Source organism: Sphingomonas populi, assembly GCF_004208535.1.
Lineage (GTDB): Bacteria > Pseudomonadota > Alphaproteobacteria > Sphingomonadales > Sphingomonadaceae > Sphingomonas > Sphingomonas populi.
Genome location: NZ_SGIS01000019.1, coordinates 1 through 56564, shown reverse-complemented (window position 1 = coordinate 56564; position 56564 = coordinate 1). Strand labels below are relative to the sequence as shown.

The following is a 56564-nucleotide window of genomic DNA, read 5'->3' as shown; positions in this document are numbered from 1 at the left end:
GCTCGGCATCGAGGAGGGCACGCCGCTCCCGCGCACGATCATCGAATATTATTACAAGGACGATGCGCTCGGCGATCCGATGATCACCGACGAGCATATCTCGGCGTTCGGCTGGGCCAGCCAGGAGGAGATGCACGACATCGCCGACCTCGCGATCCGCGTGAACGATTTCCTGAGCGGGCTGTTCGCCGGCATCGGCATCCGTCTGGTCGACTTCAAGCTCGAATTCGGTCGGATCTGGGACAATGATTTCGGCCGGATCATCCTCGCCGACGAGATCAGCCCCGATGGCTGTCGGCTGTGGGACATCGCAACCAACGAGAAGCTCGACAAGGATCGTTTCCGCCGCGATCTCGGTGGCGAGGTCGAGGCTTATCAGGAGGTCGCGCGCCGGCTCGGCCTGCTCCCCGAGGGCGCTGAGAACGCCGTGCTCGATCTCGAACAGCACCGGCTGAACCGCGGCAAATAAACACGGAGGCGGCGTGATTCGCCGCCTCGCGACCGCCACGCCGTTCGCGGCGCTGGCGCTCGGCTGGGCGGTCGCGCTGTTCCGACAAGACTTGCGGCGCGCGCCCGCCATCGCCATAGCGCGCGCAACCTTTTCAAGCAGGACATTGCTCATGAAGCTCCGCATCTTCGTCACGCTGAAACCGGGCGTGCTCGATCCGCAGGGCAAGGCGATCCACAAGGCGCTCGACGGCCTCGGCTTCGCCGGCGTCAACGATGTCCGTCAGGGCAAGCTGATCGAACTCGACGTCACCGACGATACCGACGACGCCAGCATCGACGATATGTGCCGCAAGCTGCTCGCCAACACGGTCATCGAAAACTACCGGGTGGAACGCGTATGAAGACCGCCGTCATCGTCTTCCCGGGATCGAACTGCGACCGCGACATCGCCGTCGCGCTCGAATCGGTGACGGGTCGCAAGCCCGAGATGGTCTGGCACGGCGACAGCGCGCTTCCTGACGGCGTCGGCCTCGTCGCGCTGCCCGGCGGCTTCTCCTATGGCGATTACCTGCGCTCCGGCGCGATCGGCGCACGCTCGCCGATCATGCGCGCGGTGGTCGAGGCGGCCGACAAGGGCCTGCCGGTGCTCGGCATCTGCAACGGCTTCCAGGTGCTGACCGAAGCCGGGCTGCTGCCCGGCGCGCTGATGCGCAACGAGGGCCTCAACTTCGTCTGCCGCGACGTCGCGCTGACCGTCGAAAACGCGCAGACCGCCTTCACCAGCCGCTATGCGCAAGGCGAGACGATCACCATTCCGGTCGCGCACCACGACGGCAACTACTTCTCTGACGCCGAGACGCTCGACCGGCTCGAAGGCGAAGGCCGCGTCGCGTTCCGATATGCCGGTGCCGTCAACGGCTCGGCGCGCGGCATCGCCGGCGTGCTCAATGCCGGCGGCAACGTGCTCGGCATGATGCCGCATCCCGAACGCCGTATCGAGGCGGCGCACGGCGGCGACGATGGCCGCCGGCTGTTCGAAGGGCTGTTGGAGACGGTCGGGGCGTAACGCCTATTTGTCGTCCTGAAAGCTCAGCGAGTAGGAATAGGATTTCAGCTCGACGTCTTTCGCTCGCCGCGCCGCCGCTCGTATGCGATCGGTGAACGAACCGGCCACCAACATCGCGCGCGCAGGCTTACCGCTCTCCTGCTCGATATCGTACGCATAGGCGAGAAGTTGCTCCAATGCTCCTGGAGGACATTTGCCGGCTTTCAATTCGATGACGACCGTCCGACCTTTCGCATCGCGCGCGAGGATATCGATCCTGCCAGTCGCGACCGTGATTTCCGCGCCGTCGTCGATCGCTTCGAGGCCGGGTTCGAGGTTCGTCAGTTGCCGCCGAACCTGAATCTGCATCTCTCGTTCGCGGATGAAATTGGCATCCGACTCGATCAACGATCCGAGTTCGTCACCGGACGCAGGCGGTTCCTCGACACTGGCGTCCTCATCGCCCGCTGCTTTCTCAAGCTTGTATAGGGCATAGCGCTTCAACACCGATTTGGCGTGTGACCGATACGTCCCGAACGGCTCCACCTCCGTCGTTCGTGCCCATTCCATGACCGCTTCCAGACCGCGCGAGGAGAGCGCTTCATCCAGCCCGCCGAGGGCGTCGTCGATCCGGTTCAGAAAGGAACGATACGTCGCGCACGTGTTCGCGGACGCTTTCACCGTGTTGGCGAAATAGTCGAGAAAGCCGATCTTGTCGTACATGCTGTTCAAACCCCAGCGTGAAACGGCGAGAAATCCGTCCCGCGATCGTACACGTCGATGCCTTCCCGGCGCTTGAGGAAGCCGACCACCGCGTAAGTGACGGGGGTCAGCACCACTTCCCAGCCCACCTTGAGCACGAACTGGCTGAGCATTACCATCAGCATCGCCTGCACCGGCCAGTCGGGCAGCCCGTAGAAGGCAAGCGGATAGAAGACGAGGCTGTCCGCCCCCTCCCCGACGATCGTCGAGCCGATCGTGCGCGTCCACAGCCATTTGCCCTCGGTCAGGATCTTCATCCGCGCGAGCACATAGGAGTTGAGCAGGTCGCCGATCCAGAAGGCGCACAGCGACGCGAACGCGATCCGCCCGCCGATACCGACATCGACATAGGGGAAGACCGAAACCAAATGCGGCGGCGCGCCGAACACATATTCGTAATGCGCCTGCCCGCCCCAATCGGCGGCGGGCGGGAGCGCCACCGTTGTCCACTCCATCGCGACCAGAAAGGCGAGCGCGACGAACCCGACCCACACCACGCGCCGCGCACGGGCATAGCCATACACTTCGGTCAGCACGTCATCGAGAATGTAGGAGATCGGGAAGAACAAGATGCCCGCGCCGAACGGCCACAGCCCGATCCACGGCAGATCGATCACCGCGCGCTTGCCCGCACCGACCACGTTCGACAGCACGAGGATCACCACGAAGGCGACCATCACGAAATCATAATAGCGGAACTGCCGCCCCCGCAGATCGGTTGCCACCACCTTGTCGAGCATGATCGCGCCCCCTTCGCGCACCATTCGTAATATCGCCGTTTCGCGATCGCGCAAATCCCGCTAACCGGGGCATAGCGCGCGCCCGTAGCTCAGTTGGATAGAGCAAGGAGCTTCTACCTCCTCGGTCGGGGGTTCGAATCCCTCCGGGCGCGCCAATCGCCCGACGGGTTGTTGAAGGATCGGCGTGTGTCCCCTGCCCCTATCGCGCCAGATGCTCGCGCCCAGGCTCGGCTGGTGCTTCGGCAATGGCTCGCCTCGGACGATAGCGCGATACTGTCCGGCATCGATTCGCTCGGGCGGAACGCGATCGCCACCGCCGCCGAAGCGAGCGGAAGGCTTGAACGCGGCGTGGTGGCGACCGCCTCGGCCGAGCAGGGCCTCCAGACGTTGCAGACACTCGCGCTGAGCGTCGCCGAACCCGCGCCGAAACCAGCCTGGTCGCTGTTCCCGACCCGCGCCGCGCCCGAAACGTCCCCCGCCGTCCGCATCGAGGCGCTGGTCGAGTCGCTGGCGCGCGAACGCGATTCGGTCGCCCGCGCGCAGATCATGATCGACACCGACCGCACCAAGCTGCGCGCTGCGGCGGCGGCGCTCGACGACGCGCTCGATCTGATCCGCGCCTGTGCCAAGGCGGTCGAATCGGCAGCGCGAGAAATCGCCGCCGACCGGCCCGAGCGCGCCCAATTCCTGCGCGGCCCCGCCACCGAGCGGTTGCTGGCGCGCGAGCAGGACATGCTCACCCAGATCGCGGTCACGCATCAGGGCATCCTCACGCTCGATCTCGTCGCGAACAGCCAGGACGCGCTCGCGCAGGCGCTCGACCGCGCGCGCGAGACCAGCGTCGCCGCGCTGCGCACCGCGCTCGCCGCACGCCGCGCCGTCACCGGCAGCCAGGCGCTCACCCAGCAGGCGGCGGCGCTGGAACGCACCGCCGATGCCGCGCGCGACATGCCCACAACCGGCAACGCACTGCAACGCGCGCTCGACGACGCTATCACGCAGGCCCGCCGCGCGATCGACGCCGCCGAAGCATCGCGCGGCACCCTCTAGCGCGGCATCGGGTCGATGCTCTACCGTGGGGCCGGCGGCGCAGGCGTGAGTAGGATGAGTTGACAGGATTTCTCGACAGATTGGCGGGGTGGCTGAGCGGGCCGATCGAACCGCTGCCGACGGCGCCGGCGGGCACGCCCACCGCGCCGAGCATACCCGCGATCTCCGCCGACGATCCGCGCCTGCCAGAAACCTCGCGTCCGCTCGTCGCGCGCCTGCTCGCGCTGATCGCGGAGATCGAGGCGCGCACCCACGAGGACACGCTGATGATCTCGGCAGCGACCGAAGTCCGCCAGATGCGCGACGATCACTTGCCGCGGCTGGTCGAAAGCTATGCCGAGATCCCGCCGAGCCACCGCGCCGAAATCTTCCGCCAGACCGGCCGCTCGGCGAGCTACAATCTTAATCAGGGCTTCGAACGCATGATCGCCCGGCTAGAGGCGCTGTCGCGCTCGCTCGCGCAGGAGGATCTCGACAGCTTCGCCGACAACCTCCGCTTCATCGAGAACCGCTACGGCAAGGGCGACGATCCGCTGCGGTAGTGCGCTATCTCAACCGTTCGTGTCGAGCGAAGTCGAGACACCTGCGCTCGGGACGAACGGATGCAAGGATCACCCCAACCGCATCGTCGGCGTAAGCCATACCGTCCCGTGCCCACGGAACACATACACCAGCCCCTCGCCGCTGCGCCACGCGTTGCGCAAGCCCCGGACCAGCGGGCGAAGCTCGACCTGCAAGCCAGCCGAATACATCAGCATCAGATCGCCATCGACGATCAGTTCCTTCTGCCCGTCGAGTTCCACGACCTCGACCTCATCCGCCGGCACCGGCGATTCGACGACGAACGCGCCCGCGCCGGTCAACTTGGGCTGCATCAGCCCATTGCCCGACAGAATGCCTTGCACCGAGCGGTGGATATGGGTCGACAGCGCGACATTGGCGTCGCAGGCGTAGAACGCGCCATCGTCGAGGATCAGCGAATCCTGCGGGCCGTCCATCGCGGCGAGGATGAAGTGTTTGGTCGTTACCTCGGTCCACACCTCGCCATAGCCGGCGTAGCGAGTCGCGAACGCGCTCTCGCCCGATCCTGCCGAAGTGATCGCGCGCGAGAAGAAGCCGCCCGCTCCGGCGTTCTTCTGCATCTCGACCTGCAACTTGCCGTGGGCATATTGCAGCGCGCCCGGTTCCAGCAGCGCAGCACCGCCTTCCAGCACGATGCGGACCTGCCGCGCCGTCGCGGCGTGCGGCGGATGGAGGTGGATCACCGGTGCGCTGCCATCGGAGGAGGCGGTGGACGGCATCGGCATCGTCAGCACATGGCTCTTGCGCTCGAACTGATACACCTCGAAGCGCACGCCGGCACTGGCCTGCTCGTCGATGCGGGTACGAAAATCGCTCATTGGTCGGCTCCTGTGATAAGGCGCAGCCCAGGCTGCGGGTCCGCGATTCCATAGAAAGCGGCACGTTCCAGCAGCCGCTCCGCCCAGGCGCGATGCGTCGCCGGCTCGCACATCGCGCCGTCATGCGCGAACACGGCCGGCGCATCGTCGGCGAGCATCAGCCGCGCTTCCTCGACCTGCGCGGCCGGCACCGCGAGCGCGGCGTGGATCACCGCGATCTGGTCAGGGTGGATCGCGGTCTTGCCCTGCAAGCCATGTTCGATGTCGCGCGCGACCTCCTCGCGCAGCAGCGAAATGTCGGCGAACCGCTCGAACACGGGCGCGCTGAGCGCGAAGCCCCACGGCGCAAAATTCGCGACGAGGCTGGCAATGATCCCGCCGAGCGGCCCGTCATACGCGGTGCGCCCGGCCGGGCGGCGCAGGCCCATCGCGCGCAGCAGATCGTTGCCGCCGATCCTGAGCGCGAGGATACGGTCCTGCACCACCAGCAACTGGTCGCGCAGCCGCCGCATTTCATACGTATCGCACGCCTCGCGCGTCTCCAGCGTCGGCATCAGCCGGTGGCGGTCGTGGAACGGCAGCGCGAGATAGGCCGGCATGCTGTCGGCATGCGCCTTCGGGATGACGAAGCCGGTCAGCCGCTCCACCCCCGGCATGCACAGCACATGCTCGAGCATCGCCGCGTCGCGCGGGCGCACGAACAGCAATGGCTCGGCCGGCCCCGGCGCGCGCATCGACAGCGTGCGCAGGAAGGCGGCGAGATGCGTCAGCGCCAATGGCAGGTCGCGATCGAGCACCGCATCCTCAAGGCACAGCACGGCGGATCGCAGCCCCGGAATGCGACGCGCACCGAGCAGCGCTTCGGCGAGATCGTCGCGCGTACACGGCATGTAGAGCGTCGCGCCGAGCGCCAGCGCCGGAATCGGATCGAGGGTCATGCGTCGTGTCCCAGAGTACGGATGATCGCCACCGCCCGGTAGCGAGACTGTTCGCCGAGCGGCTCGACCGGAATGTCATGTTCGGCGGCGAGATGGAGGAGATGCGCGACATCGGCGTCGCCGGGATCGCGCACCAGCAGCCGCTCGGGCATCCGCCGCAGCAGCGCGCGCGTCGCCTCGGCGATACCGGGCTTGATCCGGTTGCGGTCCTGCGTGCCGGCATGCGCCAGTAACGCCGCCATCATCGCCTCGCACCCCTCGCGCAGCGCCGGGCGGCGCTCCGCATGGCCGGCGATCGAAAGCGGAGTCGCGACGGCGGCGAGCGGCGCGATGCCATCGACGAACGCACGCGACAGATCGGCTGCGGCGAATTGCGGATAGGTGACGCAGGCGTGGAAATCCCCCGGCCCGACCACATCGGCGTTGAGGATCGACCGGCTCAGCAACCCCGAGACGATGCCGTTGAGCAACCCCGACGCGATCAGATAATCGTCGTCGGTCGCGGCAAGATCGGCCTGCCCCGCCGGATCGGCGATCACTGCCAGTTCCGGCGCGAACCCGAACGGACGCTCGGCAAGCGTCGCGCGCAACTCGCCCGCGATGGCGCCTTTGCCGGTCCAGCCATCGACGAATACCGCGTCGCGCGCATCATGGCGCTCCGCGATATAGCCGAGCGCGTTCAGGTCGATACCACGATCGCGAATAATGCTGATCGAATAATGGCTGGCAGGGTGCCCCCACGCGCGCAACGTCCGCGCGAGCAACACCCCGATCGGCGTACCCGCCCGCGCCAGCGACACGATTACGACCTCGCGCCCCGGCCGACGTTCGGCGAGATGCGCGGCAAGGCTCGCGACATCCTGCGCCAGCCGCGCGCCATTACGCGCCAGCGCGGCGTGGTAGAGCGCGAGATAGTCCGCCCCCGGCACGCTCTCCGGTGCGATCATCTCCGAATAATGCCGCCGGCCCGACTGGATCGCGGCCTCCTTGTCGGCAACCCCGGTCGCTTCCATCGTCACCGGCTTGAGCAGGAAGGTCACGTCGGCGGGATCGTAGCTCCCTGAAAACGGCGCGTCAGCGCGCAGGCGTGCTTCAACCGGCATCGAACAGCCCCCCGGCGAGTTGCGAGCGCGGCGGCATCATCGCGAAGTCGCACAGCGCCATGAACGGCGCGTCGGTGTAACTGTCGCCGACGCCGATCACCGGCGCATCGGGGAAGCGCGCGCGCAGCGCCGGCAGGATGTGCGCGACCGCATGGCGCTTGCCGAGATACGGCGGCATCAGCGCGACATTGTTGCCGTTGCGATGGTCGGTCCAGCCCTCCGGCAAATCCGGCACGGCGGCATCGACCACCGCGAACAGCGCCTCGGCATCCGCATCGGCATGTTTGGCGAGCGTGTAGAGCGGCAGAGCACCCTCGCTCAGCACCCGCGCGTTGATCGCCACGCCGCGCGCGGTCGCCTCGGCGGCAATCGCCTCGGCGAACCCCGCCAACGTTCCTGCATGGGGCGCGGCGCGCGCGGCGATCGTCTCCGCCCAGACGGCATCGACCTCGCCGGCCTCGTCGAGCACCACCCCACCATGCGCGCACACCGCCGCGCGGAACGGGATGTGCGCCCGCCGCAGCGCATCAAGGCTGCGCGCGGTGACGGGCACGAGATGCGTCGTCTCCGCGAGCCATTCGAGGAATTTCATCTGGCGCGGCGTCGCATAGCTCAACGGCGATCCGTCTTTCGCGAACCCAAGCGGAGTCAGCCGCTCGACCGGCACATCCTCCGGGCATTTGCGCAGCGTCTGGAACAAGGTGTCGTCGAGATCGACGAGCGCGATCGCGCGGATCATGCCGACCAGCCGATCGGCGTCGCGTCCAGAGCGGCAATCAGCGCCGGATCGATCGTACCCGCCCCCGTCTCGTGCGCGATCAGGGTCATGCGGCCGTCCGACGGATCGGCATTGTAGAGATAATTGGGCACACCGGTTCCATAATTGTCGGAGAAGCAGAGCTTGCTGGTCATCGCCGCACCGATCCGCGCCGGGCTGCGGCTGGTCGCCTGAACGACCACGTCATGCCCTTCGCCCGCAAGGCGCTCGGCGAGACGGAACGGCAGATAGGTGAACTCGCCGGTGCCAAGCACACGCACCGGCCCGGTGATATCCGGCAGCGCCGTATCCGGCGGCGGCGCGACCGGCGCGGCGATGCCGAGCCGACCGAAATTGCGATGTGACGCCATCCGCCCGAGCGACGCCGCCGCCTGGTCGAACCCCGCATCCGCCACCGTTACCGCGCCCTGAGTCCACTCCAGCCGCCCGCCGAGCAACGACGCCACCTGCGTCGGGCGCGGCATCCGCGCCTGCCAGCCGCGCCCGCGCGACCAGTCGGTCAGCGTCGCCACCACGATCGCCTCGACGCCCGGCCACGCCGCCACCAAAGCCTCGGCGAGGTTGCACAAGGTCGTGCCGGTCGAAATCTCGTCATCGACGATCACCAAGCTACGCGGCTCGGGCAGATTGGGGCGGTAGATCAGATGCGCCGAGGCATGGCTGTGCGGTTCCTCGAACCGGCACAGCAAGGGATGGTCGAGCTGCTGGCGAGTCGAGTGCAGGAAATACACGTCGTCGCGCGCGCTCGCCGCGCGAAGTTCCTCATGCACCGTTTGGCCGAGGCACACCGCGGTTTCCGCAAGGCCGATCACCATCACCGGCCCCGGCAGCCCGGCGGGGATGCGCGCCGCCAGATCGCGCGCGCTGGCGCGGATCACCTGCGGCGGGGTCGGCAAATGCCGCCCGAGCACGCGCGACACGACCAGAAAGCCACGCCTCGGGTTCTCGCGCGCGGCGAACGCACACAGCCGGTCGAGCGGCCACACCGCCTCCTCGATCGCGATGTCGAGCCGCCCGGTCGGCAGGTCGATGACGCGCGTGTCTTCGGCCACGCTCAGCATTCGCACGTCACCCGTGCGATCGTGTCGCGTGCCTGCCGCACGACGGCGGCGCGGCCGATCACGGCGTTGCCGTGCGCCATCTGTGGTTCGATACCGAACGAATCGAGGAAACTGAGGATCATCGCACCCTTGATGCCGAAATTGATGTTCTCCGCGCTCGCGCCGGACTGGCGGATGCGGTCGAGGTTGAGGGAGGAACACACCAGCCCGATCAGATGCCCGGCCATGTCGAGGATCGGGCCGCCACTGTTGCCGCTGGCGATCGGTGCGGTGAACTGGAAGAGACTGCTGTCATTGCCGATTCCGCACAAAGCCGCAATGTTGCCCGCGCTCGCCTGCGGCCCGGTGCCGAGCAGCCCCTGCAACGGAAACCCCAACGCGACGACATCCTCGCCGAGATGCAGCCCCACTTCCGATCGGAACTGCGCGACTCCCTCCATCGGCGTCTCGACCCGCAGCAGCGCGAGATCGTTGCGGCGATCGGCGAACACCGTGTCGGCTGCAAGCGGCCGTCCGCCCGCCTGCACCATCACCGTCCTCGCGTCTTCGACGACATGCGCGTTGGTGAGGATGTGGTGCCGCTCGATCGCGACGCCGCTGCCGCTCGATGCGCCGGTTCGTGGCGCGCGCTCGTCGGCCTCGGGCGGTTGCAACCGGGGGATCAGCCGCATCACCCAGCTATGATCGATCCCATAAGCCGCCGCGATCGCGCTAAGCCCCATCGCGAAGCCTTGCCCGTTTGCGGCGATCCGCCAGCCGCCCTGGTGCCGGTAGCATTCGATCAGGATCACCGCCGCGTCGGGCCGCTCGCGGAGATCGACCGCGAAGCGCAACGCCTCGGTTCCCACGGTGACGATCCGCCTGATCGGCTGGTTGCCGCGATCGAACGCGATCAACAGCAGCCGCTCGACCGCGCCCGGCATGTCGTCGAGGGCAATACGCAGCCGCGCGCCATCCTCGAACTGCGCCGCCGGGCGCATTTCGCGGGTGAGCGCATCGATCGGCGGGAAGGCCGGCGACACCCGCCGGTCCGCCCCCAGCGCGATCAGCGCCAGCGTCGGCTGGTCGCCACCATCGCCAGCGAGCGCGAAGACGCCCACGCCAGCGATGGCGGCCCGTTCGCCCGCAACCAGATCACGCATCGGCGGGCGATGTCCTGGATGTCAGACGTTGACGCCGAACGACTGCGCGAGCGGCCCCAGGCCACCGGCGAAGCCCTGCCCGATCGCCTTGAACTTCCACTCGCCGTTGTTGCGGTAGAGGTCGCCGAAGATCATCGCGGTCTCGGTCGATGCGTCTTCGGACAGGTCGTAGCGCGCGATCTCGGTGCCGCCGTCGCCGTTGACGACGCGGATATACGCGTTCGAGACCATGCCGAAATTCTGCTTGCGCGCATCGGCATCGTGGATCGTCACTGCGAAGCTCAGCTTCTCGATCTCGGCGGGAACCTGATCGAGCGTCACCACCACGACTTCGTCGTCGCCGCTGCCCTCGCCGGTCTGGTTGTCACCCTGGTGGACGACCGAGCCGTCGGCGCCGTTCTTGTTGTTGTAGAACACGAAATCGGCGTCCGAACGGACCTTGCCGGCTGAGGTGAGCAGGAAAACGCTCGCGTCGAGATCGAAGGCGCTGCCGTCGGTCACGCGCGTATCCCAGCCGAGGCCGACCCGGACGACCTTGAGGCCGGGGGCTTCCTTGCTGAGGCTGACGTTACCGCCCTTGGAAAGTGAAACTGCCATGTCGAACTCCTGTGTGGTCGAAAAAATCAGCCGATGTTGACGCCGTAATTGCGCGCCAGCGGGGCAAGCCCACCCTTGAAGCCCTGCCCAACGGCGCGGAACTTCCACTCGCCGTTGTTGCGATAGACTTCACCGAAGATCATCGCCGTCTCGGTCGATGCATCCTCGGCAAGGTCATAACGCGAGATCTCGCGTCCGGTCGCATCGTTGACGATGCGGATGAACGCGTTCGAGACCATGCCGAAGCTCTGGCGGCGCGCCTCGGCCTCGTGGATCGTCACGGTGATCGCGATCTTCTGCACTTCGGCGGGCACGCGGGTCAGTTCGACCTTGAGCGCCTCGTCGTCGCCGTCGCCCTCGCCGGTGCGGTTGTCGCCGGTATGCTCGACCGATCCGTCGCTCGAGCGGAGGTTGTTGTAGAAGATGAAGTCCCCGTCACTGCGCACCTTGTCGCCCGCCGTGAGCAGGAACGCGCTCGCGTCGAGATCGAAATCCGCGCCGTCGGAGGTGCGGGTATCCCAGCCGAGCCCGATCAGTATCTTGCTGAGATCGGGCTCCTCCTTCGACAGACTGACATTGCCGCCTTTGGTAAGGCTAACCGACATGATGGTCTCTCCTGCTTACGAGATGTTGAGGCGTTCGCCGGTCGGCGCGACCGCGTCGTTGTCATCGTCGTCGCCCTTGGCGCGGAGCGAGGCGACGAAGGCGAGGCCGATGAGGCCCGCGCCGATCAGCCCGGTCACCGTCTCCGGGATTTCGAAGCGCACCGAAAGCAGCATGATCGTGGCCAGCGCGATGATCGCGTAGAACGCACCATGCTCCAGATAGCGATATTCGGAGAGCGTGCCGCGATCGACCAGCATCACCGTCATCGAGCGCACGAACATCGCACCGATGCCGAGGCCGAGCGCGATGATGAACAGGTTGTTCGACAAAGCGAACGCCCCGATCACCCCGTCGAACGAGAAGGACGCATCGAGCACTTCAAGGTACAGGAACGCCGCCAACCCCGATTTCGCCGCCGCGACCGCGACGTTCTGCCCGCCGGCATGGCTTGCGTCCTCATCGCCGTCACCCTGTTCGAGCAACGCGCCAATCGCCTGCACCGCGATATAGGCGACCAGCCCGAAGATGCCGGCGGTGATGAACGTCATCGCCTCCTCCGGCGCGATCATCCGCGAGATGCCGTAGAGCGCGAGCAGCACGATGCCGATCGCCAGCCCCGAAATCCGCGACAGCCCCGAGAACGGCCGCTCGATCACGCCGATCCAGTGCAGATCCTTCTCTTCGTCGAGGAAGAACGTCAGCCCGACCATCGCGAGGAACGCGCCGCCAAAGCCGGAGATGCCGACATGCGCGCCGGTGATGATCCGCTCATAGGTGACCGGGTCGGTCGCGGCGAGCTTGAGCGCCTCGATCGGCCCGACCTGCGCGGCGATCGCGACGATCACCAGCGGGAACAGGATACGCATCCCGAACACCGCGATGATGATGCCCCATGACAGGAAGCGCCGCCGCCAGACCGGGTCCATGTCACGCAGCACGGTCGCGTTGACGACAGCATTGTCGAACGACAGCGACACTTCGAGCACGCCGAGCACGAGCACGATCCACAGCACGCCGAGCGTCCCCGCGACATCATGCGTGATCGTCCAGCCCAGCACCGCGCCGATGACGAGGCACAGCGCGGTGAAGAGCAACGATCCCCTGAAATATTTGAACACTCTCATCCCCCGGTTTGCCGCGTGCGGCCTCAATCCTTGCGCCCGGAGACCCAGCGCAGGCCCCAGCCGAGCGATTCGTCCAGCACGCGCGTATCATGATGATATTCCACGATCCGCGTAACCTTGATTGCGCCGGCATCATTTTCGATCAAGACGATTCCGCACAACCGGCGGTCATCGCGGCCCTCGGTCAGCCGCACTTCGATCGGCGGCTGGTCGGGCATGGTGACGAGCACGACGCCATCGGTCTGCTGCCAGTTGGGCACGCCCGAATAGATGTTGGCGAACACCGCAATGCGCTTGATCTGCTGCCAGAACGCGCCGTTGATCCGCAACGTCTCACCCGCCGACACGTCGCCGGTGCGGTCATCGCCCGACAGCATGACATACGGCGCCTGATCGAACGCTCCGAACGCGTTGCCGAGCGCCTGCACGCCGCCCTTGCGACCATCGGCAAGCTCGAACAGGCAGCCGATATCGAGATCGATCGCGCTGCCGCCGCCGAACAGGCCCTTGCGCCCGCGCGACCAGTTGAGGTTGATCGTGATCTCGCCGAAGCTGTTGCCACGCTTGGCGAGGCTGACGGTTTGCCCGCGCTTCTCCAGCGTCACCTTGCTGAGACTGACCGGCGGCGCGGCTGGCGGAGGGGGTGGAGGCGGAGGGGGCGGTGGCGGAGCAGGCGGTGTCGCGGCGGCGGGCGCCTCGTCGGCGACATCGATTCCGAACGAGCGCGCGAGTGGCGCAAGCCCGCCGTTGAACCCCTGCCCGACCGCGCGGAACTTCCACTGTCCGTTCCGGAGATAGAGTTCGCCGAAGATCATCGCCGCCTCGCTCGCGCTGGCGAGTTGCGGGCGGAAGCGCAACGCCTCCCCGCCACCACGCGGCGCGACGGTGATCTCTGCGCCGTCGAGCCGAGCCAGCGTCTGCCCGCGCGTCTGCGCATCGTGGATCGTCACGCAAAACACGATCCGCTCGATCTCGGCCGGCAACCGCGCGAGATCGACCTCGAACGCACCCTGCCCGCCCGATGCCGCAAAACGGATGCCGCCGTCGCCGCCCTCGGGCTGGTTGTAGAACACCATGTCGGTGTCGCCACGCACCTTGCCAGCGCCGGTCAGCAGATAGGCGGACGCATCGGCATCAATCCCGCCCGCAGCCGTCCAGGCGAACGTGACGGCCAGCGTATCGCCCGGTACGGGCGCATTGCCGCCTTGTTGCAGATCGGTCATGCGATCTCCTGTTCGTGTCGGCAAATAGAGGTGTCAGCAGCGTCAGAGCACGCCGCGGATCACCCCCATCATATCGTGGAAGGTCCGTCCGGTGGTGCGCTCGCCCAGCGCCTTCATCTCCCAGCCATCGCCCGATCGGACCAGTTTCGCCATCACCTGACCCGTGTGCGGACCCGATCCGGTCAGGTCATAGCGCGCCATTTCCTTGCCATTGCTCAAATCGATAACGCGGCAATACGCGTTTTCGATCCGGTCGAAACTTTCGCCGGTGAAGCTGTTGACGGTGAACACCAGCGATTGCACCGTGGCGGGCACCCGCGTCAGATCGACGTTGATCGTTTCGTCGTCACCGTCGCCGGCGCCGGTGCGATTATCACCGCTATGGACGATGCTGCCGTCGCTGCTGGCAAGCTGCCGGAACCACACCTGATCGAGCAGAGTGCCGCCCGCATCGAACAGCAGGCACGACGCATCGAGATCGATATCGCCACCACCGCCGCCGAACAGGCCGAACACGCCCTTGGACTTGCGCACGTCCCAGCCCACGCCCATCGCCACCCGCGTCAGCGTGCCGCCACCCGACTTCTCCAGCCTTACGGACTGACCTTTTTGCAGACTGACCAAGCGGGCTTCTCCATGAACTCATTATTATAACGCGCTGTATGCCAAGTGATTATGACATTTGACCTACAAACCACAAGGGCGGTGGGTCGTCCTCGTCCCGGCGCAGCTTCCGTTCATCGCCGCTGCTCGGCGCGAACCACGGCGACGATCTCGGCATCCACGTCCGCGTCGAAGCGCCGGGCGGTGCCGGTCACCACGTCGATCCAGGTGGTGCTGAACGGTATGCCGACCGCATCGCAATAGGACGCGCCACCGGCGGCGCGCGTGTTGATCTCGAGGATTCGCCACGCCCCGCCGCGATCCTGCCGATACTGGACGTTGACCGCACCGTGCAGCGCATAGCGTCCAACCAGACCGGCCGCATGCGCGATCAGCGGATGCCGCGTCTCGATACGCTGGCGGTTCGCGTCGAGCTTGGTCCGTACCGCCGCGACCAGAACGTCACCACGATCCGCCACCACGTCGACCGATGCCTCCAGCCCCGGCAGATGCTCCATGACGAGCAGCGAGAAGCTCTCGCCCCGCGCCTCGCCCTCGCGCAGCGCGGCGGCGTAGACCTCGGGCGTGATCCGCCGCGCATCCGGGTCAGCGAGATGCTGGAGCGCGCCGATCGCATCGAGCGTCCAATATCCCGCGCCATAAATGCCGGTCGATGGCTTGACGCAGGCGACCGCGCCATTCCGCGCAAGCGTATCCACCGCCGCCTCGAATGCCACCGCCGTCGTGACCGGGATCGTCGGGCACAGCGTCGCATCATCCCGCAGCGCCACCGAAAACGCCGCCTTGTCGTCGAGCAGCCGCAGCGTCACCGCATCGGCGGCGACATGCAGCGCGATTCCCGCCGCCGAGAAGCGATCGGCCATCGCGGCGACATCCATCCGCCCGCGTTGCGCGACCAGCGCGTCGACACGCCGCTCGATCGCGGTCGCCAGCAGCCATTCCGGGTAATCGACCGTCCCCCGCGCCGGCTCCTGCCAGAATTCGGGCGCGACATCGCACACCGGCGAATCCGGGTCGATCGCGCTGACCGCGAGCTGGACGTCGGGCCGCTCCGACACGATCCTTGCGACGATGTTGCGAAGCGAAAACGATTGATTGAACCACACCTTCATAGCTTGCCGATATCGCCCCCCGCCGGCGCGTCAACCGAAGCGCGTGATTGCATCGCCGCCCCGCTTGCGCTAAGCGCGCGCCCTTCCAGAGCGACAGCAATGGGATTCGTGCGGGAGGGTGCCGTCAAACGCGCCCGTTACCAACCGCTAGACTTGATCGGGGCACGCCACCGTGCGCGCCCGACCGAAAGAGAGTGACATGGCAAAGAAGATTACCGGATACATCAAGCTGCAGGTTCCTGCAGGCAAGGCGAACCCTTCGCCGCCGATCGGCCCTGCGCTGGGTCAGCGCGGCGTGAACATCATGGAGTTCTGCAAGCAGTTCAACGCCTCGACGGGCGATCAGGAAGTCGGCACCCCGCTGCCGACCGTCATCACCGTCTATGCCGACCGCAGCTTCTCGTTCGAGACGAAGACGCCGCCGGCAACCTACCTCATCAAGAAGGCCGCCGGCCTCAAGTCGGGCTCGAAGGAGCCGGGCAAGACCAGCGCGGGCAAGATCGCCCGTTCGAAGCTCGCCGAAGTCGCGCAGGCCAAGATGAAGGATCTGAACGCGAACGACATCGAAGCGGCAACGCGCATCATCGAGGGCTCGGCCCGCGCGATGGGCCTCGAAGTGGTGGAGGGCTGATATCATGGCAAAGCTGACCAAGAAGGCGAAGACCCTCGCCACCGCGATCGACCGCGACAAGCTGTACGGCATCAACGAGGCGATCGCGCTGGCCCGCGCCAACGCAACCTCGAAGTTCGACGAGACGATCGAAGTCGCGCTGAACCTCGGCGTCGATCCGCGCCACGCCGACCAGATGGTCCGTGGCGTCGTCACGCTGCCCAAGGGCACCGGCAAGACGGTGCGCGTTGGCGTGTTCGCCAAGGGTGCGAAGGCTGAAGAGGCTCTCGCCGCTGGCGCAGACGTCGTCGGTGCAGAAGACCTGATGGAAATCGTCCAGGGCGGCAAGATCGACTTCGATCGCTGCATCGCGACCCCGGACATGATGGGCGTCGTCGGCCGGCTCGGCAAGATCCTCGGTCCGAAGGGCCTGATGCCGAACCCCAAGCTCGGCACCGTCACGATGAACGTCGCTCAGGCGGTCAAGGACGCCAAGGGCGGCCAGATCGAATATCGCGTCGAAAAGGCCGGCATCATCCATTCGGGCATCGGCAAGGCGTCGTTCCCGGCTGAAGACCTGCGCGCGAACTTCGACGCGCTAGTCGATGCGGTCGTCAAGGCGAAGCCTACGGGCGCCAAGGGCAAGTATGTCCGCAAGGTCGCCGTCAGCTCGACGATGGGCGCCGGCATCAAGGTCGACACTGCGGAAGTCAGCGCGGCGTAAGCCTTCGCAGACTCAAGCACAGACACGAAGGGCCGGGAGCGATCCCGGCCCTTTTTGCGTCCGCCATAATCCATGTTAAGCGCTTTGTTGAAGCGTAAGGCTTTTCTTGAGCTTTGTGCGCTATCAGACGTGCATGGCTCTTGTCGCGACCCCGCCAGTTCCCTGCTCTGGATGCCGCGACGGCGCGGGTCTCGACTTCGCGTTTTCGATGGCGTTCCAGCCGATCGTCGATATCACCACCGACACGCCCTTCGCCTATGAAGCGCTCGTGCGCGGCCCCGGCGGCGAAGGCGCGGCGAGCATCCTGTCGCAAGTGTCGGACGCCAATCGTTACGCCTTCGATCAGCAATGCCGGGTCCGCGCCATCTCGCTCGCGGCAGCCGCCGGCCTGATCGACACCGGCGCGCGGCTGTCGATCAACTTCCTGCCCAACGCGGTCTATTCGCCCGCCGCCTGTATCCAGTTGACGCTGAAAACCGCCAGGGCGACCGCATTTCCCACCGACCGTCTGATCTTCGAATTCACAGAAAACGAACAGATGGCCGACCCTGTCCATGTCGCCGACATCATCGCGACCTATCAGAAAATGGGCTTCGGCACCGCGCTCGATGATTTCGGCTCGGGCCATGCCGGCCTCACCCTGCTCGCGCAGTTCCAGCCAGACATCATCAAGCTCGACATGAACCTGATCCGCGACCTCGACAGCAGTTTGCCGCGCCGAACCGTCGTGAATGGCGTCGTCAGGATGTGCGAGACGCTCGGCATCACCGTCATCGCCGAGGGGATCGAGACTGTCGGCGAACTGGAAGCCCTCCGCGCGATGGATGTGCGTTACATCCAGGGCTTCCTCCTCGCCAAACCCGGCTTCGAGGCCCTGCCGCCGATCCCCTGCGACGTGCCGGCGGAGACGCCCGCCTAACCCGCCACTACCGCAACGCCGCCGCGCTCAGCTTGGCGCAATCGACCGGCACGAACGCCGGACGCGGCGCGGGCTTGTCCCCCAGCCCGATCGCCTCACCGATCGAGCGGCCGAGCGCCTTGAAGAAGCCCCCCACACCCGGCTTGCCCGACGGCGCATCGCTCCCCGCGATCGCGATGGCGGGTTTGCTCAGCGTGCCGCCGACGCGGATCGGATCGACGATGCGCAGCGCCGGATCGTCCCGCGTCCGCCCCGCCAGCGTCAGCGCGATGCTCTCGTCGCGCAGGTCGATCCGCCCGCTGCCGCGCCCGATCGCACTGCCGGTATCGATCGCCAGCGGGTCCGGCACCAGCACGCCGCCGCGCGCGCGGAAATTCGCGACGAGACAGCGCAACGGCACCCGCTCGGACGGATGCAGAATCGCCTGCTTGATCGTACCGCCGAGATCCTGCCCGAGTACATCCGCCACCATCGCCTTGATCGTGCCGTCGTTCGAGACGATCGCGGCAGTGCCATCGGCATGGCTCAGCGCCTCACGCACCGTATCGCCCTGCCCGCTCAGCGTGATCCGCCCGCGCACGATGCCGGTGATGTCGTCGGGCGAGCCGACCAACGTATCGAGCGTCATCCCCTCCAGCCGCAGATCGGTCGACAGCTTCGGGCGGCCACTGCGGTGATCGACTCGCATCACCCCGGTCATCTGCCCCGTCGCCAGCGTCGCGACGAGATGGTCGACGGTCAGCAGTTGGTGGTCGAGGTGAAGTTGTCCGCGCAGGGTGCGGAACACCGTGCCCCCGCCCGACAGCAGATGATCGACCCGGAACGTGATCGTGCCGTCGGTCTTCCCCAGGTGCGAGAGGTTGATCCGCGTCGGCGGCAACACGCGCGGGCCGAGCGCGGCCTTGCTCGCCGCCGCCTTGGCGCGACCGACATCGTCGGACAGGTCGTCGAAATCGAACTGGCTGGCGCGCATCTGCGCGTCGATCGCGGTGCGCCCGTCGCGCTTGAGGATGCTCGCCTTGCCGACGAAGCGCGAGCGGCCGATGCCGCCGCCGATCGTGTCGAGATACCAGTCGCGTCCATCATGCCGCACCTGCCCGATCAGCGCGATCGGCTGCGTGCCGAACAGCCCTGCCTCGATCGCGCGGTCGAGGTTCTTGAGCGTCGGCGCGCGCGCGGTGACGGTCGCGCCGAAGCGATGCGTGTTGAGCACCCCGTCCGTGGTCCCCTTCGCCTCCAGCCGCAGCGCTGGTGAAACCAGATGCAGCTCGACCGGCCAAGCCGCCGCCGGATCGATCCCGTCGATCCGCCCGCCGCGCACGTCGAGCGTGGCGGGCGTGCCGAGGAACGTGCCGGTCGCGGCGAGCCTGAGTCCTGCCGCACCTTCCACGCTAAGCGGCCCGGCGAGGTTCAGCCCGCGCTTTGCATCGCGCAAGCTGAGTTGGCCGTCACGAATCGTCAACCGCGTCAGCCCCGGACCCGTCGTCAGCGGCGGCGCATCGGCGGGGCGCGGCTTGCCCTTCCAGTTGGAGCGCCCGTTCGCGTCGCGGACCAGCGCGACAGCCAGCCCGTCGATCGCGAGGGCGTCGGGCTTCACCCCGCCGAACAGCAGCTTGAGCACCGGCAACCGCACCGTCACCGTCCGCGCCCGAATGAAATCGCCACCGCCAACCCAGTCGGGCTGCGCGATCCGCAGGTCGTCTATCGCGATGTCGGGCGTGTAGGAGAAAACCTGCAAACGGCGGATCGCGCCGATATGCGCCGGCGCGCCGAACCGCGTGGAAATCCCCCGCTCGATCATCGGGCGCAGCAGCCCGAACGGCAACGCCCCCAGCGCCAGCACGAGCAGCGCAGCGATCCCCACAAGGATCAGTCCGGCCCAGCCGGCGCGTCGCAAAAGCGACTGCGTCGCCGGTGTCATCGCCATAGCCTAACCGCCCTTTCCCAGCTTCAATCGACGGATCGGCTTTTGGTTGCGCCGCAGCGCGATCTGGACAGCGTCGCCCGCATCGCTATCAGCGCCGACATGGCAGTCATCGCAACCATCATGAACACGGCCACCGGCCAACCCATCCAGAAAATGACGTTCGGGCGCATGCCCAAGCCCTGGGTATCCTTCAACCTCGCCACCGGAGAACTCGTCACCGCCGACCGCGTAGACGTCGGCAAGCCAGCGCCGGGCAAGGTCGTCGTGCCAGTCTCGGTATGGGTGACGGTGAAGGGGTAACTATCACCGACAACGGTAGCATCCGTTGGGTTTTCCGTTACACTACCGGCATGATCTCGCTCTTGATCGCGTCCGCTCTTGGCAACTCCGTCGGTGTCGCGAACCCGACGGCCGCACCATCGCCATTGCCGACTCGGGCGCAGGTAAGAAGCGCTGTTAAGGCTTGCGGCATTCCGTCAGGCCGGATCACCGTCCCGTTTGAGCGCTTCATGCAGGAAGATGTGGTGCGCATCTCGAAAGGCGGCGGCAGTGTGACCGCATCACAACTGGAATGTATCGCAAATGCGTCGGTCGCGACGACGCATTACGTCTTCTTCAACGCGGAAGCGGTACAGACGCGCTACGCTTCGATTTACTGGAATTTGGTCGAACGAGCAGATATCGCCAATGCTCGTGCGGCGTTACGTACTCAAAACCGTCTCGAGACGGTTCCTGTTCCACAAGCAGGTAAGTCTTTAGGCGTTTACGCGCAGGCAGTCGAAACCTATTGCGGCGTAACACCGGGAACGTTGCTGACTGCGCTGAACGACAACATGCTGACGTTCAAGAAGGACGGATTGGGCCGCATCACGGCAAACGGGATCGAGCCGGGCGCAGCGTCCGATCTCCAGTTTCAGTGCATCATGAACGCAACAACCGCAGCACAACTCAAGTCGCACGGCATATTCTTCGGGTTCATAGGAAATGCCGCTCAAGCGCCAGTTCCAGATTAGGAGTTAAGGGGCCGGTTGCTCCGGCCCCTCCTCTCCTCACTCGAAGCCCTGTCGGGCGAGCCTGTCCGCGAAACCTTCAGAGCAACCGACTCACCAGCAGCGAGTCGAGTGAACCCGTCGAGTGTCTCTCAAACCTTTTGGCTTTGCTATAAGGATGATGCTGCCCGGCGGCATCCCGACCACGTCTCACCGACGGAAAAGCACGCTTTGACCGATCGCCTGCTCTGATACCGACGACGATTGACTTTCCCGCCCCATCCGCTAACAGCGCGACTTCGCTCGGCAGACGTTTGCGTTTGCCGGGTCCGTCCGAGACAGTGGGTGCGCCGGGTTTGCCGTCGCTTAATTTCCCGCCGAGACGGGGAATGGAATTCCGGTCCGGTCGCCTTGGCGCCCGCGCCCTTCGGTCCGTCGCTGTGTGTCGCGGTCCGCCCATGCCCCATCGTTGGACAGCCCCCGGATGGGTGCGGCTGTTTCGCCGTGTTCCTCCGGGTCAACCGGCTCGCCGTTCGCGGTGGGCCAGAAACGTGGAGAATGGCATGGATCGTGCTCAAAAGACCGAGCTCGTCGCCGAGCTGAACCGCACTTTTGCCGAAGTCGGCGCGGTGATCGTCACCCGCAACCTCGGCATGACCGTTGCACAGTCGACCAAGCTGCGCAACGCGATGCGGGATGCCGGCGCGGACTACAAGGTCTCGAAGAACAAGCTTGCCAAGATCGCGCTCGACGGCACCGACTATCTCTCGCTGGGCGACATGCTCACGGGTCCGGTCGGTCTCGCCACTTCCGTTGATCCCGTCGCGGCCGCCAAGGTGGCCGTGGAATTCGCGAAGACGAACGACAAGTTCGAAATCGTCGGTGGGGCAATGGGCGCGACCGTCCTCGACGTAGACGGCGTGAAGGCGCTGGCGACGATGCCGTCGCTGGATGAACTGCGTGCCAAGATCATCGGCCTGCTGGTTGCTCCCGCAACCAAGCTCGCGACGATCACGCAGGCTCCGGCGGCACAGCTCGCCCGCGTCCTCCAGGCCTATGCCGACAAGGACAAGGAAGCAGTGGACGCCTGATCGGCGTTCGCTTCGAGATTTTTTCCCTGAACAGACCGGGGCGCTGCCCCAAGATGGAGACTACACATGGCTGACCTGAACGCGCTCGTTGAGAGCCTGAGCGAACTGACCGTCCTCGAAGCCGCTGAGCTTTCGAAGCTGCTCGAAGAGAAGTGGGGCGTTTCGGCTGCTGCTGCTGTTGCGGCCGCTCCGGCTGCTGGCGGCGGCGCCGCTGCTCCGGTTGCTGAAGAGCAGACCGAATTCGACGTCATCCTCACCGGCGACGGTGGCAAGAAGATCAACGTCATCAAGGAAGTCCGTGCGATCACCGCGCTCGGCCTGACCGAAGCCAAGACGCTGGTCGAGTCGGCTCCCAAGGCCGTCAAGGAAGGCGTGTCGAAGGACGAGGCCGCCAAGATCAAGGCGCAGCTCGAAGCCGCCGGCGCGACCGTCGAAGTCAAGTAAGCCGCAGCGGGGGAGACGGCCGAGCGAAGCTCGACCGCACCCCCGCAAGGCCGGCCGGCGCGGGCCTAGCCCGCGTCCGACGTCATGGGCTTCGCCCATGACGGCTTGCAAAGAAAAGGGGCGGCATCCGCAAGGATGCCGCCCCTTTTCGCGCCTATCGTCGCCCCGGCGAAGGCCGGGGCCGCTGCTTTGCTTGGCAAGCCGCCCGCCCCACATACACCGGCCCCGGCCTCCGCCGGGGCGACGGCCTTATCTTCAATCCGCCCGCGACACGGTAAACGGCAAATGCCGCACCCGGTCATGCATCCGCGGCGCGCCATCAAGCCGGAACGGCCCGAGCTTCGCATCCGCACCACGATCCAGCCCGACGACGAACGACGCGGCGCTACACCCGCTGCCGCCATCCCAGCCATAATCGAGCGCGACCGTCATCACCGGCACGAACAGCGCACGCCCCTCGCCGATGCCCTGTATAGCGAGCGGCGGCATGACATCGCGCGGCAGCATCGCTGTGCCCTCCAGCGCAGCGGTCGCGCCGGCGGCGAGATCGAAGCGCGCGACGACCGCGCGCTCGATCGGCGCCGCGAACAGCGCGTCGAGCGTCCGCTCCAGCGCCGGCTCGACCCCGAACAGCCGCAGGTCCAGCGCGATCGCGCGCGCGTCCACCTCGCCTGCATTGTGCAGGATGATGCGATATTCGACGGCAGCGCTCAGCAAATTGGTGCCGGCCCGCTTGACCTCCAGCGCGATGGTCACGCGCGCGCGCGGCGCCGGCACGGCGTCCACGACGGGCGGTAGGGGCGTGGGAACGGGCGACGGCGGCGCCGCCGTTTCCTCTTCGATGGGAACCTCATCGGCCCCGCGCCGCCGCCGATACAACACGATACCGCCGCACGTCGCGACCAACGCCCCACCAATCGCCCACAACCAAGGCGATCCCCAACCCGTTGACTCGGCCGGGGCGGTTGGCGTCGCTTCGACCACAGCCGGAGACGGCGATGCTTGCGGAATAGGCGTCGTTGCCGGAACCGGCGGCCGCACCGGGGTCACCACCGGCACTGGCTCAGCGGACACGGTCGGGCGCGCGCTCGGCGTGGCGGCCGGCGTCGGCTTTGCCTGCACGGTTGGACGAACCGGCGGCGGCACCACCGCGACCGGGGACGGCGTCGCGCTCGGCACGGCGGTGGCGCTCGGCGTCGGGCGCGGCAGCGGCGCGATCCGAGGTTCCGGCGTCGGCACCGGCGTCGGGCGCACCGGCTGCGTCGGCAGGCTGAAGCCGTCCAGGCCCGGAATCGTCGCGGGCGGCTGGCTGTTCTGCGCGCTCGCGCTTCCGGCGGTTCCGATCGTCACGGCCAGCGCGATCATGGTGCGTGCGCGGCGGGTCGCAGGAAAAAACACAGTCAAAAGCGCCTCGGTGCGTCGTTCAGGCTAATGCCATGACGACCGCGCCAGGATAAGACAAGCACCAGACGCAAAGCCTGCGCCGACCTGATGCGGCAATTCCCCGCCCGCATTTGACACGATCCAACACCACACCTATATGGCGCTCTTCACCACGACTTTCGGGAAATGACGTGCCCTCGCGCAGCATGTCGATCGAATTGAAGGTCGTGGCATCACGAGGACGCCGAGAAGCTGCTGTTTTCCGAATTATGCGGAGGACATGCGGCTTTTTGCGTCTTTCTGCGTGCCCGCCCGGGCGATCCGGGCACGAAATTTTGACGTGAGGGCTAAAGACACATGGCAACCAGAGCGATCGAAGGCGGCACCGCGAAGCGCCGCATCCGCAAGGTGTTCGGCAACATCCACGAAGTCGTGCAGATGCCGAACCTGATCGAGGTGCAGCGCGAGAGCTACGAACAGTTCCTCCGCTCAGATCCCTCGATCGGCTATGTCTCGGGCCTCGAAAAGACGCTGCGTTCGGTGTTCCCGATCCGCGATTTCGCCGGCACCGCCGAGCTCGATTTCGTCAATTACGAACTCGAACCGCCGAAGTTCGACACCGACGAGTGCCGCCAGCGCGGCATCACCTATGCGGCGCCGATGCGCGTTACCCTCCGCCTGATCGTGTTCGAAGTGGACGCCGATACCGAAGCCCGCTCGGTGCTCGATATCAAGGAGCAGGACGTCTACATGGGCGACATGCCCCTGATGACGGGCAACGGCACCTTCATCATCAATGGCACCGAGCGCGTGATCGTCTCGCAGATGCACCGCTCGCCGGGCGTGCTGTTCGATCATGATCGCGGCAAGACCCACGCGTCGGGCAAGTATCTGTTCGCCGCGCGCGTCATCCCGTATCGCGGGTCGTGGCTCGATTTCGAGTTCGACGCCAAGGACATCGTCAACGTCCGTATCGATCGCAAGCGCAAGCTGCCGGTCACGGCGCTGCTGTATGCGCTCGGCCTCACCTCCGAGGAAATCCTCAACTATTTCTACAACCGCGTCACCTTCGTGCGCGGCCAGGGCGGCTGGATCGTCCCCTATCAGGCCGAGAACTGGCGCGGCCAGAAGCCGATGTTCGACATCGTCGATGCCAAAACCGGCGAGATCGTGTTCGCCAGCGGCCAGAAGATCAGCCCCCGCGCCGCCAACAAGGCAGCCAAGGACGGTCTCACCGATCTGCTGATCCCGACCGAGGAAATCTTCGGCCGCTACAGCGCCTATGATCTCATCAACGAGACCACCGGCCAGATCTATATCGAGGCGGGCGACGAAGTCTCCGCCGAGAACCTCGAACTGCTCGACAAGGCCGGCATCGACCGGATCGAGCTGCTCGACATCGATCACGTCACCACGGGTCCGTGGATTCGCAACACGCTCAAGGCCGACAAGGCCGAAGAGCGCGAGCAGGCGCTGTCCGACATCTACCGCGTCATGCGCCCCGGCGAGCCGCCCACGCTCGAAACGGCGGAATCGCTGTTCTCCGGCCTGTTCTTCGATCCCGATCGTTACGATCTGTCGGCAGTCGGCCGCGTCAAGCTCAACATGCGCCTCGATCTCGACGTCGAGGACACCGTCACCACGCTGCGCACCGAGGATATCCTCGAAGTCGTCAAGACGCTCGTCGGCCTCAAGGACGGTCGCGGCGAAATCGACGACATCGATAACCTCGGCAACCGCCGCGTGCGTTCGGTCGGCGAGCTGCTCGAGAACCAGTACCGCGTCGGCCTGCTCCGCATGGAGCGCGCCGTGAAGGAGCGGATGTCCTCGGTCGACGTGTCGACCGTGATGCCGAACGACCTCATCAACGCCAAGCCCGCCGTGGCTGCAGTCCGTGAGTTCTTCGGGTCGTCGCAGCTCTCGCAGTTCATGGATCAGACCAACCCGCTGTCGGAAGTCACCCACAAGCGTCGCGTGTCGGCACTTGGACCGGGCGGCTTGACGCGTGAGCGCGCTGGCTTCGAAGTCCGCGACGTTCACCCGACCCACTATGGCCGTATCTGCCCGATCGAAACGCCGGAAGGCCCGAACATCGGTCTTATCAACAGCCTCGCGTCGTTCAGCCGCGTCAACAAATACGGCTTCATCGAAACGCCATACCGCAAGGTCATCGATCACAAGGTGACCGACGACGTCGTGTACCTGTCGGCGATGGAAGAGGCCAAGCACACGATCGCGCAGGCCAACGCCGAGCTCGACGGCGAAGGTCACTTCACCGAGGAACTGGTCTCGTCGCGTCAGGCGGGCGAATTCCTGATGGCGATCCCGACCAACATCACCCTGATGGACGTCAGCCCCAAGCAGCTCGTCTCGGTCGCCGCATCGCTCATTCCGTTCCTGGAAAACGATGACGCCAACCGCGCGCTGATGGGCTCGAACATGCAGCGTCAGGCCGTGCCGCTGGTGAAGGCGGAAGCGCCCTTCGTCGGCACCGGCATGGAAGAAACCGTCGCACGGGATTCGGGCGCGGCGATCGCCGCCAAGCGTTCGGGCATCGTCGATCAGGTCGATGCGACCCGTATCGTCATCCGCGCGACCGGCGAGGTCGAGGCCGGCCAGTCGGGCGTCGACATCTACACGCTGATGAAGTTCCAGCGTTCGAACCAGAACACCTGCATCAACCAGCGTCCGCTGGTGAAGGTCGGTGAGGTCGTGAACATCGGCGACGTGATCGCCGACGGCCCCTCGACCGAGTTCGGCGAGCTGGCGCTGGGCCGTAACGCGCTCGTCGCGTTCATGCCCTGGAACGGCTACAATTATGAGGATTCGATCCTCATCTCCGAGCGTATCGTGAAGGATGACGTCTTCACCTCGATCCACATCGAGGAATTCGAAGTCATGGCGCGCGACACCAAGCTCGGGCCGGAAGACATCACGCGCGACATCCCCAATGTCGGCGAGGAAGCGCTCCGCAACCTCGACGAAGCTGGCATCGTGTACATCGGCGCAGAGGTCGAGCCGGGCGATATCCTCGCCGGCAAGATCACGCCGAAGGGCGAAAGCCCGATGACGCCGGAAGAGAAGCTGCTCCGCGCGATCTTCGGTGAAAAGGCGTCGGACGTGCGTGACACGTCGCTGCGTCTGCCGCCGGGTGTCGCCGGCACCGTCGTCGAGGTCCGGGTGTTCAACCGCCACGGCATCGACAAGGACGAGCGCGCGATGGCGATCGAGCGCGAAGAGATCGAGCGTCTCAAGAAGGACTCGGACGACGAGCGCAGCATCCTCAACCGCGCGACCTGGTCGCGTCTGCGCGAGATGCTGATCGGCCAGACCGCGACCGCCGTTCCCAAGAACGGCCCGCGCAAGGGCATCGTCATCGATCAGGACGTACTCGACAGCGTCGATCGTCATGAATGGTGGAAGTTCGCCGTCGCCGACGACAAGACCCAGAGCGATCTGGAAGCGGTCAAGGTGCAGTATGACGACGCCGTCAAGGTGATCGTGGACAAGTTCCAGGATCGCCGCGACAAGCTCGAGCGTGGCGACGAACTGCCGCCCGGCGTGCTCAAGATGGTCAAGGTGTTCGTCGCGGTGAAGCGCAAGCTGCAGCCGGGCGACAAGATGGCCGGCCGTCACGGCAACAAGGGCGTCATCTCGCGCATCCTGCCGGCGGAGGACATGCCGTTCCTCGCCGACGGTACGCCGGTCGATATCGTGCTCAACCCGCTCGGCGTGCCGTCGCGCATGAACGTCGGTCAGATCTTCGAGACCCATCTCGGCTGGGCGGCGCGCAACCTTGGCCAGCAGGTCTACCGGGCGCTCGAGGATTGGCGTGAAGCCAACCCCGACATGACCGGCGGCGAAATGCCCGAGGCGGTCAAGTCGCGTCTGCTCGAAGTATACGGCGAGCATTACGAGGCCGACATCAAGGGCCGCTCCGCCGATCAGATCGTCGAGCTGGCCGAGAACCTGAAGACCGGCATTCCGATGGGCACCCCGGTGTTCGACGGTGCGCGCGAGAAGGACGTGTCGGCGATGCTGTCGCTGGCGGGTCTCGACACCTCGGGCCAGTCGGATCTGTTCGACGGACGTACCGGCGACAAGTTCGATCGTAAGGTGACGGTGGGCATCATCTACATGCTCAAGCTGCACCATCTGGTCGACGACAAGATCCACGCCCGGTCGATCGGGCCGTACAGCCTCGTCACCCAGCAGCCGCTGGGCGGTAAGGCGCAGTTCGGCGGCCAGCGCTTCGGCGAGATGGAGGTCTGGGCGCTCCAGGCCTACGGCGCGGCGTATACCTTGCAGGAAATGCTGACGGTGAAGTCGGACGACGTGGTCGGCCGCACCAAGGTCTATGAGGCGATCGTCAAGGGTGACGACACGTTCGAGGCCGGCATCCCGGAGAGCTTCAACGTTCTCGTCAAGGAAATGCGCTCGCTGGGCCTGAACGTCGAGCTGAAGACGGTCGAGGAGTTCGACACCGACGGCGTCGCGATCGCGGCGGAGTAACCGACTTCTCCCCTCCCGCTCGCGGGAGGGGTCGGGGGAGGGCCTGTGGGCCAAGCACCTCCCCGACGTGACATGCCCTCCCCTAGCCCCTCCCGCACGCGGGAGGGGAATTGGAGCTGAAAAATGAACGAACTGACCAACTTCGCCAATCCGGTCGTCAAGCCGGAAACCTTCGACCAGATCCAGATCGGCATCGCCTCGCCGGATCGCATCCGCTCGTGGTCGTTCGGCGAGATCAAGAAGCCCGAAACCATCAACTATCGCACGTTCAAGCCCGAGCGTGACGGCCTGTTCTGCGCGCGCATCTTCGGTCCGATCAAGGATTACGAGTGCCTGTGCGGCAAGTACAAGCGCATGAAGTACAAGGGCATCGTCTGCGAGAAGTGCGGTGTCGAAGTCACCGTCTCGAAGGTCCGGCGCGAGCGCATGGGCCATATCGAGCTGGCCGCGCCCGTCGCGCACATCTGGTTCTTGAAGTCGCTGCCGTCGCGCATCGGCCTGCTGCTCGACATGCAGCTCAAGCAGCTCGAACGCGTGCTGTATTTCGAGGCGTATATCGTGATCGAGCCGGGCCTCACCCCGCTCGAGAAGTTCCAGCTCCTCACCGAAGACGAACTGCTCGACGCGCAGGATGAGCATGGTGAGGACGCGTTCTCGGCCGGCATCGGCGCAGAGGCGGTCCGCATCATGCTGGAATCGCTCGATCTCGAAGGCGAGCGCAAGGATCTGCTTGAGGAACTCGCGACCACCAAGTCCGAGCTCAAGCCCAAGAAGATCATCAAGCGCCTCAAGGTCGTCGAGAGCTTCATCGATTCGGGCAACCGCCCTGAGTGGATGATCCTCGAAGTCGTCCCGGTCATCCCGCCCGAGCTGCGTCCGCTGGTGCCGCTCGACGGTGGCCGCTTCGCGACTTCGGATCTGAACGATCTGTATCGCCGCGTCATCAACCGCAACAACCGCCTCAAGCGGCTCATGGAACTGCGCGCGCCGGACATCATCGTCCGCAACGAAAAGCGCATGTTGCAGGAAGCCGTCGACGCGCTGTTCGACAACGGTCGTCGCGGTCGCACCATCACGGGCGCCAACAAGCGTCCGCTCAAGTCGCTGTCCGACATGCTCAAGGGCAAGCAGGGCCGCTTCCGTCAGAATCTGCTCGGCAAGCGCGTCGATTACTCGGGTCGTTCGGTCATCGTGACCGGCCCGGAACTCAAGCTGCACCAGTGCGGCCTGCCGAAGAAGATGGCGCTCGAGCTGTTCAAGCCGTTCATCTACGCACGCCTCGACGCCAAGGGCCTGAGCATGACGCTCAAGCAGGCGAAGAAGTGGGTCGAGAAGGAGCGCAAGGAAGTCTGGGACATCCTCGACGAAGTCATTCGCGAGCACCCGGTCATGCTCAACCGCGCGCCGACGCTTCACCGTCTCGGCATCCAGGCGTTCGAGCCCGTGCTGATCGAGGGCAAGGCGATCCAGCTTCACCCGCTGGTCTGCTCGGCCTTCAACGCCGATTTCGACGGCGATCAGATGGCGGTCCACGTCCCGCTGTCGCTTGAGGCGCAGCTCGAAGCCCGCGTGCTGATGATGTCGACCAACAACATCCTCTCGCCCGCCAACGGCAAGCCGATCATCGTGCCGTCGCAGGACATGGTGCTGGGTCTGTATTATCTGTCGATGCTCAAGGAAGGCGAGCCCGGCGAGGGCATGCTGATCTCCGACATGTCGGAAGTCCATCAGGCGATCGAGGCTGGCGCGGTGACGCTCCACACCAAGATCATCAGCCGCGTTCCGCAGACCGACGAAGCCGGCAACCAGTACCTCAAGCGCTATGAGACCACCCCCGGTCGCATGCTGCTCGGCGAGTGCCTGCCCAAGTCGTCGAAGGTGCCGTTCGATACCGTCAACCGCCTCCTCACCAAGAAGGACGTCGGCGACGTGATCGACGAGGTGTATCGTCACACCGGCCAGAAGGAGACCGTGCTGTTCGCGGACGCGATCATGAGCCTCGGCTTCAAGCACGCGTTCAAGGCCGGCATCTCCTTCGGCAAGGACGACATGATCATCGCGCCGGACAAGGACAAGCTGGTCGATGAGACCCGCGAGCAGGTGAAGGACTATGAGCAGCAGTATCAGGACGGCCTGATCACGCAGCAGGAGAAGTACAACAAGGTCATCGACGCCTGGAGCCGTTGCGGCGATCAGGTCGCGAACTCGATGATGAACGAGATCAAGGCGGTCAAGCGCTACGAGGACGGCCCCAACAAGGGCCGCGAGAAGCCGATCAACTCGATCTACATGATGGCCCACTCGGGTGCCCGTGGTTCGCAGGCGCAGATCAAGCAGCTTGCCGGCATGCGCGGCCTCATGGCCAAGCCGTCGGGCGAGATCATCGAGACGCCGATCATCTCGAACTTCAAGGAAGGTCTGACCGTCCTTGAATACTTCAACTCCACCCACGGCGCCCGTAAGGGTCTCGCGGATACGGCGTTGAAGACGGCGAACTCGGGTTACCTCACCCGCCGTCTGGTCGATGTGTCGCAGGATTGCGTCATCATCGAGCTGGATTGCGGCACCGAGCGCGCGCTCGAAATGCGCGCCATCGTGCAGGGCGGTTCGACGATCGCCTCGCTCGGCGAGCGCATTCTCGGCCGCACCACGGCTGAGGACATCATCGACAGCAAGACCGGCGAGATCGTGATCCCGCTCGGCACCTTGCTCGACGAGCCGATGGTCGCGAAGATCGAGGCGATCGGCACGCAATCGTGCAAGATCCGCTCGCCGCTGGTCTGCGAGACCAAGATCGGCGTGTGCGCCAAGTGCTACGGGCGCGATCTCGCCCGCGGTACGCCGGTGAACATCGGTGAGGCGGTCGGCGTCATCGCGGCGCAGTCGATCGGCGAGCCGGGCACGCAGCTCACGATGCGGACCTTCCACATCGGCGGCGCGGCGCAGCTCAACGAGCAGTCGAATCTCGAGGCGGTGTCGGACGGCACGATGGAATATCGTGATCTCCGCATCATCAAGGATCAGCGCGGCCGTCGCGTCGTGCTGTCGCGCTCGGGCGAACTGGCGATCATGGATGCCGAAGGCCGCGAGCGCGCGGTCCATCGCATCCCGTATGGTGCGTATGTGCTGTACGACGATGGCCATATCGTCACCAAGGGCGATCGTCTGGCCGAGTGGGACCCGTTCACCATGCCGGTCATCACCGAGAACCCCGGTATCGTGAAGTATGTCGATCTGATCGAGGGCAAGACGCTCACCGAGCAGGCCGACGAAGCGACCGGCATCTCGCAGCGCGTGGTCATCGAATATCGCGGCACCAGCAAGGCGAAGGAGGATCTCCGCCCGCGTCTGACCCTCACCGGCGCAAGCGCCGAGGAGGCCGGCCGCTACATGCTGGTGGCGGGCGCGACGCTCTCGGTCGAGGATGGTGCCGAGGTTCAGGGCGGCGACGTTCTGGCCCGTGTCAGCCGCGAGTCCGCCAAGACCCGCGACATCACCGGCGGTCTGCCGCGCGTCGCCGAGCTGTTCGAGGCGCGCAAGCCCAAGGAAAATGCCATCATCGCCAAGGTCTCGGGCCGTGTGGTGTTCGGCAAGGACTATAAGGCGAAGCGCAAGATCGGCATCCAGCCCGAGGATGGCGGCGAGGTCGTCGAGTATCTGGTGCCCAAGTCGAAGGTGATCGACGTTCAGGAAGGCGACTACGTCAAGCGTGGCGACAACCTGATCGGCGGCAGCCCCGATCCGCACGACATTCTCGAAGTGCTCGGCATCGAGCCGCTGGCGGAATATCTCGTCTCGGAAATCCAGGAGGTCTATCGCCTCCAGGGCGTGAAGATCAACGACAAGCACATCGAGACGATCGTTCGCCAGATGCTGCAGAAGGTCGAGATCACCGACGGCGGCGACACCACGCTGCTGGCGGGCGAGCAGGTCGATCGCGACGAAATGGATGCGATCAACGACAAGCTCGAGCCCAAGCAGGCGCGTGCGCAGGGCAAGCCCGTCCTGCTCGGCATCACCAAGGCGTCGCTGCAAACCCGCAGCTTCATCTCGGCGGCGTCGTTCCAGGAGACCACCCGCGTCCTCACCGAGGCGGCGGTCCAGGGCAAGCAGGACATGCTGATCGGCCTCAAGGAGAACGTCATCGTCGGCCGGCTCATCCCGGCAGGCACCGGCGCGGGCATGAACCGCATGCGGATCGCGGCCTCGTCGCGGGATGCCGCGCAGCGGGTATCGATGCGCCGGATGGCGGAAGTGGCGTTCGTCGCGCCGAACTCGGCCGCCGAAGAGCATGCCGCCGAACTGGCACGCAGCGCGCGTGACGCCGGCGGTACGCGCGATGCGCTCGCCGCAGTCGAGACTTCGGGCACCGGCACCGATGCCGATGCGGGCGATTATCTGGAGAGCTGATCGGCTCGCCAGACACGAACGCGAAAGCCGCCGTCCGGGGTAACCCGGGCGGCGGTCTTCGTTTGGGGACATTCGTTCGCGCCCCCCTCTTCTCCGTTCGTCCCGAGCGCAGTCGAAGGATGAGCCCGGAGCGCAGACGCCTCGACTTCGCTCGGCGCGAACGGATTGGGGTGGTGGCGGAGGAAACCGCACCGGGGCGGGCGTGACCGCCCGCCCCAACCGTCACCCCAGCGCAAACGGCATCTTCGCGTAAGAACCTTCTTGTTCTCCCGCGCACGCGGGAGTCCAGAGTCGCAAGAGCCGAACGTCGGTGTTCTGCTTGGCTCTGGGTTCCCGCTTCCGCGGGAAAACACAAAAAAGAACCAGCCGATGGTGACTTTCGCAAACGTCTGCAAGCCGATGCCTAAAGGGCGGCCGTTCCGTATCCACCTGCGAGACCCCAGCGTACGCTGGGGTGACGGGGGTAAGGCTATTCCTCCACCAGTTTCATCAGCCGCCGCTCGACCGGCGCGAGCACCGGGCCAAGCTCGTGGCCGCGCTTCAGCACCACGCCCTGTTCGCCGACCAATGCCCACATGCCCTGCTTGTTGCGCAGCGCGGGCCGCTTCTCGATACGGAACTCGGGGCGCTCGGCGGTGCGGCGGAAGCAGGAGAACACCGCCGCGTCGCCGCCGAGATCGATCGCATAATCGCGCCAATGCCCGGCCGCGACCATCCGCCCGTACAGGTCGAGGATGCGGTTGAGTTCAGGCCGGTCGAAGCCGATCTGCAACGGCTTGCCCGGCGGTTGCGGGAAGGGCGTTACCGTCCCCATCAGGCGCGGTTGCGCACATCCTCTTGCTCGGCGAGCATCGCGTCGAGCCGCTTGCGCATCGTCTCGATCTCGCAGCGCAGCAGTTCGACACGCTGCGTCTGCGGGTCGAACATGTCGCTGCACGGCGTACCATAAGCGAGGAACGCCGGCTTCGCCTGCCCGCCCTCGACCATCGTCGCGCGCGCCGGAATGCCGACCATCACCGCACCCTCGGGCACGTCGCGAGTCACCACCGCGTTGGCGCCGACGCGCGCGCCCTTCCCGACCGTGATCGGCCCGAGCACCTGCGCGCCTGAACCGATGATGGCATTGTCGCACAAGGTCGGGTGGCGCTTGCCCGCCACGCCGTTGTCGGGGCTGGTGCCGCCGAGCGTAACACACTGATAGATTGTGACATTATCGCCGATCTCCGCAGTCTCGCCGATCACGGTGAAGCCGTGGTCGATGAAGAAATGCTTGCCAATCGTGGCGCCGGGATGGATGTCGATCGCGGTCGTCATGCGCGACAGATGGTTGACGAGCCGGGCGAGGAAGAACAGCCGTGCCGTAAACAGCCGGTGCGCGACGCGGTGCCACGCCAGCGCCCAGACGCCGGGATAGGTCAGAACTTCAAGACGCGATCGCGGCGCGGGATCACGCGCCCGGATCGAGTCGAGATACGCGACCAACCGCTGCAACATCACTTACGTCCCCTCGTCATGCGACGACATTTAGGCGTTCGGGCGCGCGAATAAAAGTGCGGCGAAAACCGAGAAGCCACTGGATTTAAACCCTATCTTTCTTATAGGAATTGGAAACCGGGTCATTGCGGCGCGTTATGTCTGTGCAAGGGAGCGCGAATGCCGGATTTTTCCACGATCGACTTTGCCGCCATCCTGCCCTTCATCGCGATCGGTTTCGCGGCACAAGTGATCGACGGCGCGCTCGGCATGGCGTTTGGCCTCATCAATTCGACGTTGCTGGTGAGCATGCTCGGCATGCCGCCCGCGCTTGCCTCGGCGAGCGTCCACGCGGTCGAAACCTTCACCACCGCCGCTTCGGGGGTGAGCCATATCTACCACCGCAACGTCGATTGGCGGCTGTTCCGCCGGCTGGTGATCCCCGGCGTGATCGGCGGTGTGCTCGGCGCCTATGTGCTGAGCAACGTCGACGCCGCCGTCGCCAAGCCATTCGTGATGGCCTATCTCGCCGCGATCGGCCTGTTCCTGCTGTACCGCGCGTGGCGCGGCGCGCTGAGCGTGCAATCGCCGAAGATCGTCGCGCCGCTCGGCCTCGTCGGCGGCTTCCTCGATGCGGCGGGCGGCGGCGGCTGGGGTCCGGTCGTCACGTCGAACCTGCTCGTGCAAGGCTCGGCCCCGCGCACCACGATCGGCACGGTCAACACCAGCGAATTCTTCCTGACCGCGACGGTTTCGATCACCTTCTTCACGCAAATGGGGCTGGCCGCGTTCACGCTGGCGACGCTCGGCCTGCTGATCGGCGGTCTGGTCGCCGCCCCGCTCGGCGGGGTGCTGGCGAAACGCGTGCCCGCGCGGCCGCTGATGGCGATGGTCGGCACGCTGCTGACGCTGACCAGCGCCTATACGATCTGGCAGGCGCTGCGGTAGCGTATCCACCATTCCAACACCGTCCGTCCCGAGCGCCGCCAGCACGGACGCCGCCCTCGCCCCCGCTTTGTTCTCCCCAGCCACTAGCCGCTCCCCGCAGGGTGCGCTATCCGCAAGCCATGTCCAACGAAGATCTGTTCGCCGCCACGCCAAAGCCCGACTTCGAATATGACGCATCCTCGATCGAGGTGCTCGAGGGGCTTGAGCCGGTCCGCCGCCGCCCCGGCATGTACGTCGGCGGCACCGACGAGCGCGCCATGCACCATCTCGCCGCCGAGGTGGTCGACAATGCGATGGACGAGGCGGTCGCCGGCCACGCGACGCGGATCGAGGTCACGCTCGAAGCCGGCAACCGGCTGACCGTCGTCGACAACGGTCGCGGCATCCCGGTCGATCCGCATCCGAAGTTCCCCGGTAAGTCCGCGCTCGAAGTGATCCTCTCAACGCTGCATTCAGGCGGCAAGTTCGAGGGCAAGGCGTATCAGACCGCTGGCGGCCTGCACGGCGTCGGCATCAGCGTCGTCAACGCGCTGTCGTCGGACACGACGATCGAGGTCGCGCGCAACAAGACGCTCTACCGCCAGCGCTTCTCGCGCGGCGTCACGCTCGGCCCGTTGGAAGCGCTCGGGCCGACCCCCAACCGGCGCGGCACCTCGGTCAGCTTCGTGCCCGATACCGAGATTTTCGGGCCGGAAATGCTGTTCAAACCGGCTCGCCTCTACAAGCTGGTACGCTCGAAGGCGTATCTGTTCGCCGGCGTCGAAGTGCGCTGGCGCTGCGCACCCGAGATCATCACCGACGACACGCCGCCCGAGGCGGTGTTCCAGTTCCCCGGCGGCCTCGCCGATCATTTGCGCGAGCAGGTCGGCACCCGCGAATGCGCCACGTCCGATTTCTTCGTCGGCCGGCAGGATTTCGCCAACGGGCAGGGCCGGGTCGAATGGGCCGTCGCGTGGCCGCTGTGGAGCGACGGTTCGTATAGCTGGTATTGCAACACCATCCCCACCCCTGACGGCGGCACCCACGAGCAGGGTCTCCGCGCCGCGCTGGTGAAGGGCATTCGCGCCTTCGCCGATCTCGTTGGGCAGAAGAAAGCCAAGGACATCGCGCCCGAGGACGTGATGACCGGCAGCGAGCTGATGCTCTCGGTGTTCATCCGCGATCCGCAGTTCCAGAGCCAGACCAAGGACCGGCTCACCAGCCCCGAGGCCGCCGCGCTCGTCGAACGCGCGGTGCGCGACCATGTCGACCATTTCCTCAGCGACAATATGGAGCGCGGCAAGGCGCTGCTCGGCTACATCCTCGATCGGATGGACGATCGCCTCCGCCGCAAGGCCGAGCGCGAGGTCAAGCGCAAGACCGCGACCAGCGCGCGGAAACTGCGCCTGCCCGGCAAGCTCACCGATTGCGCCGCCGACAGCCCCGAGGGCACCGAACTCTTCATCGTCGAGGGCGATTCGGCAGGCGGCTCCGCCAAACAGGCGCGCGACCGCAAGACTCAGGCGATCCTGCCGATCCGCGGCAAGATCCTCAACGTCGCCAGCGCCACATCGGCCAAGATCCTCGCCAATCAGGAAATCGCCGACCTCATCCAGGCGCTCGGCTGCGGCACCCGCAAGGACTGCAACGCCGATCATCTGCGCTACGAACGCATCGTCATCATGACCGACGCCGATGTCGACGGCGCGCACATCGCCACCCTGCTGATGACCTTCTTCTTCCAGGAAATGCCCGATCTGGTGCGGCGCGGGCATCTGTTCCTCGCCCAGCCGCCGCTCTACCGGCTGACGGCGGGCACCAAGAGCCTCTACGCGATGGACGACGCCGATCGCGCCCGCATCGAGGCTGGGCCGTTCAAGAACAAGAAGGTCGATGTCGCGCGCTTCAAGGGCCTCGGCGAGATGAACCCGATGCAGCTCCGCGAAACCACGATGGACCCGAAGACCCGCGCGATGCTGCGCATCACGCTCCCGCAGGAATATGAGGAGCGCGCCGGGGTGAAGGATCTGGTCGATCGCCTGATGGGCACCAATCCGGCGCACCGCTTCGCCTTCATCCAGGAGAATGCCGCGCGCATGGACGTCGCCGAACTCGACGCCTGATCCGGCCTTCCGCCCGCGCCACTGGCAAAGACCGCGCCGATCGCCTACATGCGCCCTCTCTCATGGCAACGATTCTCCCCTCCCCGCCGCGCGTCGGCATGGTTTCGCTTGGCTGTCCCAAGAACCTGGTCGACAGCGAGCGCATCCTCACCAAGCTGCGCAGCGACGGCTACCAGATGTCGCCCGACTATGCCGGCGCCGACGTGGTGCTGGTCAACACCTGCGGCTTCCTCGATTCCGCCAAGGAAGAGAGCCTCGAAGCGATCGGCGAGGCGATCGCAGAGAATGGCCGAGTCATCGTCACCGGCTGCATGGGCAAGGAAGCGGAGATGATCCGCGCAAAATTCCCCGGCATCCTCGCCGTCACCGGCGCGCACCAATATGAAGAGGTGGTCGGCGCGGTCCACGAAGCGGCGCCGATGCCGCCCTCGGCGTTCCTCAATCTCGTTCCCGACAGCGGGCTGAAGCTCACCCCGCGCCATTACAGCTATCTGAAGATCAGCGAGGGCTGCAACCACCGCTGCTCGTTCTGCATCATCCCGAGCCTGCGCGGCGATCTCGTCAGCCGCCGCCCCGATGCGATCCTGCGCGAAGCCGAGAAGCTGATCGCGGCGGGCACCCGCGAACTGCTCGTCATCAGCCAGGACACCTCGGCCTATGGCGTCGATATCCGCCACCAGCCGCGCCCGTGGCATGGCGAAGACGTCCGCGCGCACATGACCGACCTGTCGCGCGAACTCGGCAAGCTCGGCGCGTGGGTACGGCTCCACTACGTCTACCCCTACCCCCATGTCGATCAGGTCATCCCGCTGATGGCCGAGGGGCTGGTCCTCCCCTATCTCGACATCCCGTTCCAGCACGCCAGCCGCAACGTGCTCAAGCTGATGAAGCGCCCCGCCAACGAAACCAAGGTGCTGGAGCGCATCAAGAATTGGCGGACGATCGTCCCCGACATCGCGATCCGTTCGACCTTCGTGGTCGGCTTCCCGGGTGAGACCGAGGATGATTTCGCCTATCTGATGGATTGGCTCGAAGAGGCACGGCTCGATCGCGTCGGCGCGTTCCGCTTCGAACCCGTCGAGGGCGCCGCCGCCAACGCGCTTCCCAACCATGTGCCGGAAGAGATCAAGGAAGAGCGCTACGCCCGCCTGATGGAACTGACCGCGCGCATCTCGGCGGAGAAGCTCCAGGCCAAGATCGGCCGCACGCTCGACGTGATCATCGACGACGTCGGCGAAGACGGCGCGACCGGCCGCTCCAAGGCGGACGCGCCCGAAATCGACGGCGAGGTCCACCTGCGCGACGCCGGCCACCTCTCGCCCGGCGATATCGTGGCCGTGGCGATCGAGGATGCCGACGAGCACGATCTGTTCGGGGTTCCTCTCCAAGCGTGACGACACCGGCCGAAGCGCTCGCAAGCTGGCCGCCGCAGCGCTACGCTGCGGTGCGCCGCGCCGTCCGCACCGGCGATCTCGCGATCTGCTCGGGCAACCAGATGTTCTCGCGCGTCATCCAATGGGCGACGCGGAGCGACTGGAGCCATATCGCGATGATCGTCCGGCTCGAAGAGCTAGACCGCGTGATGGTGCTCGAAGCGGTGCAGAAGATCGGCGTGCGCTGCGTGCCGCTCAGCCGCTGGGTCACCGATTTCCAGCCGCGCGACAAGCCCTTCAACGGCAAGGTCGTGATCGCCCGCCACGACGAGGTCGCCCGCGCCACGCAGGACCAGATGCGGCGGATGAGCGGCTTCGCCACCGGCCAGCTCGGCTGTCCGTTCGACGCCGCCGAACTCGCCAAGATCGCGCTGCGCATCGGCCTCGCGCGGTTCGGCGTGCGGCTGCCGCGCATGATCCAGCCCAATGACGAATATTTCTGCTCGGAATATCTCGACGAATGCTACCGCCTGCTCGGCGTGAATATCCCGTGGGACGGGCGCGGCTTCATCGCCCCGTCGGATTTCGCGCGCGCCCCGCATGTGCAGGCGGTGATGCGGGTTTCCCGCTTCCCGTTCCGCACCGGTGCGATACAAGACGACGAATGAAAGCCCTGCTCGCCGCGCTGCTGCTCACCGCCGCTCCTGTCTCCGCACAGGAGCTGTCTCCCGCCGAGACCGCCAAAGTCGACAGGATCGTCGCCGACAGCCTCGCGCGCACCGGCGTCCCCTCCGCCTCGATCGCGATCGTGCGCGGCGGGCGCATCGTCCTCGCCAAAGCCTATGGCAAGCAATCCGAGACGATCCCGATAGCCCGCGCCGACACCAAATACCCGATCGCCTCGATCTCGAAGCAATTCACCGCCGCCGCGATGCTGTTGCTGCGCGATCAGGGCAAACTGAGCCTCGACGACACAGTCTCGAAATACGTCCCCGGCATCAGCGGCGGCGACATCATCACCATCCGCCAGTTGCTCAGCCACACCTCAGGGCTACAGGATTACTGGCCGCAGGATTACAGCTTCGCGGCGATGCGTGAGCCAGTAACCCCACAGGACATCATAGATCGCTGGGCGAAGAAGCCGCTCGATTTCGCGCCGGGTACGCAGTGGCAATATTCGAACACCGGCTATGTCATCGCCGGCATGATCGTCGAGAAGGTGGCGGGGATGCCCCTGCTCGATGTCCTCAAGGGCCACGTTTTCACCCCGCTCGGCATGGCCCCGGTCGATCAGGATCTCGCGAACGGCCCCGGCTATCCGCAGGGCTATCAGCGTTTCGCACTCGGCCCGGTCCGCGCGGAACGACCCGCCGCGCACGGCTGGCTGTTCGCAGCCGGAGAACTGGCGATGTCGGCGAGTGATCTCGCCAAATGGGACATCGCCCGGATGAACCGCACGCTGCTCCCCGCCGCCGACTGGGCCGAGCAGGAAACCCCGGTCAAGCTCACCGACGGCACCACCAACGGCTACGGCCTCGGCGTCACCGCCGGCGAGCAGCAAGGCCACCGCTTCGTCGAGCATAGCGGCGAAGCGGTCGGCTTCCTGTCGCAGAACACCGTCTTTCCGGACGACAAGGCGGCGGTGGTGGTGCTGGTCAACAGCGATTTCAGCGATGCCTTCAGCAGTATCGCCGCGCAGATCGCCGAAACCATCCTGCCGCCCTCGCAAACCCAGCGCGCCGAAGTCGCCAACACCGCCAAGGCACGCGGCGTCTATGCGATGCTGCGATCGGGCACTCTCGACCGCACGCTGATGACCAGCAATTCCAATGATTATTTCACCGCCACCGCGCTCGCCGATTACAAGGCCACGCTCGCCCCGCTCGGCGAACCGAAGAGCTTCGATCTGGTGCGCGCGCCCCGGCTGCGCGGCGGGTTCGTAAATCGCAACTATCGCGCGGTCTTCGCCGACCGCACACTCAACATCGTGACCTATGCCGAACCCGGCGAAACCGGGCGCTACGAACAATTTCTGGTGATGCCGAGCCAATGACCTACGATCCCACCCCCCTGCTCCAGCCCGATCGCGGTCAGACCGCGCGCACGATCCACATCGTCACCAAGGCCGCGTTCGAGGGCTGGCGCACCGCCCAGCCGCCGCGCGTACGCACCGCGCTCGACGCCGCCCGCGTCGAGGCCAAGCCGGGCGCGACCGCGATCCTGCCCGGTGCGGACGCCGAGGACTGGTCGGTGCTGCTGTGCGTCGCCAAGACGCCGCTCGGCACATGGGATCTCGCCAAGCTCGCCGAGACGCTACCCGATGGCAGCTACCGCCTCGACGGCGCGAGCGTTGGCGCGGCTCTGCTCGGCTGGGCGCTCGGCCAGCACGCCTTCACCCGCTACAAAAAGCCCGATCGCACCCCCGGCCGCGTGCTGCTCACCACCGAACCCGCGCGGATCGCCGAAGCGGTCGCACTCGCCCGCGCCACCGCGACCGTGCGCGACCTCGTCAACACCGCCGCCGCCGATCTCGGCCCCGCCGAACTCGAAGCCGAAGCCGCCGCGCTCGCCGACACGCACGGCGCGACCCTCACCGTCACCAAGGGCGCGGCGCTCGTCAGCGGCTATCCGATGATCCACGCCGTCGGCCAGGCCGCCGCGTCGGGCCGCGAACCCCGGCTGATCGAACTTGAATGGGGCAATTCCGCGCATCCGCGTCTCGCCGTGATCGGCAAGGGCGTGTGCTTCGATTCGGGCGGGCTCGACATCAAGCCCTCCTCCGGCATGCGGCTGATGAAGAAGGACATGGGCGGCGCCGCGCACGCGCTCGCGCTCGCCGGCCTCATCATGGGCGCGCATCTGCCGGTGCGGCTGCATCTGCTGATCCCGGCGGTCGAGAACGCCATCGCCGGCAACGCCTTCCGCCCCGGCGACGTGCTCGCCACCCGCAAGGGGCTGACCGTCGAGAACACCAACACCGACGCCGAAGGCCGCCTCATCCTCGGCGACGCGCTCACCCGCGCCGGCGAGAACAATCCCGAACTGATCCTCGATTTCGCCACGCTTACCGGCGCGGCGCGCGTGGCACTCGGCCCCGATCTCCCCGCCACCTTCGCCAACGACGATGCGCTCGCCAAAGCCTTGCTCGCGGCGGGCACGGCGAGCGAAGACCCGCTGTGGCGGCTGCCGTTGTGGGATGGCTACGACGATATGCTCAAGTCCGACATCGCCGACCTGCTCAACGCCCCCGACGGCGGCTTCGCCGGCGCGGTGACGGCAGCGCTGTTCCTGCGCCGCTTCGTCCCCGAACATACGCAATGGGCGCATCTCGACACCTTCGCCTGGCGCCCCAGCGGCAAGCCGGGCCGCCCCAAGGGCGGCGAGGCGCTTGGCTTGCGCGCGGTGTGGGGGATGCTCAAGGGCCGGTACGGCGACAGCTAAGCGCTCACCAGGCGATTTTCACCGCCAGCGCGCCGTTCCGGCCTTCGCCGATATTGCCAAGCCCCCAGTACTTCTTGTCGAAGAGATTGTTGACGTTCCCCGTCAGCAGAACGTTCTGCCCGCCGATCACGGTCGCATATTGCAGACCAAAATTCGCGAGCGTGCGACCCGGAATATACAGCCGGTCGGTATCGTCGGTCGGCGCCTTGCCGAAATAGCGGAAATTGCCATGCACGCTCAGCCCCGGCACCGCCGCGAAACTGTAATCGGCATTGGCGGTCACCTGCCACCGCGCCGCCTGCCCGGGAATGTTACCGGCGAGATCGGCATTATCGGGTGAGACGCGGCGGATGCGCGGATCGAGGTGGATCGCGCCAAGGCCGACCCGGAGCGTCCGGCTCACGTCGTAAGCCGCGCTGGCTTCCACGCCCTGATAGACGGTGAGGCCATCCTGCGACAAAAAGCGTTTGCCATCGGTCAGCCGGTCGATCGTCGCGGCGCGCTCGATGCGGAAAGCCGCACCGGCAAGGCTCAATCCGCCATGTTCGTACTTCACGCCGGCTTCATACTGTTTGCTGACGGTCGCCTTCAGAACCTCGCCGACATTGGCATAGGTGGCGCCGACCCGGCTGCCCGGCTCCATCCCCTCCACATAGCTCGCGTAGAGCGAGGCATAGGCCGTTGGCTTGTAGATCAGCGCGAACGTCGGCGTCACCGCCGAGGTACGATAGCCGCTGTTGGTGGCGGCATTCCCATCGGTATCGAGCAGCCGGTACGTCGTATAGCGCGCACCCAGCACCGCCTGAATGTGCTCGCCGAGATGAAGCGTGTCGCTGGCGAACACCGCGCTCTGCCGTTCGCGCGACGGCGAGCCGTCGGTGCTCCAGGAAATATCGCGCGTCACCCGGAAGGGCTGGTCGCGATAGATGTTGCCGTTGAAGTCATTGCCCCAATGATAGCCGTCGTTCAGGCCGAAATCGGCATCGTTCAACATCAATGACGCCCCGGCGACGATCTCGTGACGAACCGGGCCGGTGCGAAACTCGCCCTGAATCATCGCCTGCGCGAAGTGGTTTCTGTCCCACTCGGCGAAATTATAGGCATAGCCCTCGTAATCGCCCGTCCGGTCGAGAAGATTCACGAACATCTTGTTCGAATGATGCAGCTTGCTCGTATAGCCATAGGTCAATCGCGCGGACCATTGCGGCGCGAACTGCCAGTCCAGCCCGGTCGCGGTCGCCAGCGTCCGCGTGCGGTAGGAGCTGTTGGCGATGTTGAGCTTGTCGTAATCATAGGTCGGCTTGGGCAGCACCGTGTCCTGATACGCGCTCCAGTAGATCTGGAACGGCTCGTGGCGCAGCGTGCTGTCCTCATAGGTCGCGGTCGCATACCATTTCACGTCGGGCGTAATCGCATATTCAAGCGCCAGCGAGCCGACGAAGCGCTCGACGCTCGCGCCGTTGTAGACGTTGCCCTTTTCCCCCGAAAGATTGAGCCGATATCCGAGCCGCCCGTCCTGCGTCAGCGGGCCGCCGGCATCGAGGCGGCCATAGACATCGCTGTTCGATCGCCAGCCGATCTCGGTCGTCAGTAACGGTGACGGCGTCGGGCGCTTGGTGCGGTAGCTGATCGCCCCGCCGGGCGATCCGAAGCCGTACATGAAGCCGCTGAGCCCCTTCAGCGCCTCGACCCGCTCTACCGATTCCAATGGAAAATCGCCGCCCCAGTAGAGCAGCAGCGGCACGTCATCGATATAGTAATTGCGCACGCCCAGCCCGCGAATCTGCGTGCCCCACCAGTTCGTCGTGCCCGCCGTCGCGAACGAGAAGACCGACGGATCGTTGATGAAGATCTGGCCGATCGTGGTCGCCTGCCGCTTGTCGATATCGTCACGGTCGACGATCGTGACCGAGAACGGCGTATCCAGCAGCGACCGCGTGCCGAGCGCGCCGCCCTGCGCGACCTCGGCCTGGCCTTCGCCGGACTGCACGCCGGTCACGACGATGTCGGATGGTACAGGCTTGGCCGCGCTCGTGTCGTCGTCCTCGGCCGCATGCGCGGTGAGTGGCGTGGCGATCACCGCGACCGAGACCAGCAAAGACGAAACCAAACCCAAAGCGTGTACGCGCATCCAACGTCCCCCAATGTGAGCGCCGGGCAAGTAAAGATACGCTATTGCGAGTCAATATCGAAAAGCGTGACGAAATGTTGCCGCGCTCATTTTCGCAACGCGCCGTGAAAATCATTGCGTTTGATCGCGCGCCTTAAGCCCGGCATCCCCCGCCCATCCGCTTTCGATGAGGCCCCCAATGGCGACCGCCGCGATCTTTACTCCCGAGGGGCCGGCCCTGCCGCGCAACTGCACCTTCGATCCGACCGACTGGGCGATCCTCGCGCAACATTGGTATCCGGTCGCGCTCGTCCGCGAGATCGGCGATGCGCCGCTCGGCACCAAGTTGCTCGATCAGCCGCTCGTCATCTACCGCGCCGACGGCGAGATCGTCGTCGCGCCCGATATCTGCCCGCATCGCGGCGTGCCGCTCAGCATGGGCACGCAGACCGGCGGCGGCGTGGTCTGCGCCTATCACGGCCTCAGGTTCGGCGCGGGCGGGCGTTGTGTGCATGTGCCCGCGCACCCCGCCAAGGGCATCCCCGACCGAATGCACCTCAAGACCTACCCGCATGTCGAACGCTACGGGCTGATCTGGACCTGCCTCACCGCCGCGCCAGGCACGCTACCGGAGCCGGGCGACATCCTCGACGTGCCGCATTGGGACGAGGCCGGCTACCAGCAGATCGTCTGCCCGTGGATCGACATCCACGGCTTCGCCGGGCGCCAGATGGAGGGCTTCCTCGACGTCGCGCATTTCGCCTTCGTCCACACCGACACGTTCGGCGATGCCAACAACGCCGAAGTCCCCGCCTACAAAACGCGCACCACCGACTATGGCTTCGAGGCCGAATATTGGAGCACCGTCGGCAATTATCCGATCGGCGTGAACGGGCGCGGCGTGCCCGATTTCCGCTGGCTGCGCCATTTCCGCTGCCATGTGCCGTTCTCGGCCTCGCTCGAAATCCACTTCCCCGGCGCGGACCGGCTGGTGGTGGTCAACCTCGCCTCGCCGGTCTCGGCCAAGGTGACGCGGATGTTCGCGCCGATCGCGCGCAATTTCGATACCGACCTGCCCGTGCAGGACGTCTACGACTTCAACCTGCGCGTCTTCCACGAGGACAAGGCGATCGTCGAGGCGCAGATGCCCGAGGAACTGCCGCTCGATCCGATGATGGAAGCACACATCCCCGCCGACATGAGTTCGCTCGCGTACCGCCGCCTGCTCCGCGACATGGGGCTGAGCCGGTTTTTCACGTCGTAAAACGCCGTTCGTGCCGAGCCAAGCTCAGCACGAACGGGTAGGCGTCGAAGTTACCCCAACCCAGCCGCCGCCACGATGATCGGCACGAACTTCGCCGCCGTCAGGCTCGCACCGCCGACCAGCGCGCCATCGACATCACCAGCGGAAAGCAACGCGGCGGCATTATCCCCCGTCACCGATCCGCCATACAAAATCCGCATCGCCTGTGCGTCCGCGCCGAGCAGCTCGACCAGAGTCGCGCGGATAGCGCCGTGGATCGCAGCCGCATCCGCGACGGTCGGCGTGCGCCCGGTGCCGATCGCCCAGATCGGTTCATAGGCGATCGACAGCCAGCCAGACCCCGCCCCCAAAGGCATAGATCCGCGCAACTGCCCGGTCACCACCGCAACCGCATCGCCCGCATCGCGCTGTTCCGCCGTTTCGCCGATGCACAGGATGCCGTTCAGCCCATGCCGCAGCAGCGCCTCGGCCTTGCCCTTCACCTCGGCGTCGGTTTCAGCGTAGCCGCCGCGGCGTTCGCTGTGCCCGACGATCGCGAAGCTCGCCCCCGCCTCGCGCACCATCCCGGCGGAAACGCAGCCGGTAAACGCACCGCTATCCTCCGGGTGGACATCCTCCGCGCCGATCGCGAACCCCGGCACCCGCGCCGCCGCCGGCGCGATCAGCGTCGCCGGCACGCCGATCGCGACGTCGACCTGTCGGTACGCCTCCGCCGCCGCCGCGATCGCGTCGATCTCGGCGAGCGCGGCGAGATCGCCGTTCATTTTCCAATTGCCTGCAATCAGCTTGCGTCTCGTCATCCCCAGTGTCTCCCTTTTTGGGTTTTGTTGCGCTGCGATAACAAGCCTGCGCCACCACACAAGCTTGAAGCGCTCGCCCGCCCCGCTTAAAGCGACCCGTTAATTCGCCTTCAACAGATCGGCCCGTCCGCTTTATGCTCAGTTTCTTTCGCCGGATCATCAACTCGAAGGTCGGCGTCGTCGTCACCCTCGGGGGGCTGATCGTCATCGCCCTGATGTTCGGGCTGACCGACATCACCGGCCTCACCGGCGGCAGCGGCACGACCGGATCGGGCGATTCGCTCGCGACCGTGGACGGCACCAAGATCGGCGCGAACGACATCCGTGCCCGCGCGCAGCGTGAGCTCGAAGGGTATCGCCAGCAGAACCCGACGCTCGACATGGCGCAATATGTCGCGGGCGGCGGCGTCGACGGCACGCTCAACCGCATGATCGACACGATCGCGCTGGAGCGGTTCGGCCACAAGCAGGGCATGTTCGTCAGCGACCGGCTGGTCGATGGCCGCATCGCCAGCATCCCGTCGCTGCAAGGCCCCGACGGCAAGTTCAGCCAGGACGCCTATAACCGCGCGCTCAAGCAGGCGCATCAGACCGACGCCGCGCTTCGCGCCGACATGAAGCAGGGCATGATCGCCCAGTTGCTCGTCACGCCGCTTCAGGCGGACACGCCGCAGGTGGCCAAGTCGCTCGCGCAGACCTATGCCGGGTTGCTGCTCGAAAAGCGCCACGCGCAGATCGCAATGATCCCCGCCGCCGCGCTCGCCACCGGCCCCGCGCCGACCGATGCCCAGCTCGCCGCGTTCTACAAAACCAACGCCGCGCGCTACAGCCTCGCCGAGCGCCGCGTGATTCGCTACGCGACCGTCTCGGGCAAGGCGCTGACCACCCCGGTCACGGTCAGCGATGCCGAGATCGCCAAGGCGTATCAGGCGCAGATCGCCAACTTCCGCGCAGTCCAGCGCCGCACCGTCGTCCGCGTGATCGTCGGCGATGCCGCCAGCGCCAACGCGCTCGCCGCCAAGATCAAGGCCGGCACCCCGATCGACGCTGCCGCGCGCGCCGCCGGGCTCGAACCCGCGACGATGACCGCGCTGGAGAAGAGCGCGATCGCCGCGCAGACCTCGCCCGCCTTCGCCGATGCCGTGTTCGCCGCCGCCAAGGGCAGCGTGATCGGCCCGGTCAAGGGCACGCTCGGCTATGTCGTCGGCCGCGTCGAGAGCATCGACGATCGCGGCGAGATCCCGCTCGCGCAGGCCAAGCCGCAGCTCACCGAGCAGCTCACCACGCAGAAGAAGAACGACCAGCTACGGAAAATCCACGACGCGCTCGACGATGCGATCTCGAACCGCGCCACCTTCGATCAGCTTGTGAGCCAACAGAAGCTCACCGCACAGGTTTCGCCGCCAGTGCTGGCGAGCGGCGCCGATCCCGCGCATCCCGATGCCAAGCTGCCGCCGGCCGCGAAGGCGATCGTCGATGCCGGCTTCGCCAACCAGCCCGGCGACACGCCCCAGCTCGTGCCGGTCGATGCCGACAGCTTCGCGGTGATCTCCACCGCCAAGGTGCTCCCATCGGCACCGCCGCCGCTCGCCGAAATCCGTGACGCGGTCACGCGCGATTTCACGATGGAGCGCGCCGCCAAGGCCGCACGCGATGTCGCCAAGAAGGTGATGGACGCCGCCAACAAGGGCACGCCGATCGCACAGGCGGTCGCCGCGACCGGCGTCAAGCTGCCCCCGGTCCAGCCGCTCGACAAGACCCGCGCCGAGCTCACCGCCAACGCCGGCGGCGTGCCCGCCCCGCTCGCCTTGCTGTTCAGCATGGCGCCGCACACCGCCAAGATCATCGCCGCGCCCAACAATGCTGGCTGGTTCGTGCTGTGGCTCGACCGGATCGACAAGGGCGATGCGCGCGGTCGTCCCGATATCGTCGCGGCGACCCAGGCCGATATCGGCAAGGCGACCGGCGGCGAATATATCCAGCAGTTCGTCAAGGCGGTGCGCGGCAGCGTCGGCGTCAAGACCGACGCCGCCGCGCTCGCGAAGCTCAAGGCGGCGCTGACCGGACAGGAGACGACCGATCAGCCCTGAACGTGATGGCGTAACGGCGGCAGCGGTCGCGGCGCTCGCCGCCGGCCGCCCGGCCTTGCTGTGGCAGCGGCAGATCGCCGACACCGAGACCCCGGTCGCCGCCGCACTACGGCTGATCGAGCCGGGCCGTGGCGACTTCCTGCTCGAATCGGTCGAGGGCGGCGAGACGCGCGGGCGGCACAGCCTGATCGGCCTCGCGCCCGATCTCGTGTTCCGCGCGAACGGCCAGTCGGCGGAGATCAACCCGCGCTGGCTGACCGACCGCGACGCCTTCGCACCCGCGCCCAAGCCGACGCTCGCCGCCTTGCGCGATCTCGTCGCCTCATGCCGGATGGACGTGCCCGCCGAGCTGCCGCGCGCGCTCGCCTGTCTGGTCGGCTATTTCGGCTATGAGACGATCGGGCTGGTCGAGACGCTGCCGCGCCCGGATGTCGATCCGCTCGGCCTGCCCGACATGATCTTCGTGCGCCCGACCGTGATCTTGATCTTCGACCGGCTCGCCGACGCCTTGTTCTTCGTGGCCCCGGTCTGGCCCGACGCGGCGCGCGATCCGCACGCGATCGTCGTGGAGGCCGCCGAGCGGATCGACGCGGTCGCCGCGCGACTCGCCGCGACGCCGCTGCCCGCGCCGGTCCGCGCCACCGATCTGCCCGAGATCGCGCTCACCCCGACTTTGCCCGCCGGCCGCTACGCCGAGATGGTGGAGAAGGCGCGCGACTATATCGTCGCCGGCGACATCTTTCAGGTCGTGCTCGCACAGCGCTTCACCGCGCCCTTCCCGCTGCCGCCGTTCGAGCTGTATCGCTCGCTCCGCCGGGTCAACCCCTCGCCCTTCCTCTATCATCTCGATCTGCCGGGCTTCTCGCTCAGCGGCTCCTCGCCCGAAATCCTCGTGCGCGTGCGCGACGGCGAAGTGACGATCCGCCCGATCGCGGGCACCCGCCCGCGCGGAAAGACGGCGGCGGAAGACGAAGCCAACCGCACCAGCCTGCTCGCCGATCCCAAGGAGCGCGCCGAACATCTGATGCTGCTTGATCTCGGCCGCAACGACGTCGGCCGTGTCGCGACAGCGGGCAGCGTGCAGGTGACGGCGAGCTACACCACCGAATTCTACAGCCACGTCATGCACATCGTCTCGAACGTGGTCGGCACGCTCGCGGAAGACAGCGACGCGCTCGACGCGCTGTTCGCCGGCTTCCCCGCCGGCACCGTCAGCGGCGCGCCCAAGGTCCGCGCCTGCGAGATCATCGCCGAATTGGAAGGCGTGGTACGCGGGCCATATGCCGGCGGCGTCGGCTATTTCTCGCCCGACGGATCGATGGATTCGTGCATCGTGCTACGCACCGCTGTCGTGAAGGACGGCGTCATGCACGTCCAGTCCGGCGCCGGCATCGTCGCCGATTCGAACCCCGACTACGAACAGCGCGAATGCGAAGCCAAGGCGGGCGCGCTGCTCGCGGCGGCACGCGAAGCGGTGGCACGGGCGGGAGCGCCGGGGTTCGGGCAATAGCCGAGGCGTCCTAACGGGAATGCAGCGCGCCGGATCGGCACGCCATCAGGCGAGCCGCGCAGCGCTATGTGACGTCGTTGGCTTAAACGGGCCGGGGGTTTTTGAGCCGCCGCCTGTAGAATGGCGCCATTCAACCACGCGCGGTCAGGTGTACCTCAACACAGTAGCCGGATCGATGGCCGATGCTCGAATTGCCGGGTAAAGGGTGCTGAGAAAAACCCCGCCAGAAACCAGCGCAACAATCCACGCAATCTCGGTGCCAGTGATGGCGAGCGGTAAGGAAAGCAGCACGTCTAATTCCATTGGTGGATGCGACAGTTGCGTGCGAACCGCTTGGGCGATCGGGTCTTTGGCCGCTTTCAGGCCCAATCCTACGCCCAACCCAGCGACCTCTCCGGCAAGTCCGATAATGGCTCCAACGCCAACAAAAACCTTTATCACCGATTTTTTGGACATCCCCATCGTTCTCAATATTGCGATTTCACGCGATTTGTAACGGACAAGCATGACCATTGAGGATAGGATATTTGAAAGAGCGATGAGCGTAACCATCGATATTATCACGGTCATCGCCAGCTTTTCTTGCGCTAAAGCGGAAAACAATGCGGTGTTCATGCTCTGCCACGTCGCAAAGGTATAACCCGCCGCAAGCTGATGCCGTATATGGCCGAGTACCGCATTCTGCTCGGCTGGTTTTTTGAGCCTTACGCTAACCTTGGTGGCTGAAGTTGCACTGTTAAGAATACGGCGAAGGTCATCAACCGGCATGATTGCCCGCTGGCCGTCGAAAGACAAATCGTCTGTACGAACTATGCTGGAAACGATAAAATCATAGTTGACCAGCCCAATCTCTCCATTGTCATTTCGTATTGTAGAAATAGCGGCATGCTCGCCAACGACAACACCGAGGCGTGTCGCCAAATCGCTGCCAAGGGCAAGAGTCCCGGGTCGATCAGGCGCTGTGCCGATAAGCATCGCTGCTTTACCCCGGAAGATGGGGCTTTTTGCCATACTGGACGGCGTGAAACCTTGCAGATTAGCGGAGAAGACCCTTCCATTGACCCCAATCAGGCCAACGCCATTGAGGGATGCCGTTGCCGCCTCCACGCCGTCGATCTTGGCAAGCGCTCGCTCTAACTGTGCGGGATGCTTAATCCCGAGCCGGGAGCCACTGACAAAAATATGGCCGTCTGCGGAGGCGATCTGACCAGCAAGCCGCGCCTCCGCGCCGTTCATGAAGCTGACGACCAATACCAGTGAAGCGACGCCGATAGTGACACCGGCGAACCCTATGGCAGCAATCAGAAGTGCCAAACGCCCGCCAGCGCCGGGAATCAGAAACCTTGAGATGAGGAGCCTCTCGTATGTATTAGGCAATCTCACCCCCGATCCGAAGCAGCGTGCTCTATCCGTAGCCAATGACGGCTGTCAGGCAAACGTAAAGCATCTCAATAGCTGTGTTTGGCCGGCTCAGGGTGCGGTCGGGTCGACCGACTGGCCGTTGCGCTTCGCCTGGCGCTCGGCGGTCCATTGGCGCAGCCACTGCGCGCTGCAGCCGGTCTGCCCGCCCGACCCGACCGGCGAGCACGTATCGGGCAATCCGCCAGCCTCCCGGCCGACCTGATCCATCGACGCGGTCCGGTTGACCCAGCTCTGGTTCTGCGCGGGGATCGGCTTCTTGTCGCGTAGCGGCTTGGGGATGCGATACGGCTCGTCGATGCGCGAGCAGACCACGACTTCGTCGGGCGAGCTCGCCTTCGGGCATGGCGCCGTGCCGGTGATCGCGATGTTGCGGATGCGCCTGACCGGCTGGCCCGACTCGGCCTGTTCGGCGACGCCGGCATGGTCCTGCTCGGCGAAATCCTTGCCCGCCACGTCCGCCGCGGTGATCGTGTCGCCCGATGTCGCGGCCGGCGTTGGGGTGGCCTGCGGAGGCGTGGTTTGCTGAGTCTGGGCGATCGCCGTCATCGGCAGGCTGAGCGCGGCGGCGAAAAACAGGGCGCGAACCATCGTCTTGAATCTCCTTGGGGCAAGCCGAACGCCCGGGTCACCCGAATGGCTCCTTATTGCAGCGCGAGCCGGCCGAAAAGGCGGCGGAATCGGGGCGCGGTTGCGCTGTCGGCCACAATGGCTATGGCGAAGATCATGATCCTCGTCATCGACAATTATGACAGCTTCACCTGGAACCTCGTCCATTATCTGATGGAGCTTGGCGCGGAGGTGAAGGTGGTCCGCAACGACGCCCTTTCCGCGCAAGACGCGGTCGCGAGCAACGCGCAAGGCTTCCTCATCTCGCCCGGCCCCAAGACGCCGACCGAGGCCGGCATCAGCCTCGATCTCGTCGCCGCCTGCGCGGAAGCGGGCAAGCCGCTGATGGGCGTGTGCCTTGGCCATCAGGCGATCGGCCAGCATTTCGGCGGCAGCGTCGTGCGCGGCGGGCTGATGCACGGCAAGACCTCGCCCGTCACCCACGACGGCACCGGGCTGTTCGAGGGCCTGCCCTCGCCCTTCACCGCCACCCGCTACCACTCGCTGATCGTCGAGGATCTGCCGCCTGACTTGATCGTCAACGCGCGCGCCGACGATGGCTCGGTGATGGGCGTGCGCCACGCGACGCTCCCCATCCACGGCGTCCAGTTCCACCCCGAGAGCATCGCCACCGAACACGGCCACGCGCTGCTCGCCAATTTCGTGCGGCTGGCGGGGATCACAACCAAACTCCCCTCCCGCTTGGGGGAGGGCCTGTCCTCCCCACAACCGCCGCTCGTGCGGACACCCCCTCCCCTAGCCCCTCCCGCCAGCGGGAGGGGGATTTGACGGTCATCGCGCTGCTGCCCGACACCGCCTCGCCGCTGTCGCGCGAAACGGCGGGCGAGGCGTTCGCCGCGATCCTCGACGGCACCGCGCCTGATGCCGAGATCGCCGCCTTCCTCACCGGCCTGGCCGAGCGCGGCGAGACCAGCATCGAGATCGCCGCCGCCGCCCGCGCACTGCGCGAACGCATGATCGCGATCGAAGCCCCCCACGGCGCGATCGACGTGTGCGGCACCGGCGGCGATGGCCACCACACGCTCAACGTCTCGACCGCCGTGTCGATCGTCGTTGCAGCATGCGGCGTGCCCGTCGCCAAGCACGGCAACCGCGCCGCCTCGTCCAAGGCCGGCGCCGCCGACACGCTCGAAATGCTCGGCCTCGATCTCGACCGCGCCGCGCGCGATGCGGAAGGCAGCCTCGCCGACATCGGCATCGCCTTCCTGTTCGCCGCCAGCCACCACCCCGCGATGAAGCGGATCACCCCGATCCGCCGCGCGATCGGCCGTCGCACGATCTTCAACCTGATGGGGCCGCTCGCCAGCCCGGCGCGGGTGACGCGCCAGCTCATCGGCATCGCCCGCCCCGATTACGCCGCCACCTACGCCGCCGCGCTCGCCGAGCTCGGCACCGAGGCGGCTTTGGTCGTCGCCGGCGAGGACTCGCTCGACGAACTCTCCTGCGCCGGCCCGAGCGTCGTCGTCGCGCTCGGCATCCCCAATATCGCCGAGCGCATCACGCCCGAGGATGCCGGCCTGCCGCGCCACCCGCTCAGCGCGATCCGCGGCGGCGACGCCGCGCACAACGCGCACGCCCTGCGCGCGCTGCTCGACGGTGAACGCGGACCCTACCGCGACGCCGTCCTCCTCAACGCCGCCGCCGCGCTGATCGTGGCCGGCACCGCCGACACCCTGAGCGAAGGCGCGGACACCGCCGCCGCCGCGCTCGACGATGGCCGCGCCGCCGCGCTGCTCGACAGATGGATCGCTTACCGATGACCGATGTGCTCGACCGTATCCTCGAAACCAAACGCGCCGATGTCGCCGCGCGCAAGGCGACCACCTCGCTCGCCGAACTCGACGAACGCATCGCGCTGCGCACCAAGCCGCGCGGCTTCCGCGCCGCGCTCGATGCCAAGGCGAAGACCGGCCACGCGCTGATCGCCGAGATCAAGAAGGCCAGCCCGTCGAAGGGCCTGATCCGCGCGGATTTCGATCCCCCCGCGCACGCCATCGCCTATCAGGCCGGCGGCGCCGCCTGCCTCTCGGTGCTGACCGACGAGCAATGGTTCCAGGGCTCCGACGCGTATCTCACCGCCGCGCGCGACGCCTGCACGCTGCCAGCGCTCCGCAAGGATTTCATGATCGATCCGTGGCAGGCGCCCGAATCGCGCGGGTTAGGGGCCGATTGCATCCTGCTCATCATGGCCGCGCTCGACGATGGCCTCCTCGCCGAGATCGAGGCGAGCGCGATCGAATGCGGCATGGATGTGCTGGTCGAGGTTCACGACGCCAAGGAGATGGAGCGCGCGATGAAGCTCAAGTCGCGGCTGATCGGCGTCAACAACCGCAACTTGCGCGATTTCACCGTCGATTTCGCGCGCACCTACGAACTGGTGTCGAAGGCGCCCAAGGACTGCACCTTCGTCGCCGAAAGCGGCCTCACCACCCGCGCCGATCTCGACGCGATGGCGGAGCACGGCATCTCCTGCTTCCTGATCGGCGAAGCGCTGATGCGGCAGGACGATGTAGAGGCGGCAACGCGCGCGATGGTGGGATGAGCGGCGCCGCCACACCCGCCTTCCCCTCCCTGAAAGGGAGCGGACCGAGGGGTGGGTCGGCCCGCGTGGGACCGCTGCGATCACCCCGAACCAACCCACCCCAGTTTCGGGTGAACAGCGCCCCGCGCTGTTCAGGTCATGCCGGGGGCATGACCGACCCGAAACGCCCTCCCTTTCAGGTGAGGGGAGTAGAATGCCAGATCTGACTCACCTCGACGAAACCGGCGCCGCGCACATGGTCGATGTCGGCGGCAAGCCCGTCACCGCGCGGCAAGCGATCGCCACCGGCCGCATCACCATGTCCGCCGCCGCCGCCGACGCGATCCGCCACGGCACCGCGCTGAAAGGCGATGTCCTCGCCGTCGCGCGCATCGCCGGCATCATGGCCGCCAAACGCACCAGCGACCTCATCCCGCTCTGCCACCCGCTGCCGCTCACCCGGGTCGCGATCGATCTCGCCCCCGACGCCGAGGGCGTCACCGTCACCGCCACCGCCGCGACCGAGGGCAAGACCGGCGTCGAAATGGAAGCGCTCACCGCCGCCAGCGTCGCGCTGCTGACGATCTACGACATGGCCAAGGCGATCGACAAAGCGATGGTCATCACCGGCGTCCGGCTGCTGGAGAAGAGGGGTGGCAAGTCGGGCGAGTCGATCGCCCCTACGGGTTAGCGCTGGCGGGATCGTCTCACGTCACACTTTGCCTGCCGCGCCCACATCGGCCAGCACGTCGTTTAGGAAAGCCCAAAGATTGTGATCGGCAGCATCGGCTGCTGCGACGATCAGTGCCTGTCGCCGGCATTCCTCGGCAAAACGGGCGTGGTGCATATCGGGCAACAAAATCTGGATCGGCGGCAAACCGACCGCGCGCAACGCATCACGGCGCTTGCGGCCCGGTTTACCGAAAAAAATTAGCATGACTTGGCCGTTTTAGTCTAATGTTACATGTAGCGCATGCATCTCGCAGTGAACGCGCGAAACAACGCCTATTAAAGCGAGAACTGCGGCTGCTTCAGAGCGGCAATCTTCGAGGCCAACCCTATTTTTTTTTCGGCCTTCGCTTTCGCAACATCGGACATATTCTCCAGCAGCGATTCGAGCGCTTGACCGTCCTTGACGTTCACAAACGTCTTGGCCTTGTTAACGAATACCACCGATGTTTTCTTGTCTTTCAAAAGCTCAAACACGTTGCTCAACGTGCCCGTGCTTTTGGTGTCCCAAATCATCAGGCCGTAATTTGCAGCCGCCGCCATCTTGAGGTCTTTGGCCGTAAAATAGGCTCGCGTTCCTGGCTCGGCGTCGGGATAGACATTCTCGACCGTCCAATCTCCAACATTGTTGCGCGGTCGATCACCACTGCAATAAACCGTCACGTGCTCGGCGTTGATGCTGGCCAGATGCTGTTGAATTGATGTGTCCGCACCGTCGGCATCACCGACAGCCACGCTCAAGCCGGCCTCAACTGCTTTCGAAATCCGATCCTTCACGCGTTCGTCGAGCCGACTGATCGCGATCGAGCCTGAAATGAAGACCGTTTCCATCTCTGTTACCATGAGCAAGTCGCCACAAAAATCTCTCCAATCTTCGCATATGTGCGCAGAATCGAGCAAGCCGCCTCCAGGGACGCGCCTGTATCATACTTGTCATCGATCAGGAGCGCACCCCATTTCCCGTTATTGGTTATGAAGGCTTCGTTCAGGTAAAAGCGCTCTTCGAGTGCCGCCACTTTCTCCTCCTTCGAACCCAAGTTCTTGATCTCCGGTGCGCCGGACATCGGCGGATTTTTGAGCAACAATCCATCTGCGTAAAAGGTTTCGGTCAGCTTGCTCAGTTTTCCGGTTAGCGCGTGGACCGGCTGACGAGCGCGTGGCTTCGTCGCCGGCATTGGAATGACCATCGCGAATTGGCCAAGCACGGGTATGATGTGATCGTGTATGGCCTGCGCCAACGGATCGACCTGATTAAAGTCGCCCTTATACCAAGATTCACTGATCAGAACTCGCGAGCCCAATCACGCAGGCCGATAGACATGATCTTCCAGGGCTGGTCGACCAGCTTGTTCCAGGCGTCGCAGCAATGGTCGACGATGTCGTCATAGGA

General features: G+C 65.8%; 52 protein-coding genes and 1 tRNA gene (1 of these 53 running past the window's edge). 28 read left to right on the top strand and 25 right to left on the bottom strand.

The window, feature by feature from the left end:
- From purC to purQ, 3 genes are all read left to right on the top strand, one after another.
- Positions 1–469 carry the 3' portion of a phosphoribosylaminoimidazolesuccinocarboxamide synthase gene (gene purC / locus EWE75_RS13355; RefSeq protein WP_069206569.1) on the top strand. It extends 311 nt beyond the left edge of the window, so the window shows 469 of its 780 coding nt (coding positions 312–780); its start codon lies beyond the left edge, outside the window; the stop codon is at positions 467–469.
- A 151-nt stretch (positions 470–620) separates the two neighbouring features.
- Positions 621–851, top strand: a complete 231-nt coding sequence (gene purS, locus EWE75_RS13350) for a phosphoribosylformylglycinamidine synthase subunit PurS (protein WP_130158373.1) — start codon at positions 621–623, stop codon at positions 849–851.
- Positions 848–1516: a phosphoribosylformylglycinamidine synthase subunit PurQ gene (gene purQ, locus EWE75_RS13345; protein ID WP_130158263.1), complete on the top strand. Its 669-nt coding sequence runs from the start codon at positions 848–850 to the stop codon at positions 1514–1516. The genes purS and purQ overlap by 4 nt, the downstream gene beginning before the upstream one ends.
- 3 nt (positions 1517–1519) lie before the next feature.
- Here purQ and EWE75_RS13340 read toward each other — a convergent pair whose 3' ends face one another.
- Together EWE75_RS13340 and EWE75_RS13335 are read right to left on the bottom strand one after the other, a co-directional pair.
- On the bottom strand, positions 1520–2218 hold the full coding sequence (locus EWE75_RS13340) for an endonuclease NucS domain-containing protein (RefSeq protein WP_130158260.1): 699 nt from the start codon (positions 2216–2218) through the stop codon (positions 1520–1522).
- Positions 2219–2223: 5 nt separating this feature from the next.
- Positions 2224–3021 (bottom strand): queuosine precursor transporter, encoded by a 798-nt coding sequence (locus tag EWE75_RS13335; RefSeq protein ID WP_427915784.1) that lies wholly within the window; start codon positions 3019–3021, stop codon positions 2224–2226.
- 54 nt (positions 3022–3075) lie between these two features.
- Here EWE75_RS13335 and EWE75_RS13330 point away from each other — a divergent pair.
- The 3 genes from EWE75_RS13330 (at position 3076) to EWE75_RS13320 (ending at position 4589) form a co-directional block, all read left to right on the top strand.
- A tRNA-Arg gene (locus tag EWE75_RS13330) sits at positions 3076–3152 on the top strand.
- 31 nt (positions 3153–3183) lie between these two features.
- Positions 3184–4047 carry a toxic anion resistance protein gene (locus EWE75_RS13325; protein WP_165388376.1) on the top strand — a complete coding sequence of 288 codons (864 nt, stop codon included), beginning with the start codon at positions 3184–3186 and terminating at the stop codon, positions 4045–4047.
- 59 nt (positions 4048–4106) lie between these two features.
- Positions 4107–4589 carry a hypothetical protein gene (locus EWE75_RS13320; RefSeq protein WP_231708343.1) on the top strand — a complete coding sequence of 161 codons (483 nt, stop codon included), beginning with the start codon at positions 4107–4109 and terminating at the stop codon, positions 4587–4589.
- Between the two features lie 69 nt (positions 4590–4658).
- Here EWE75_RS13320 and EWE75_RS13315 read toward each other — a convergent pair whose 3' ends face one another.
- The 12 genes from EWE75_RS13315 to EWE75_RS13260 form a co-directional block, all read right to left on the bottom strand.
- A complete protein-coding gene (locus EWE75_RS13315) occupies positions 4659–5447 on the bottom strand; it encodes an AIM24 family protein (RefSeq protein ID WP_130158255.1) in 789 nt (262 codons plus the stop codon).
- The gene (locus tag EWE75_RS13310) at positions 5444–6385 is read right to left on the bottom strand and encodes an HpcH/HpaI aldolase/citrate lyase family protein (protein WP_130158253.1); all 942 of its coding nucleotides are present in this window, start codon (positions 6383–6385) and stop codon (positions 5444–5446) included. Before EWE75_RS13310 ends, EWE75_RS13315 begins: the two co-directional genes overlap by 4 nt.
- Positions 6382–7488, bottom strand: coding sequence for a cysteine protease StiP domain-containing protein (locus tag EWE75_RS13305; RefSeq protein ID WP_130158251.1), 1107 nt, complete (start codon positions 7486–7488; stop codon positions 6382–6384). The genes EWE75_RS13310 and EWE75_RS13305 overlap by 4 nt, the downstream gene beginning before the upstream one ends.
- Positions 7478–8227, bottom strand: a complete 750-nt coding sequence (locus tag EWE75_RS13300; protein WP_130158249.1) for an HAD family hydrolase — start codon at positions 8225–8227, stop codon at positions 7478–7480. The genes EWE75_RS13305 and EWE75_RS13300 overlap by 11 nt, the downstream gene beginning before the upstream one ends.
- Positions 8224–9327, bottom strand: coding sequence for a phosphoribosyltransferase domain-containing protein (locus EWE75_RS13295; RefSeq protein ID WP_130158247.1), 1104 nt, complete (start codon positions 9325–9327; stop codon positions 8224–8226). Before EWE75_RS13295 ends, EWE75_RS13300 begins: the two co-directional genes overlap by 4 nt.
- Positions 9321–10469, bottom strand: coding sequence for a trypsin-like peptidase domain-containing protein (locus EWE75_RS13290; RefSeq protein ID WP_130158244.1), 1149 nt, complete (start codon positions 10467–10469; stop codon positions 9321–9323). The genes EWE75_RS13295 and EWE75_RS13290 overlap by 7 nt, the downstream gene beginning before the upstream one ends.
- Positions 10470–10490: 21 nt before the next feature.
- On the bottom strand, positions 10491–11066 hold the full coding sequence (locus EWE75_RS13285; RefSeq protein WP_069206579.1) for a TerD family protein: 576 nt from the start codon (positions 11064–11066) through the stop codon (positions 10491–10493).
- A 26-nt stretch (positions 11067–11092) separates the two neighbouring features.
- Positions 11093–11671 carry a TerD family protein gene (locus tag EWE75_RS13280; RefSeq protein ID WP_130158242.1) on the bottom strand — a complete coding sequence of 193 codons (579 nt, stop codon included), beginning with the start codon at positions 11669–11671 and terminating at the stop codon, positions 11093–11095.
- A gap of 15 nt (positions 11672–11686) precedes the next feature.
- A complete protein-coding gene (locus tag EWE75_RS13275) occupies positions 11687–12790 on the bottom strand; it encodes a DUF475 domain-containing protein (protein ID WP_130158240.1) in 1104 nt (367 codons plus the stop codon).
- Between the two features lie 29 nt (positions 12791–12819).
- Positions 12820–14019 (bottom strand): TerD family protein, encoded by a 1200-nt coding sequence (locus EWE75_RS13270; protein ID WP_130158238.1) that lies wholly within the window; start codon positions 14017–14019, stop codon positions 12820–12822.
- A 42-nt stretch (positions 14020–14061) separates the two neighbouring features.
- A complete protein-coding gene (locus tag EWE75_RS13265) occupies positions 14062–14643 on the bottom strand; it encodes a TerD family protein (RefSeq protein WP_130158236.1) in 582 nt (193 codons plus the stop codon).
- 113 nt (positions 14644–14756) lie between these two features.
- A complete protein-coding gene (locus EWE75_RS13260) occupies positions 14757–15755 on the bottom strand; it encodes an ATP-grasp domain-containing protein (protein ID WP_130158234.1) in 999 nt (332 codons plus the stop codon).
- Between the two features lie 199 nt (positions 15756–15954).
- Between EWE75_RS13260 and rplK the strand changes: the two genes are divergently transcribed.
- From rplK to EWE75_RS13245, 3 genes are all read left to right on the top strand, one after another.
- Positions 15955–16386 (top strand): 50S ribosomal protein L11, encoded by a 432-nt coding sequence (gene rplK / locus EWE75_RS13255; protein ID WP_130158232.1) that lies wholly within the window; start codon positions 15955–15957, stop codon positions 16384–16386.
- 4 nt (positions 16387–16390) lie between these two features.
- Complete coding sequence (rplA, locus tag EWE75_RS13250) at positions 16391–17089, top strand: 50S ribosomal protein L1 (RefSeq protein ID WP_130158230.1); 699 nt, start codon at positions 16391–16393, stop codon at positions 17087–17089.
- 133 nt (positions 17090–17222) lie between these two features.
- Complete coding sequence (locus tag EWE75_RS13245; protein WP_486669382.1) at positions 17223–18008, top strand: EAL domain-containing protein; 786 nt, start codon at positions 17223–17225, stop codon at positions 18006–18008.
- A gap of 7 nt (positions 18009–18015) precedes the next feature.
- On the opposite strand, the gene EWE75_RS13240 is transcribed toward EWE75_RS13245, so the two are convergent.
- A complete protein-coding gene (locus EWE75_RS13240; protein ID WP_231708342.1) occupies positions 18016–19935 on the bottom strand; it encodes an AsmA family protein in 1920 nt (639 codons plus the stop codon).
- Between the two features lie 99 nt (positions 19936–20034).
- Here EWE75_RS13240 and EWE75_RS13235 point away from each other — a divergent pair, with 99 nt between their 5' ends.
- From EWE75_RS13235 to rplL, 4 genes are all read left to right on the top strand, one after another.
- On the top strand, positions 20035–20235 hold the full coding sequence (locus tag EWE75_RS13235) for a hypothetical protein (RefSeq protein ID WP_130158363.1): 201 nt from the start codon (positions 20035–20037) through the stop codon (positions 20233–20235).
- Positions 20214–20948 (top strand): hypothetical protein, encoded by a 735-nt coding sequence (locus EWE75_RS13230; RefSeq protein WP_130158228.1) that lies wholly within the window; start codon positions 20214–20216, stop codon positions 20946–20948. Before EWE75_RS13235 ends, EWE75_RS13230 begins: the two co-directional genes overlap by 22 nt.
- Positions 20949–21487: 539 nt before the next feature.
- A complete protein-coding gene (rplJ, locus tag EWE75_RS13225) occupies positions 21488–22015 on the top strand; it encodes a 50S ribosomal protein L10 (RefSeq protein WP_130158361.1) in 528 nt (175 codons plus the stop codon).
- A 66-nt stretch (positions 22016–22081) separates the two neighbouring features.
- Positions 22082–22459 carry a 50S ribosomal protein L7/L12 gene (gene rplL, locus EWE75_RS13220; protein ID WP_130158226.1) on the top strand — a complete coding sequence of 126 codons (378 nt, stop codon included), beginning with the start codon at positions 22082–22084 and terminating at the stop codon, positions 22457–22459.
- Between the two features lie 255 nt (positions 22460–22714).
- On the opposite strand, the gene EWE75_RS13215 is transcribed toward rplL, so the two are convergent.
- On the bottom strand, positions 22715–23863 hold the full coding sequence (locus tag EWE75_RS13215; protein WP_130158224.1) for a hypothetical protein: 1149 nt from the start codon (positions 23861–23863) through the stop codon (positions 22715–22717).
- A gap of 336 nt (positions 23864–24199) precedes the next feature.
- Here EWE75_RS13215 and rpoB point away from each other — a divergent pair, with 336 nt between their 5' ends.
- Complete coding sequence (gene rpoB / locus EWE75_RS13210; RefSeq protein WP_130158222.1) at positions 24200–28354, top strand: DNA-directed RNA polymerase subunit beta; 4155 nt, start codon at positions 24200–24202, stop codon at positions 28352–28354.
- A 123-nt stretch (positions 28355–28477) separates the two neighbouring features.
- Positions 28478–32764 carry a DNA-directed RNA polymerase subunit beta' gene (rpoC, locus tag EWE75_RS13205; RefSeq protein WP_130158220.1) on the top strand — a complete coding sequence of 1429 codons (4287 nt, stop codon included), beginning with the start codon at positions 28478–28480 and terminating at the stop codon, positions 32762–32764.
- 469 nt (positions 32765–33233) lie between these two features.
- On the opposite strand, the gene EWE75_RS13200 is transcribed toward rpoC, so the two are convergent.
- Positions 33234–33578, bottom strand: a complete 345-nt coding sequence (locus EWE75_RS13200) for a DUF2794 domain-containing protein (protein WP_130158218.1) — start codon at positions 33576–33578, stop codon at positions 33234–33236.
- Positions 33578–34258: a serine O-acetyltransferase EpsC gene (epsC, locus tag EWE75_RS13195; RefSeq protein WP_130158216.1), complete on the bottom strand. Its 681-nt coding sequence runs from the start codon at positions 34256–34258 to the stop codon at positions 33578–33580. Before epsC ends, EWE75_RS13200 begins: the two co-directional genes overlap by 1 nt.
- Positions 34259–34417: 159 nt before the next feature.
- Here epsC and EWE75_RS13190 point away from each other — a divergent pair, with 159 nt between their 5' ends.
- The 6 genes from EWE75_RS13190 to EWE75_RS13165 all read left to right on the top strand — a co-directional run bounded on the left by EWE75_RS13190 (position 34418) and on the right by EWE75_RS13165 (position 42101).
- Positions 34418–35185: a sulfite exporter TauE/SafE family protein gene (locus EWE75_RS13190; protein WP_130158214.1), complete on the top strand. Its 768-nt coding sequence runs from the start codon at positions 34418–34420 to the stop codon at positions 35183–35185.
- 119 nt (positions 35186–35304) lie between these two features.
- Positions 35305–37287 carry a DNA topoisomerase IV subunit B gene (parE, locus tag EWE75_RS13185; protein WP_130158212.1) on the top strand — a complete coding sequence of 661 codons (1983 nt, stop codon included), beginning with the start codon at positions 35305–35307 and terminating at the stop codon, positions 37285–37287.
- A gap of 62 nt (positions 37288–37349) precedes the next feature.
- Positions 37350–38681, top strand: coding sequence for a 30S ribosomal protein S12 methylthiotransferase RimO (rimO, locus tag EWE75_RS13180; protein WP_130158210.1), 1332 nt, complete (start codon positions 37350–37352; stop codon positions 38679–38681).
- Positions 38678–39328, top strand: coding sequence for a YiiX/YebB-like N1pC/P60 family cysteine hydrolase (locus EWE75_RS13175; protein ID WP_130158208.1), 651 nt, complete (start codon positions 38678–38680; stop codon positions 39326–39328). The genes rimO and EWE75_RS13175 overlap by 4 nt, the downstream gene beginning before the upstream one ends.
- Entirely contained in the window at positions 39325–40713 is a 1389-nt protein-coding gene (locus tag EWE75_RS13170; RefSeq protein WP_130158206.1) for a serine hydrolase domain-containing protein, read from the top strand. Before EWE75_RS13175 ends, EWE75_RS13170 begins: the two co-directional genes overlap by 4 nt.
- Positions 40710–42101 (top strand): leucyl aminopeptidase family protein, encoded by a 1392-nt coding sequence (locus EWE75_RS13165; RefSeq protein WP_130158204.1) that lies wholly within the window; start codon positions 40710–40712, stop codon positions 42099–42101. The genes EWE75_RS13170 and EWE75_RS13165 overlap by 4 nt, the downstream gene beginning before the upstream one ends.
- 4 nt (positions 42102–42105) lie before the next feature.
- Here the strand turns inward: EWE75_RS13165 and EWE75_RS13160 are convergent, their stop codons facing one another.
- Positions 42106–44232, bottom strand: a complete 2127-nt coding sequence (locus tag EWE75_RS13160; protein WP_206364764.1) for a TonB-dependent siderophore receptor — start codon at positions 44230–44232, stop codon at positions 42106–42108.
- Between the two features lie 178 nt (positions 44233–44410).
- Here EWE75_RS13160 and EWE75_RS13155 point away from each other — a divergent pair, with 178 nt between their 5' ends.
- Positions 44411–45475, top strand: a complete 1065-nt coding sequence (locus EWE75_RS13155) for an aromatic ring-hydroxylating oxygenase subunit alpha (RefSeq protein WP_130158202.1) — start codon at positions 44411–44413, stop codon at positions 45473–45475.
- A 50-nt stretch (positions 45476–45525) separates the two neighbouring features.
- Here the strand turns inward: EWE75_RS13155 and tpiA are convergent, their stop codons facing one another.
- Positions 45526–46275 (bottom strand): triose-phosphate isomerase, encoded by a 750-nt coding sequence (tpiA, locus tag EWE75_RS13150; RefSeq protein WP_130158200.1) that lies wholly within the window; start codon positions 46273–46275, stop codon positions 45526–45528.
- A gap of 134 nt (positions 46276–46409) precedes the next feature.
- Between tpiA and EWE75_RS13145 the strand changes: the two genes are divergently transcribed.
- On the top strand, positions 46410–48365 hold the full coding sequence (locus tag EWE75_RS13145; RefSeq protein ID WP_130158198.1) for a peptidylprolyl isomerase: 1956 nt from the start codon (positions 46410–46412) through the stop codon (positions 48363–48365).
- Complete coding sequence (locus EWE75_RS13140; protein WP_130158196.1) at positions 48355–49875, top strand: anthranilate synthase component I family protein; 1521 nt, start codon at positions 48355–48357, stop codon at positions 49873–49875. Before EWE75_RS13145 ends, EWE75_RS13140 begins: the two co-directional genes overlap by 11 nt.
- Before the next feature lie 144 nt (positions 49876–50019).
- Here the strand turns inward: EWE75_RS13140 and EWE75_RS13135 are convergent, their stop codons facing one another.
- The gene (locus EWE75_RS13135) at positions 50020–51189 is read right to left on the bottom strand and encodes an ABC transporter permease (protein ID WP_165388374.1); all 1170 of its coding nucleotides are present in this window, start codon (positions 51187–51189) and stop codon (positions 50020–50022) included.
- A 156-nt stretch (positions 51190–51345) separates the two neighbouring features.
- Positions 51346–51885: a hypothetical protein gene (locus tag EWE75_RS25305; protein WP_206364763.1), complete on the bottom strand. Its 540-nt coding sequence runs from the start codon at positions 51883–51885 to the stop codon at positions 51346–51348.
- Between the two features lie 135 nt (positions 51886–52020).
- On the opposite strand from EWE75_RS25305, the gene EWE75_RS13125 reads away from it, so the two are divergent.
- The 4 genes from EWE75_RS13125 (at position 52021) to moaC (ending at position 55136) form a co-directional block, all read left to right on the top strand.
- Positions 52021–52692, top strand: coding sequence for an anthranilate synthase component II (locus tag EWE75_RS13125; RefSeq protein WP_130158192.1), 672 nt, complete (start codon positions 52021–52023; stop codon positions 52690–52692).
- Complete coding sequence (gene trpD, locus EWE75_RS13120) at positions 52689–53684, top strand: anthranilate phosphoribosyltransferase (RefSeq protein ID WP_130158190.1); 996 nt, start codon at positions 52689–52691, stop codon at positions 53682–53684. The genes EWE75_RS13125 and trpD overlap by 4 nt, the downstream gene beginning before the upstream one ends.
- A complete protein-coding gene (gene trpC / locus EWE75_RS13115) occupies positions 53681–54466 on the top strand; it encodes an indole-3-glycerol phosphate synthase TrpC (protein ID WP_130158188.1) in 786 nt (261 codons plus the stop codon). Before trpD ends, trpC begins: the two co-directional genes overlap by 4 nt.
- A 193-nt stretch (positions 54467–54659) precedes the next feature.
- Positions 54660–55136 (top strand): cyclic pyranopterin monophosphate synthase MoaC, encoded by a 477-nt coding sequence (moaC, locus tag EWE75_RS13110; RefSeq protein ID WP_130158186.1) that lies wholly within the window; start codon positions 54660–54662, stop codon positions 55134–55136.
- A gap of 21 nt (positions 55137–55157) precedes the next feature.
- Here moaC and EWE75_RS13105 read toward each other — a convergent pair whose 3' ends face one another.
- The 3 genes from EWE75_RS13105 to EWE75_RS13095 all read right to left on the bottom strand — a co-directional run bounded on the left by EWE75_RS13105 (position 55158) and on the right by EWE75_RS13095 (position 56475).
- Positions 55158–55382 carry an antitoxin MazE-like protein gene (locus tag EWE75_RS13105; protein WP_130158184.1) on the bottom strand — a complete coding sequence of 75 codons (225 nt, stop codon included), beginning with the start codon at positions 55380–55382 and terminating at the stop codon, positions 55158–55160.
- Positions 55383–55453: 71 nt separating this feature from the next.
- Complete coding sequence (locus tag EWE75_RS13100) at positions 55454–56005, bottom strand: hypothetical protein (RefSeq protein ID WP_130158182.1); 552 nt, start codon at positions 56003–56005, stop codon at positions 55454–55456.
- A gap of 5 nt (positions 56006–56010) precedes the next feature.
- Positions 56011–56475: a ComF family protein gene (locus EWE75_RS13095; RefSeq protein ID WP_130158180.1), complete on the bottom strand. Its 465-nt coding sequence runs from the start codon at positions 56473–56475 to the stop codon at positions 56011–56013.
- Positions 56476–56564: the final 89 nt, after the last annotated feature.

What these genes read in the sequence shown, in the direction of transcription:
- purS (WP_130158373.1), top strand. Translation starts at nt 621, where the DNA reads ATGAAGCTCCGCATCTTCGTCACGCTGAAACCGGGCGTGCTCGATCCG.
- purQ (WP_130158263.1), top strand. Translation starts at nt 848, where the DNA reads ATGAAGACCGCCGTCATCGTCTTCCCGGGATCGAACTGCGACCGCGAC.
- EWE75_RS13340 (WP_130158260.1), bottom strand. Translation starts at nt 2,218, where the DNA reads ATGTACGACAAGATCGGCTTTCTCGACTATTTCGCCAACACGGTGAAA.
- EWE75_RS13335 (WP_427915784.1), bottom strand. Translation starts at nt 3,021, where the DNA reads ATGGTGCGCGAAGGGGGCGCGATCATGCTCGACAAGGTGGTGGCAACC.
- EWE75_RS13315 (WP_130158255.1), bottom strand. Translation starts at nt 5,447, where the DNA reads ATGAGCGATTTTCGTACCCGCATCGACGAGCAGGCCAGTGCCGGCGTG.
- EWE75_RS13310 (WP_130158253.1), bottom strand. Translation starts at nt 6,385, where the DNA reads ATGACCCTCGATCCGATTCCGGCGCTGGCGCTCGGCGCGACGCTCTAC.
- EWE75_RS13305 (WP_130158251.1), bottom strand. Translation starts at nt 7,488, where the DNA reads ATGCCGGTTGAAGCACGCCTGCGCGCTGACGCGCCGTTTTCAGGGAGC.
- EWE75_RS13300 (WP_130158249.1), bottom strand. Translation starts at nt 8,227, where the DNA reads ATGATCCGCGCGATCGCGCTCGTCGATCTCGACGACACCTTGTTCCAG.
- EWE75_RS13295 (WP_130158247.1), bottom strand. Translation starts at nt 9,327, where the DNA reads ATGCTGAGCGTGGCCGAAGACACGCGCGTCATCGACCTGCCGACCGGG.
- EWE75_RS13290 (WP_130158244.1), bottom strand. Translation starts at nt 10,469, where the DNA reads ATGCGTGATCTGGTTGCGGGCGAACGGGCCGCCATCGCTGGCGTGGGC.
- EWE75_RS13285 (WP_069206579.1), bottom strand. Translation starts at nt 11,066, where the DNA reads ATGGCAGTTTCACTTTCCAAGGGCGGTAACGTCAGCCTCAGCAAGGAA.
- EWE75_RS13280 (WP_130158242.1), bottom strand. Translation starts at nt 11,671, where the DNA reads ATGTCGGTTAGCCTTACCAAAGGCGGCAATGTCAGTCTGTCGAAGGAG.
- EWE75_RS13270 (WP_130158238.1), bottom strand. Translation starts at nt 14,019, where the DNA reads ATGACCGATCTGCAACAAGGCGGCAATGCGCCCGTACCGGGCGATACG.
- EWE75_RS13260 (WP_130158234.1), bottom strand. Translation starts at nt 15,755, where the DNA reads ATGAAGGTGTGGTTCAATCAATCGTTTTCGCTTCGCAACATCGTCGCA.
- rplK (WP_130158232.1), top strand. Translation starts at nt 15,955, where the DNA reads ATGGCAAAGAAGATTACCGGATACATCAAGCTGCAGGTTCCTGCAGGC.
- rplA (WP_130158230.1), top strand. Translation starts at nt 16,391, where the DNA reads ATGGCAAAGCTGACCAAGAAGGCGAAGACCCTCGCCACCGCGATCGAC.
- EWE75_RS13245 (WP_486669382.1), top strand. Translation starts at nt 17,223, where the DNA reads ATGGCTCTTGTCGCGACCCCGCCAGTTCCCTGCTCTGGATGCCGCGAC.
- EWE75_RS13240 (WP_231708342.1), bottom strand. Translation starts at nt 19,935, where the DNA reads ATGGCGATGACACCGGCGACGCAGTCGCTTTTGCGACGCGCCGGCTGG.
- EWE75_RS13235 (WP_130158363.1), top strand. Translation starts at nt 20,035, where the DNA reads ATGGCAGTCATCGCAACCATCATGAACACGGCCACCGGCCAACCCATC.
- EWE75_RS13230 (WP_130158228.1), top strand. Translation starts at nt 20,214, where the DNA reads ATGGGTGACGGTGAAGGGGTAACTATCACCGACAACGGTAGCATCCGT.
- rplJ (WP_130158361.1), top strand. Translation starts at nt 21,488, where the DNA reads ATGGATCGTGCTCAAAAGACCGAGCTCGTCGCCGAGCTGAACCGCACT.
- rplL (WP_130158226.1), top strand. Translation starts at nt 22,082, where the DNA reads ATGGCTGACCTGAACGCGCTCGTTGAGAGCCTGAGCGAACTGACCGTC.
- rpoB (WP_130158222.1), top strand. Translation starts at nt 24,200, where the DNA reads ATGGCAACCAGAGCGATCGAAGGCGGCACCGCGAAGCGCCGCATCCGC.
- rpoC (WP_130158220.1), top strand. Translation starts at nt 28,478, where the DNA reads ATGAACGAACTGACCAACTTCGCCAATCCGGTCGTCAAGCCGGAAACC.
- EWE75_RS13200 (WP_130158218.1), bottom strand. Translation starts at nt 33,578, where the DNA reads ATGGGGACGGTAACGCCCTTCCCGCAACCGCCGGGCAAGCCGTTGCAG.
- epsC (WP_130158216.1), bottom strand. Translation starts at nt 34,258, where the DNA reads ATGTTGCAGCGGTTGGTCGCGTATCTCGACTCGATCCGGGCGCGTGAT.
- EWE75_RS13190 (WP_130158214.1), top strand. Translation starts at nt 34,418, where the DNA reads ATGCCGGATTTTTCCACGATCGACTTTGCCGCCATCCTGCCCTTCATC.
- parE (WP_130158212.1), top strand. Translation starts at nt 35,305, where the DNA reads ATGTCCAACGAAGATCTGTTCGCCGCCACGCCAAAGCCCGACTTCGAA.
- rimO (WP_130158210.1), top strand. Translation starts at nt 37,350, where the DNA reads ATGGCAACGATTCTCCCCTCCCCGCCGCGCGTCGGCATGGTTTCGCTT.
- EWE75_RS13170 (WP_130158206.1), top strand. Translation starts at nt 39,325, where the DNA reads ATGAAAGCCCTGCTCGCCGCGCTGCTGCTCACCGCCGCTCCTGTCTCC.
- EWE75_RS13165 (WP_130158204.1), top strand. Translation starts at nt 40,710, where the DNA reads ATGACCTACGATCCCACCCCCCTGCTCCAGCCCGATCGCGGTCAGACC.
- EWE75_RS13160 (WP_206364764.1), bottom strand. Translation starts at nt 44,232, where the DNA reads ATGCGCGTACACGCTTTGGGTTTGGTTTCGTCTTTGCTGGTCTCGGTC.
- EWE75_RS13155 (WP_130158202.1), top strand. Translation starts at nt 44,411, where the DNA reads ATGGCGACCGCCGCGATCTTTACTCCCGAGGGGCCGGCCCTGCCGCGC.
- tpiA (WP_130158200.1), bottom strand. Translation starts at nt 46,275, where the DNA reads ATGACGAGACGCAAGCTGATTGCAGGCAATTGGAAAATGAACGGCGAT.
- EWE75_RS13145 (WP_130158198.1), top strand. Translation starts at nt 46,410, where the DNA reads ATGCTCAGTTTCTTTCGCCGGATCATCAACTCGAAGGTCGGCGTCGTC.
- EWE75_RS25305 (WP_206364763.1), bottom strand. Translation starts at nt 51,885, where the DNA reads ATGGTTCGCGCCCTGTTTTTCGCCGCCGCGCTCAGCCTGCCGATGACG.
- EWE75_RS13125 (WP_130158192.1), top strand. Translation starts at nt 52,021, where the DNA reads ATGATCCTCGTCATCGACAATTATGACAGCTTCACCTGGAACCTCGTC.
- trpC (WP_130158188.1), top strand. Translation starts at nt 53,681, where the DNA reads ATGACCGATGTGCTCGACCGTATCCTCGAAACCAAACGCGCCGATGTC.
- moaC (WP_130158186.1), top strand. Translation starts at nt 54,660, where the DNA reads ATGCCAGATCTGACTCACCTCGACGAAACCGGCGCCGCGCACATGGTC.
- EWE75_RS13105 (WP_130158184.1), bottom strand. Translation starts at nt 55,382, where the DNA reads ATGCTAATTTTTTTCGGTAAACCGGGCCGCAAGCGCCGTGATGCGTTG.
- EWE75_RS13100 (WP_130158182.1), bottom strand. Translation starts at nt 56,005, where the DNA reads ATGGAAACGGTCTTCATTTCAGGCTCGATCGCGATCAGTCGGCTCGAC.